Source organism: Glaciecola sp. 33A, from assembly GCF_002836745.1.
GTDB lineage: Bacteria > Pseudomonadota > Gammaproteobacteria > Enterobacterales > Alteromonadaceae > Glaciecola.
The window spans coordinates 519,044-576,714 of sequence record NZ_PJAR01000024.1 but is presented as its reverse complement, the minus strand read 5'-3'; the positions used below and the strand labels follow the sequence as shown (position 1 = coordinate 576,714).

General features: G+C 41.4%; 42 protein-coding genes and 1 tRNA gene (2 of these 43 running past the window's edge). 21 read left to right on the top strand and 22 right to left on the bottom strand.

Annotation, left to right across the window (positions count from 1 at the left end; genetic code table 11):
- From CXF81_RS02835 to CXF81_RS02820, 4 genes are all read right to left on the bottom strand, one after another.
- Positions 1 to 1,271, bottom strand: part of the annotated coding region (locus tag CXF81_RS02835) for a S8 family peptidase (protein ID WP_101179839.1) (this coding region is incomplete at its 3' end). The annotated region extends 708 nt beyond the left edge of the window; 1,271 of its 1,979 annotated nt are in view.
- 819 nt (positions 1,272 to 2,090) lie between these two features.
- Entirely contained in the window at positions 2,091 to 3,479 is a 1,389-nt protein-coding gene (gene dnaB, locus CXF81_RS02830; RefSeq protein WP_026843893.1) for a replicative DNA helicase, read from the bottom strand.
- Positions 3,480 to 3,646: 167 nt separating this feature from the next.
- Positions 3,647 to 4,831 carry a chromate efflux transporter gene (gene chrA, locus CXF81_RS02825; RefSeq protein WP_101179838.1) on the bottom strand — a complete coding sequence of 395 codons (1,185 nt, stop codon included), beginning with the start codon at positions 4,829 to 4,831 and terminating at the stop codon, positions 3,647 to 3,649.
- Positions 4,828 to 5,454, bottom strand: coding sequence for a hypothetical protein (locus CXF81_RS02820; protein ID WP_101179837.1), 627 nt, complete (start codon positions 5,452 to 5,454; stop codon positions 4,828 to 4,830). Before CXF81_RS02820 ends, chrA begins: the two co-directional genes overlap by 4 nt.
- Before the next feature lie 471 nt (positions 5,455 to 5,925).
- On the opposite strand from CXF81_RS02820, the gene CXF81_RS02815 reads away from it, so the two are divergent.
- Positions 5,926 to 6,549: an MOSC domain-containing protein gene (locus tag CXF81_RS02815; protein WP_101179836.1), complete on the top strand. Its 624-nt coding sequence runs from the start codon at positions 5,926 to 5,928 to the stop codon at positions 6,547 to 6,549.
- 116 nt (positions 6,550 to 6,665) lie between these two features.
- On the opposite strand, the gene CXF81_RS02810 is transcribed toward CXF81_RS02815, so the two are convergent.
- A complete protein-coding gene (locus CXF81_RS02810; RefSeq protein WP_101179835.1) occupies positions 6,666 to 7,850 on the bottom strand; it encodes an acetyl-CoA C-acyltransferase in 1,185 nt (394 codons plus the stop codon).
- Between the two features lie 412 nt (positions 7,851 to 8,262).
- Here CXF81_RS02810 and CXF81_RS02805 point away from each other — a divergent pair, with 412 nt between their 5' ends.
- The 3 genes from CXF81_RS02805 (at position 8,263) to CXF81_RS02795 (ending at position 16,136) form a co-directional block, all read left to right on the top strand.
- Positions 8,263 to 8,901, top strand: coding sequence for an OB-fold-containig protein (locus CXF81_RS02805; RefSeq protein ID WP_101179834.1), 639 nt, complete (start codon positions 8,263 to 8,265; stop codon positions 8,899 to 8,901).
- A 63-nt stretch (positions 8,902 to 8,964) separates the two neighbouring features.
- Complete coding sequence (locus tag CXF81_RS02800) at positions 8,965 to 10,989, top strand: flotillin family protein (RefSeq protein ID WP_101179833.1); 2,025 nt, start codon at positions 8,965 to 8,967, stop codon at positions 10,987 to 10,989.
- 23 nt (positions 10,990 to 11,012) lie between these two features.
- Positions 11,013 to 16,136 carry a DNA repair ATPase gene (locus CXF81_RS02795; protein WP_101179832.1) on the top strand — a complete coding sequence of 1,708 codons (5,124 nt, stop codon included), beginning with the start codon at positions 11,013 to 11,015 and terminating at the stop codon, positions 16,134 to 16,136.
- A gap of 177 nt (positions 16,137 to 16,313) precedes the next feature.
- On the opposite strand, the gene rplI is transcribed toward CXF81_RS02795, so the two are convergent.
- From rplI to rpsF, 3 genes are read right to left on the bottom strand one after another with little or no spacing between them, the layout of a single operon-like run.
- Positions 16,314 to 16,766, bottom strand: a complete 453-nt coding sequence (gene rplI / locus CXF81_RS02790; protein ID WP_101179831.1) for a 50S ribosomal protein L9 — start codon at positions 16,764 to 16,766, stop codon at positions 16,314 to 16,316.
- 21 nt (positions 16,767 to 16,787) lie between these two features.
- Positions 16,788 to 17,015 (bottom strand): 30S ribosomal protein S18, encoded by a 228-nt coding sequence (gene rpsR / locus CXF81_RS02785; RefSeq protein WP_006015732.1) that lies wholly within the window; start codon positions 17,013 to 17,015, stop codon positions 16,788 to 16,790.
- Complete coding sequence (gene rpsF / locus CXF81_RS02780; RefSeq protein WP_101179830.1) at positions 17,015 to 17,470, bottom strand: 30S ribosomal protein S6; 456 nt, start codon at positions 17,468 to 17,470, stop codon at positions 17,015 to 17,017. Before rpsF ends, rpsR begins: the two co-directional genes overlap by 1 nt.
- A 410-nt stretch (positions 17,471 to 17,880) precedes the next feature.
- Between rpsF and CXF81_RS02775 the strand changes: the two genes are divergently transcribed.
- From CXF81_RS02775 to CXF81_RS02740, 8 genes are all read left to right on the top strand, one after another.
- Positions 17,881 to 18,279 (top strand): VOC family protein, encoded by a 399-nt coding sequence (locus tag CXF81_RS02775; RefSeq protein ID WP_101179829.1) that lies wholly within the window; start codon positions 17,881 to 17,883, stop codon positions 18,277 to 18,279.
- A gap of 168 nt (positions 18,280 to 18,447) precedes the next feature.
- Positions 18,448 to 20,319, top strand: coding sequence for a sigma 54-interacting transcriptional regulator (locus tag CXF81_RS02770; protein WP_101179828.1), 1,872 nt, complete (start codon positions 18,448 to 18,450; stop codon positions 20,317 to 20,319).
- A complete protein-coding gene (locus CXF81_RS02765) occupies positions 20,312 to 22,882 on the top strand; it encodes a TonB-dependent receptor (protein ID WP_198556299.1) in 2,571 nt (856 codons plus the stop codon). Before CXF81_RS02770 ends, CXF81_RS02765 begins: the two co-directional genes overlap by 8 nt.
- An 80-nt stretch (positions 22,883 to 22,962) precedes the next feature.
- A complete protein-coding gene (locus tag CXF81_RS02760) occupies positions 22,963 to 24,177 on the top strand; it encodes a CaiB/BaiF CoA-transferase family protein (RefSeq protein ID WP_101179827.1) in 1,215 nt (404 codons plus the stop codon).
- Positions 24,170 to 25,075 (top strand): hydroxymethylglutaryl-CoA lyase, encoded by a 906-nt coding sequence (locus tag CXF81_RS02755; RefSeq protein WP_101179826.1) that lies wholly within the window; start codon positions 24,170 to 24,172, stop codon positions 25,073 to 25,075. Before CXF81_RS02760 ends, CXF81_RS02755 begins: the two co-directional genes overlap by 8 nt.
- A 69-nt stretch (positions 25,076 to 25,144) precedes the next feature.
- Positions 25,145 to 27,220 (top strand): hydantoinase/oxoprolinase family protein, encoded by a 2,076-nt coding sequence (locus CXF81_RS02750; RefSeq protein WP_101179825.1) that lies wholly within the window; start codon positions 25,145 to 25,147, stop codon positions 27,218 to 27,220.
- Positions 27,221 to 27,232: 12 nt separating this feature from the next.
- On the top strand, positions 27,233 to 29,083 hold the full coding sequence (locus tag CXF81_RS02745) for a hydantoinase B/oxoprolinase family protein (protein ID WP_101179824.1): 1,851 nt from the start codon (positions 27,233 to 27,235) through the stop codon (positions 29,081 to 29,083).
- The gene (locus CXF81_RS02740; protein ID WP_101179823.1) at positions 29,084 to 29,701 is read left to right on the top strand and encodes an isochorismatase family protein; all 618 of its coding nucleotides are present in this window, start codon (positions 29,084 to 29,086) and stop codon (positions 29,699 to 29,701) included.
- A gap of 77 nt (positions 29,702 to 29,778) precedes the next feature.
- Here CXF81_RS02740 and CXF81_RS02735 read toward each other — a convergent pair whose 3' ends face one another.
- From CXF81_RS02735 to mutY, 10 genes are all read right to left on the bottom strand, one after another.
- On the bottom strand, positions 29,779 to 30,519 hold the full coding sequence (locus CXF81_RS02735) for a class I SAM-dependent methyltransferase (protein ID WP_101179822.1): 741 nt from the start codon (positions 30,517 to 30,519) through the stop codon (positions 29,779 to 29,781).
- A gap of 97 nt (positions 30,520 to 30,616) precedes the next feature.
- The gene (locus tag CXF81_RS02730; RefSeq protein ID WP_101179821.1) at positions 30,617 to 31,570 is read right to left on the bottom strand and encodes an SDR family oxidoreductase; all 954 of its coding nucleotides are present in this window, start codon (positions 31,568 to 31,570) and stop codon (positions 30,617 to 30,619) included.
- Between the two features lie 167 nt (positions 31,571 to 31,737).
- Complete coding sequence (locus CXF81_RS02725; RefSeq protein WP_101179820.1) at positions 31,738 to 32,964, bottom strand: threonine/serine exporter ThrE family protein; 1,227 nt, start codon at positions 32,962 to 32,964, stop codon at positions 31,738 to 31,740.
- 52 nt (positions 32,965 to 33,016) lie between these two features.
- Complete coding sequence (locus tag CXF81_RS02720; protein ID WP_101179819.1) at positions 33,017 to 33,691, bottom strand: nitroreductase family protein; 675 nt, start codon at positions 33,689 to 33,691, stop codon at positions 33,017 to 33,019.
- A gap of 79 nt (positions 33,692 to 33,770) precedes the next feature.
- Positions 33,771 to 35,216, bottom strand: a complete 1,446-nt coding sequence (locus tag CXF81_RS02715) for an NAD(P)/FAD-dependent oxidoreductase (RefSeq protein WP_101179818.1) — start codon at positions 35,214 to 35,216, stop codon at positions 33,771 to 33,773.
- A 211-nt stretch (positions 35,217 to 35,427) separates the two neighbouring features.
- Positions 35,428 to 37,728 (bottom strand): TonB-dependent receptor, encoded by a 2,301-nt coding sequence (locus tag CXF81_RS02710; RefSeq protein ID WP_101179817.1) that lies wholly within the window; start codon positions 37,726 to 37,728, stop codon positions 35,428 to 35,430.
- Positions 37,729 to 37,918: 190 nt separating this feature from the next.
- Positions 37,919 to 39,625 (bottom strand): alkaline phosphatase, encoded by a 1,707-nt coding sequence (locus tag CXF81_RS02705; RefSeq protein WP_101179816.1) that lies wholly within the window; start codon positions 39,623 to 39,625, stop codon positions 37,919 to 37,921.
- Between the two features lie 164 nt (positions 39,626 to 39,789).
- Positions 39,790 to 39,865, bottom strand: a tRNA-Phe gene (locus CXF81_RS02700).
- 121 nt (positions 39,866 to 39,986) lie between these two features.
- On the bottom strand, positions 39,987 to 40,259 hold the full coding sequence (locus tag CXF81_RS02695; RefSeq protein WP_006015440.1) for an oxidative damage protection protein: 273 nt from the start codon (positions 40,257 to 40,259) through the stop codon (positions 39,987 to 39,989).
- A 117-nt stretch (positions 40,260 to 40,376) separates the two neighbouring features.
- Positions 40,377 to 41,573 (bottom strand): A/G-specific adenine glycosylase, encoded by a 1,197-nt coding sequence (gene mutY / locus CXF81_RS02690; RefSeq protein ID WP_101179815.1) that lies wholly within the window; start codon positions 41,571 to 41,573, stop codon positions 40,377 to 40,379.
- A 128-nt stretch (positions 41,574 to 41,701) separates the two neighbouring features.
- Between mutY and trmB the strand changes: the two genes are divergently transcribed.
- The 4 genes from trmB to arcA all read left to right on the top strand — a co-directional run bounded on the left by trmB (position 41,702) and on the right by arcA (position 46,033).
- Positions 41,702 to 42,427 (top strand): tRNA (guanosine(46)-N7)-methyltransferase TrmB, encoded by a 726-nt coding sequence (trmB, locus tag CXF81_RS02685; RefSeq protein WP_101179814.1) that lies wholly within the window; start codon positions 41,702 to 41,704, stop codon positions 42,425 to 42,427.
- The gene (locus CXF81_RS02680) at positions 42,428 to 43,486 is read left to right on the top strand and encodes a methyltransferase (RefSeq protein WP_101179813.1); all 1,059 of its coding nucleotides are present in this window, start codon (positions 42,428 to 42,430) and stop codon (positions 43,484 to 43,486) included.
- Positions 43,487 to 43,593: 107 nt separating this feature from the next.
- Positions 43,594 to 45,006, top strand: coding sequence for a glycogen synthase (locus CXF81_RS02675; RefSeq protein WP_101179874.1), 1,413 nt, complete (start codon positions 43,594 to 43,596; stop codon positions 45,004 to 45,006).
- Positions 45,007 to 45,328: 322 nt separating this feature from the next.
- Positions 45,329 to 46,033 (top strand): two-component system response regulator ArcA, encoded by a 705-nt coding sequence (arcA, locus tag CXF81_RS02670; RefSeq protein ID WP_101179812.1) that lies wholly within the window; start codon positions 45,329 to 45,331, stop codon positions 46,031 to 46,033.
- 95 nt (positions 46,034 to 46,128) lie between these two features.
- Here the strand turns inward: arcA and pmbA are convergent, their stop codons facing one another.
- The gene (gene pmbA, locus CXF81_RS02665) at positions 46,129 to 47,460 is read right to left on the bottom strand and encodes a metalloprotease PmbA (protein ID WP_101179811.1); all 1,332 of its coding nucleotides are present in this window, start codon (positions 47,458 to 47,460) and stop codon (positions 46,129 to 46,131) included.
- An 82-nt stretch (positions 47,461 to 47,542) separates the two neighbouring features.
- On the opposite strand from pmbA, the gene yjgA reads away from it, so the two are divergent.
- Positions 47,543 to 48,070, top strand: coding sequence for a ribosome biogenesis factor YjgA (gene yjgA / locus CXF81_RS02660; RefSeq protein ID WP_101179810.1), 528 nt, complete (start codon positions 47,543 to 47,545; stop codon positions 48,068 to 48,070).
- A gap of 217 nt (positions 48,071 to 48,287) precedes the next feature.
- Here the strand turns inward: yjgA and CXF81_RS02655 are convergent, their stop codons facing one another.
- Positions 48,288 to 49,505 carry a serine hydrolase gene (locus CXF81_RS02655; protein WP_101179809.1) on the bottom strand — a complete coding sequence of 406 codons (1,218 nt, stop codon included), beginning with the start codon at positions 49,503 to 49,505 and terminating at the stop codon, positions 48,288 to 48,290.
- 274 nt (positions 49,506 to 49,779) lie between these two features.
- On the opposite strand from CXF81_RS02655, the gene CXF81_RS19765 reads away from it, so the two are divergent.
- Positions 49,780 to 49,953 (top strand): hypothetical protein, encoded by a 174-nt coding sequence (locus CXF81_RS19765; RefSeq protein WP_157825479.1) that lies wholly within the window; start codon positions 49,780 to 49,782, stop codon positions 49,951 to 49,953.
- A 44-nt stretch (positions 49,954 to 49,997) separates the two neighbouring features.
- Here CXF81_RS19765 and CXF81_RS02650 read toward each other — a convergent pair whose 3' ends face one another.
- Positions 49,998 to 51,515, bottom strand: coding sequence for an SLC5 family protein (locus tag CXF81_RS02650; protein ID WP_101179808.1), 1,518 nt, complete (start codon positions 51,513 to 51,515; stop codon positions 49,998 to 50,000).
- Between the two features lie 541 nt (positions 51,516 to 52,056).
- Between CXF81_RS02650 and CXF81_RS02645 the strand changes: the two genes are divergently transcribed.
- The 3 genes from CXF81_RS02645 to CXF81_RS02635 all read left to right on the top strand — a co-directional run bounded on the left by CXF81_RS02645 (position 52,057) and on the right by CXF81_RS02635 (position 57,347).
- On the top strand, positions 52,057 to 54,864 hold the full coding sequence (locus tag CXF81_RS02645; protein ID WP_101179807.1) for a TonB-dependent receptor: 2,808 nt from the start codon (positions 52,057 to 52,059) through the stop codon (positions 54,862 to 54,864).
- A gap of 169 nt (positions 54,865 to 55,033) precedes the next feature.
- Positions 55,034 to 56,557 (top strand): tryptophan halogenase family protein, encoded by a 1,524-nt coding sequence (locus tag CXF81_RS02640; protein WP_101179806.1) that lies wholly within the window; start codon positions 55,034 to 55,036, stop codon positions 56,555 to 56,557.
- Between the two features lie 28 nt (positions 56,558 to 56,585).
- A complete protein-coding gene (locus CXF81_RS02635) occupies positions 56,586 to 57,347 on the top strand; it encodes a SapC family protein (protein WP_101179805.1) in 762 nt (253 codons plus the stop codon).
- 89 nt (positions 57,348 to 57,436) lie between these two features.
- On the opposite strand, the gene CXF81_RS02630 is transcribed toward CXF81_RS02635, so the two are convergent.
- On the bottom strand, positions 57,437 to 57,671 hold the 3' portion of the coding sequence (locus CXF81_RS02630; RefSeq protein ID WP_101179804.1) for a glycoside hydrolase family 2 TIM barrel-domain containing protein. It continues 3,023 nt past the right edge of the window; the window shows 235 of its 3,258 coding nt (coding positions 3,024-3,258); the start codon falls outside the window, past its right edge; it ends in the stop codon at positions 57,437 to 57,439.

Here is a 57,671-nt window from a genome sequence, read left to right as displayed (position 1 = left end):
TTTTGTTTTTTGGCTTGCGACGCTGACGACATTAAACGGCATTTAATTTCATCAGGTGTCAAACTCGGATCTTGTTGTATCATCAGAGCAACCACCCCTGCTGTAACAGCTGTAGCTTGTGATGTACCGGAGACACCCGAAGTTTCGTTTTTGTCAGCTAAACGACTATTTTGAGCGACAAGTCCTTTAACATTAGTTCCTGGCGCAAGTACTTCTGGCTTCATAAAGCCTTCAACTGTTGGCCCAAAGCTAGAAAACGAAGCGACAATATCATCTGACGTATCAAACGGTGTGCTGTTGTCATCCATCGCGCCAACTGTAATAACATACGGATTATTACCCGGAACGCCGACACTCATATCTTTGTTGTTGCCATTACCTGCAGGGGCAATGACGGTAATGCCGTTGTTCCATGCACGCATTAAAGCTTGGTTAATTGGGTCTTCCCAATAAAATGATGTTGCTGGAAAGCTAAAGGCTACATTCAACACTCTAATATTTAAGCTATCTCTATTTTCGATTGCATATTCAATACCTTGTAAAACAGACGAATAAGAAGCTTCTCCTTCTTCATCAAAGGCCTTAATCATTACCAAGTCTACATCTGGTGCAACACCACTGTGCGCACCTGTGGGAGCACCATACTGGTCAAAAACACCAGTACTATCGGCTAAAATACTTGCCATGTGCGAGCCGTGACCATTAAGGTCTTGAGAACCTGATGCGTCTTCACCTAGCGAATTAACGACGGTTATGTTTCTTTCTCGACCTGTTGTATTTTGGTTTAGAGCAGAAAATTGACCAAGCCCACTATCGATGATAGCAACAGTGACACCTTTGCCCGTAATGCCTACTTTATGCAGCTCGCTAGCGCCTATTTGTAGTGGGATTTGTGAGTTACGAGGCGCGTTCTGGCTAAGTGGGCTGTCTTGCATCAATCTCATCTTGCGGCTAGCAGACAAACTCACCTGATTCGCTTCGTTAAAAAAGCGGATCATCGCATTTCTCGAAGCAATCCCTTGAACTTGTTTATCTGTCAGCTTAGCTGACACTGCTTGAATAAGTTTAAACTCATGAATAATGACACCGTTTTCTGCTTGAATAGCACTCACTAGTGCTGGGCGACTTGCACCTTGCAAAATATACTCTTCACCGCTTGAGTAATTCGATATACCCCAAGCTGCTGCCGTGAAGGCCAATGCACCAATCAATATGGCAGAGGTTATTTTATTAACTCTTGGTGATTTCATCATGTTTTCGAGATTGCCCATATCTAAATTCCAATTTTTACTGCGTTAATACGTGAGTGGGTAAGTCATTTGCAACTTCAAATTTACAACCTGAATTGCATAGTGAATAACTCTCGTATGAGTATGCGTCAAAATTTTGGCGTGTAAACCATAATAATAAGATTAAAACCAAAACTTATTATTCGTAGTTTAGTCAGATCGCTTGTACCCCTTTCAAATAGACATACCTATAGATAGAATCTTATACTTAATTAATTTCAGTTAATTTAATCGTGCAATCGATCTGATTATTTTTTAATCTAAAATAGATTAATATTTAACCAATTATCGCTATTGTAAAAATTTAACTACTCGTCAAAGTGGTTTTTTATTAAGCGAAGTAACTTAATAAATATAAGAATCTGATAACAAAAGGACTATAAAACGGTACAGTCCCTTTATTTACACCCACAGCTCATAAAAAACAAAATAGTCAATAAAAACATGAAGTTATAAAAGCTAGTGGTATTATAAAAAATATCTTGTGATTAATTAAGAACTATAAGCAAAGGTGATGGGAATTTAATATTTACCCTAGAATAGGATTATTAGTAACAACTTTAAAAAATAGAAACTTGACTCGCAGAATTTTATAAAAAGGAAGCCATGTGACAACATACACTGAGTAAAAACAGAAATTTATGCAAAACCACAATAGAAAAGGCGACAGATGGCCTCGGCAAATTAAGCTGATGCTGTGCAGGAACGACCTACGAGAGTGTTAATTTGCGGCGTTATTAGCTTAATAGTGAACAGAAATAAACCCACGAATAGAGTCAAATACTGTCATTAAACTGGCGATTAGTATTCGTCTTCAAAGGCAGGTCCCGCATAATTATCGAAACGAGAGAATTGCCCCTGAAAGGTCAGTCTACTGGTACCAATTGGTCCGTTTCGCTGCTTACCGATAATGATTTCTGCAATGCCTTTCATTTCAGAAGCTTCGTTATAAACTTCGTCTCGATAGATGAACATGATCAAATCGGCATCTTGCTCAATTGAACCTGACTCACGTAAATCGGAGTTGATGGGTCGTTTATCAGCTCGTTGCTCCAGCGTCCGGTTAAGTTGTGACAAAGCGACAACAGGAACTTCAAGTTCTTTTGCTAACGCTTTTAAGGAACGTGATATCTCTGCGATCTCCAATGTTCTATTTTCACTTAGCGAAGGTACTCGCATTAACTGAAGGTAATCAATCATAATTAAGGAAAGACCGCCTTTATCTCGTGCTATCTTTCTTGCTCGAGTTCTCAACTCCATCGGCGTAAGACCCGATGAGTCATCTATATAAAGGTTATCTTTCTTTTTCAATGTTTTGATTGTGCCAGACATTCTAGCCCACTCTTCATCATCAAGCTGAGCTGTTCGAATATGCGTTTGATTGACTCTACTTAGCGATGCAAGCATTCTCATCATAATTTGCTCAGCCGGCATTTCAAGGCTGAATACGAGGACAGGCTTATCCTGCAGCATCATAGCGTTTTCACATAGATTCATCGCAAAAGTGGTTTTACCCATTGAAGGACGAGCAGCGACAATAATCAAATCAGAACGTTGTAATCCACTGGTTTTACTATCGAGGTCGGTATAGCCAGTCGAGACACCTGTTATTTCTAAGCCTTGCTTAACCAATTCATCCAGTCTGTTAACAGTTTTTGTTAAAACCGTAGTAATGTCCTTCGGTCCTTCGTTCTCACCAGTCCGCTTTTCGGCAATTTCAAAAACTTTTGATTCAGCAAAATCGAGAATATCAGCACTATTTCTACCCTCAGGGTTATAGCCAACATCAGCAATATCATGAGCAACACCAATAAGTTCTCTAACAATCGCACGTTCGCGAATGACGCTCGCATAAGCCGACACGTTAGCCGCGCTAGGGGTGTTTTTAGCTAATTCTATAAGATAAGAGAAACCACCGGCTTCGTCTAATTTACCACTTTGGGCTAGTGTATCTTTTACGGTCACCGTATCGACGGACTGATTATTACTTAAGAGTTTTATAATTGCACCGAAGATAGTCCGGTGTGACCTGTTATAAAAATCACTCTCGACTACAATTTCAGCTACCTTGTCCCATGAATCGGGCGCTATCATCATACTGCCCAGCACGGATTGCTCCGCTTCTATGGAATGCGGAGGGATCTTCAGCTGTTCGACGTCGTCTTTTTTTTGTTTATCTTGAAATTTCAATTGCAGCGCACAGTTGTATTTTAAGCAGATTATTATGCGTCAAAAAAACCGCCTTGTCTGTTAAAAATATGAGGAAAATGAATAGCCCGTTTAATCTCGTATCGCAAATCATGTAAAGTCACCTTCTGTAGTGTCTTTGCGGTTAATAACAATAAATTGTATGCAGATTATAAAAGCATGGACCCTATCACACCACCGGCTATTACGACCAACCAAGGTGGCATTTTCCAATACATTAATGCCCAAAACGCAATTATCACACCAATAAAGTCATTTGTTCCTGACACACCTACCACAAACACCGGTTTATATAAGGCAGAGAATAAAATACCCACCACACTTGCATTTATACCAACCAAGGCCGCCCTAATTTGAGGTTTTACTCTCAAAGTCTGCCAAAAAGGTAATATCGCGTAAACCAGCAGAAATGAAGGTAGAAAAATCGAAACTAAAGCAAGCAAAGCTCCAAAGACACCACTAATAGGACCGTTTAGTACGCCGCCCAAAAAAGCAGAGAAAGTAAATAAGGGACCAGGGACAGCCTGTGTTGCGCCATAACCTGCCAAGAAAGCATCTTTTGTCACCCACCCTGTTTTTACCATTTGGCTTTCAAGGAGGGGAAGTACAACATGCCCACCACCAAACACTAAGCTCCCGGACCGAAAAAACGCACTTACAATGTCAATAATTGGTTGATCAACAAATAGTTGAATGATGGGCAGCCCAAACAAAAACAAAATAAAAATTAAAAACCACAATGAACCACTAAACCGAGAGATGGACAAAGTGAGCTGACTTTCAATCATATTCAGTGGGGGTTTGAATAACCAGACGCCAATAACACCTGCAGCAACAATGACAAGCAATGGTGCAAAAACTGATTGAAAGACTAATAGACCAATAGCAGAAGACAACATAATTGTAATACGCGCGTTATCAATACAAATACTTTTCGACATTCCCCAAACTGCTTGGGCGACAACTGCAACAGTAACAACTTTTAATCCAGTCAATAAACCTACAGGAATGACATCGCCATAATTTGAATAACCAAGCGCGAGCAACAGCATTAATATAGCAGAAGGCATGGTAAACCCCAGCCATGCTGCAAATGACCCAAGATAACCAGCTTGAGATAACCCAATGGTAAGCCCAACTTGGCTGCTCGCGGGTCCAGGCAAAAACTGACATAAAGCAACGATTTCCGAGTAGTCGGATTCGGTTATCCACTTTTTACGGACAACAAACTCTTCTCTGAAAAAAGCAAGATGCGCGACTGGACCACCAAAGGCAGTAAACCCCAATTTTAAAAAAACCAAAAATACTTGTATTGGTGGACGAATATTATTCACGCTTTTCTTGACTCCTTCAGTAACACTTCCCACGCTGTTCGACCCTTATCATTCAGCGACAATTTAAGCATCGGCATAGGCTGACCATGATTAATATCTGCTTCTAAAAAAAAGTGACTGTGTGACTTTAAGCGGTCACCGTATTGTCCACCAACCATAGCAATGTAATCTGTTGGGTCACGTTTTATCGGGTTTGCATAAACACAAATATAGGTCTTAACATTATTAACGCTTTTTTTATTCGGTACTCTATATCGATTGCTACGTTTTGCTTTTACAGGATCAAGTGAAATGACGATATTCGCCTTGATGTTCAACTTGCGTAACTCTCTCATTGCGATATCTTTTACAATGGCACCACCGCGACTATGTCCAACCAAGTTAATTCTAATGTTTGCATTTTTTAACTTTTGTTTAACAATATCTTGGATGATTTTTTTCTTATCTAGGTAGCCATAGTACTTAGTTTCGCATGCTGGTCCCTTCTGCAGATCCAAAGCTGCTTTAGCGAGTCCCATCAAATTAGTGGGTCCCCATTTGATGATACCAAAGCGTTCACGCGTTTTATCAGCCCCACCGCCAATAAAATAAATTATATTCGATACGTGTATGGTATTTCTCACTCATCAATTTCGTCCTAGAGTAAGAAATAATATATCTATTTTATGAAACTTTCATGAAGATTCTTTTAAACATGGACAGACTATTTTGTTGCGACTTTTAACACCACCACGCACAGTAGAAACCTGCAAAGTAGTTGTGGAATTTGAATCCTACTTTATTACCTCGCTTAGCGACATCGATTAACGCTTTCTGCCGATAATCCTAAGGGTCCACGACGCTTAATATAGTGTTTATAACAAAGTCATACTGTACTTTTTATTCTGTATCTAACTATATTCTTCAAAAAGTATGTCACTCTTCAATTTAAAAAAGTTTAAATCCAACATATTTTTTTAATCTACTTTTTATTTTATTCAACGCTTGTGCTACTTTATTACGCATTGTGTAAGCTTGAATAACGGTAAGCTTTATTATCCCTAAGCCGTTAATTCGTCTCAATTTGCAACATAACAATGTAAGGAAAAACACTAATGCTAGTGGACGCGTTATTTGCAGGTAAACCCCAAGCTTTCGGGCCTCGACAGTCACCAAGTAGCATTATTAAATTGCCATTCGAGCAACTCCACATCGAATTAAATGGCGCAATTGAAGACGAGCAAGGAAACAAGAAACTACATGGTGGTCCTGAAATGGCAATGCACCAGTATTCTCAAAAAAGTTATGAAATATTAAAAAAACAATTTCCATATATCGCGCAAAATCTTCTTTTTGGCAGCATCGGAGAGAATATATCAGCGCCTACGATGGATGATGAAACGGTATTTATTGGCGACACTTATCGTATCGGCAGTGTTGTATTACAAGTCAACTCACCCCGAGCGCCCTGCGTTAAAATAAATCAACGGTATGGCGTCAGAAACATGGATCTGTTTATTTCAGAGCAAAGGATAACAGGTTGGTATTATCGAGTTATCGAAACCGGCAGAATGAAGGTTGGTGATAATATTACACTTGAACATCGATTGCAGAGCACCAAGTCAATTAGCGATATTATGCGTCTGGTTCGTAGTAAAGATAAAAGCATACCGGAGAAGGTAGAAGCTAGTGCAATTAATGGCTTAGCGGCTGAATGGGTCAGAAAACTAAAAAAATAGGTCACTTGGTATGTATCGACTAGAACTGTTCAATAACACTCCAGTAACCCCTAAAAGTAATTAACCTTAAGGGGGTGCAACAGAGTAAATACACTCTATATCTAGTTCAACAAGCGTTATGCAATTTCAAATAAACCAGCGGCGCCCATGCCTCCACCAACACACATAGTGACTACAACATACTTAACACCACGACGCTTACCTTCAATCAAAGCATGGCCAACGGCTCTTGCACCAGTCATTCCATACGGATGACCTATTGAAATTGCGCCACCATTGACATTATAGATGTCGGGATCAATACCTAGCTTGTCTCTGCAATATAAGGCTTGGCAGGCAAAAGCTTCATTCAATTCCCACAAACCAATATCGTCAATACTCAAGCCATGCACTTTAAGTAATTTAGGAATAGCGTAAATTGGGCCAATACCCATTTCTTCTGGTTCATTACCAGCGACCATCATGCCGCGATAAATACCCAGTGGAGCCAACCCACGTTTTTCTGCCATTTTCGCTTCCATGACAACACATGCCGAAGCGCCATCAGACAATTGACTTGCATTACCAGCCGTAATACAACCACCATCAATAACTGATTTAAGGCTTTGCAGACTTTCCAATGTGGTCGAAGGACGGTTACCTTCATCTTTTTCTAATGTCACTTCTTTAAACGAAACTTCTTTTGTTTCCTTATCCATAATGCCCATGGTTGAGCTCATTGGTACTATTTCATCATCAAATTTACCCGCAGCTTGCGCTGCTGCTGTTCGCTGTTGGGACATTAACGCATATTCATCTTGAGCTTCACGTGAAATATTGTATTTCTTAGCCACGTTTTCCGCCGTAAATAACATAGGCATATAAGCATGTTGCGCTTTGTTAGTGACGTTCTTGTCTACACACTGGCTCACCCAATCATAATACTTTGCTTGGATTTCAGAAATATTCTCTTGACCACCAGCAACCACTACGTCCATACCATCAACAATAACTTGTTTAGCGGCTGTAGCGATGGCCATTAAGCCCGATGAACATTGACGGTCAATAGTTTGACCTGAAGCAGAATAAGGCAATCCCGCAGCTAAAGCGGCTAAGCGAGCAACGTTTGAGCCCGCGCTTCCAGCATTCAAAACCGAACCAATGATCACATCATCAATTTCGCCACCGTCAACACCAGAACGCTCTACTGCGTGTTTTATTGCATGGGCTGTCAAGGTAGGAGATTTGATATTATTGAACGCACCACGATAAGCACGACCAATTGGCGTGCGCGCTGTAGAGACGATTACGGCTTCTTTCATCGAAATATTCCTTAAGTTAGGTAATAACCATATGCTGGTGAGAATGGTTCAATAAATATCACCATTCGTACGTTACACAGATAAACAGTAATAGTGCGTTGAAAGCCGATTGATATCAAGCCAACAGTCATTTTGCTTTTTTATGCGCAACAATACCTATCACTTATAGTCCCAACGCCATCCATTACCGGACATAACAAAGCAAATAAGATAAATGAACCTATAAGCTCTGTAAGAAAACAACAAAACCAATAACGAGTTTTCATCGGGTTATGCCTACAAACGATTGACACAAACTAGTGTTAAAGGTAATTTTATATGTATAAAAGGATTTCAACAGCACTCATTTGATTTTTAGAATGGGAAAGGTAGCAATAACAGTTGAAAAAGCGCCATAAGATAAGGATATGCAATGGACAACTTCTTAGAATATATTTTCAGTTTCCCAATCATTGCCTTCACCATTCCATTGATGATCATGATCGTCTTTTGGATATTTGCGCTGTTTGGTACAATAGATATTGAAATACTTGACCCCGATATAGAAACTGAATCTACCGATGGCGCTGCCTCCTCCTTTTTAGAAGCTCTTGGCCTCGATGGAGTGCCGTTAACAGTCGCCGTCACCCTGGTTGCAATATATGGATTTGTTTTTGTATATTTAGCGAAGAAATTTATTAATCCCTTGTTTGATGGCATTTTAGCAGCAACAGCTTCTGGCTTCGTCATTGCTATATTTGCGCTTATATTAGCCATCCCTTTTGCAGCTTACACAAGCAAGCCTCTCAGGCGCGTTTTTGTCACGCATGAGGCCATCGAAAAATCAGATCTTATAGGCACGTACTGCATTGTTACGACTCAAACAGTCACTGAGACTTTTGGTCAAGCACGTGCTGACGACGGCATGATTTATAGTGTAAGAACGACTCCTGACCAACAAATTGCAGGCGGCTCAAGAATTGTGCTAATAGACTTCAACAAAGATGACGATACTTATATTGTAGTCACTGAGGCCGAGCTTATGGCTATGTCGTCAAGCCAAAACATTTAATCCACCCCTTTCTTTTTTAATTAATCCACATTACCCAATATTTGTAGTTTAAGGAGTAAACTTATGAGTGAAACATTGATTCTTTTTGCGACAGCGGCTGTGGGGATCGTCGTCCTCTTTTTTATCGTCATTTTTGTAATAGCTCAGCTATATAAGAAGGTCGAACAAGGTCGAGCCATGATCATTAACACCATGCGTTCAGAGCCTAAAGTGACTTTTACAGGTGGCGTTGTTCTTCCTGTATTCCATAAATTGGAAGTCATGGATATATCGCTAAAGACCATTGAAGTTGATAGAAGCGGCACCGACGGACTTATTTGTAAGGACAACATCCGTGCGGATATCAAAGTCGCATTTTTCGTTAAAGTAAATAAAAACCGCGATGACGTACTAAAAGTAGCCCAAGCAATTGGTTGCGAACGTGCATCAAATATCGCCACCCTTGAAGACCTATTCAGTGCTAAATTTTCGGAGGCATTAAAAACCGTCGGTAAGTCACTCGAATTTGAAGACTTGTATGCGAAACGCGATAATTTCCGCGACATGATCATCGATAATATTGGTACTGATTTAAACGGCTATGTACTCGAAGATGTTGCCATTGATTATCTTGAACAAACACCTATCGAAAAGCTCGACCCTAACAATATTTTGGATTCTCAAGGTATTCGTAAAATCACCCAATTAACTGCTGATCAACATATTCAAACCAACGTTTTCAAACGTGATGAAGAAATGAAAATCAAGCGCAAAGACGTCGAGACACGCGAAGCAATCCTCGAGTTAGAACGTCAAGAAGCAGATGCAGAAGCGAAACAACAACGCGAAGTTGCTACCGTTCGATCTCGTGAAAAAGCCGAAACAGAACGTGTACAACATGAAGAGCATTTGAAAGCAGAACAAGCCCGCGTGTTGGCAGAACAAGAAATTCAGGTGCAAGAACAAAATAAGCAACGTGAAATTGAGGTGGCTGAAAACAATCGATTCCGAGCCGTCGCTATTGAAGAAGAGCGGGTTATTAGAGCGCGGGAGCTGGAACAAATTGATCGTCAAAAAGAAGCATCATTGCAACGTATTGCAAATGAAAAACTGATAGAACATGAGAAGCGCGAAATCGCTGAAGTTATTCGTTCACGTATAGAGGTAGATAAAACAGTTGCAGAGCGCGAAGAAGAAATAAATGAATTACGTGTCGTCGCAGAGGCTGACCGTAACAAAAAGGCGCGGATCATTCAGGCTGAGGCCGAAGCAGAAGAAGCCTTAGTCAAAGATATCAAGGCCGCAGAGGCAGCAGAGAAATCAGCACAACACTTGGCTAAAGAGAAATCAATTACTGCCGCAGCTGACTTGGAAGTTGCAGAGAAAAGAGCTCAGTCACAGCGCCAAGAAGCAGCAGGCCAAGAAGCACTTAGTGCAGCTGATGGCCTAGCACACTCGAAAGTGATGGAAGCACAAGCATTAGCAAAAGAAAAGGAAGGTATGGCTGATGTTCGCGTCAAAGAAGCGATGGCAGATGCGATTGAGAAAAGTGGTGTTGCTGAAGCTGAAGTTATGGCTAAGAAAGCTGAAGCTGAGGCTGCGGGCATGACCAAGAAATTTGCTGCTATGGCTACCATGTCACCAGAACAAAAATCGCATGAAGAGTTTAGAATGCGCTTGGACAAACAGCATGAACAAACAATGAAACAAATTGAAACCAGTGTTGAAATTGCACAGCAACAAGCAATCGTCTTGGCTGAAGCTCTTAAACAAGCGAATATTGATATTGTTGGTGGCGATACGGCCTACTTTGACAGCTTCGTTAAATCACTATCAGTCGGCAAATCAATTGATGGCACCATTGGAAAGTCTGAAACCCTAAGCACCGCTTTCGCTCCTCATTTTAATGGCGAAGCAAGTTTTGTGGAAGACGCCAAGGAGTTAGTCGCTGGATTCGGTAATGCCAGTGGCAATGCCAAAGACGCCGCAATTACAGCACTTGTGGCTAAGTTTTTGAAAGAAAGCTCTGATAACCCACAAATTATGGAAATGGTCGTTAATGCGCTCAGTAAAAAAGCCACAAGTGAAGGCGAAAACAGCCCAAGCTAAAGGGTACTAGCAAGGAAATACGCATGGCAACTGAACAAGAACAACTCGATCAGGCGGTGGCAGACGGTGGCGCGTACGAAGTTATTCGTGCGCGTCTTATTGACCAAGCCGCGACTTTAAAAAGCAAAGTCGATACCTTAAACAACGCACGTATAAAAGAGTTTGGTCAAGCAAAATTTGATGTTGCAGGCCGAGTTAGAGTGCGCACTGAAAATAACTGCATCGCCCGAGATATTGTCCCCGTCGGTAAAGATATTTTGTTTGGTTACAACGTATTTATAGGCTTAAAAAAAGAGACTCAGGTTACCGACGTATTTAGCCTTTATCATTTGGTTGAAAAAAAAGGCAGTTACGAGCTTGAACAAAAAGACCTTGCCGATACCTTTCTTTCTCACCCCGCCTTTATAAAAGCGTTTACAGAACTTTATGCCTACTATAAAGAAGCGCATCTAATCCAACTAAAAGTGCAAAACCAAACGCTTTTTGCTGTATTTCAAATTGGCCAAAAACTGCAAGATATTCGTGTTTTCCAATGGCGAATTGAGAAAGACAAGACGGCCACATATATCGATAACCGTGGCGAACGCACTATTGAAAAAGCGGCCTCTCACGACTTTGAGTGGAAAAGCGTTGGTCGTGAACAACATGAAGCGGGTAGCCACCCTCATATCAATATTCAGGATGAAGTTTTTGTCGAAACTATAAATGGCCAACTCACCATAAAAGTTGAAAACAACACCGAAGATGGCCTTGGTATCTACAATGAAAGTGTTGATGACAGCACGCAAAGTTTAGCTGATGCCAGTGTTCAGTATGCAAAAGTGGGCTCGTTGCTTCTGTTAAAGATAAAACCATATCGCGAGAAAGCGTATCGCTATCTGGTTTTTAATACACGCACCAAAAATGTAAATCGTATCGATGCCATTGGCTTAGCATGTGTTTCGTTGCCTGAGGACCATGGTATTATTTTCCCAGGGGGTTATTATTTACAAAGCGGCGAAACCAAGAAGTTTCCTGATAACATTGATGGCCTGACGTTTAAACGTATGTTGCGCTCACCAAACGGTGAGGACGTGCTGTACATTTTTTATGAACCTAAGTCAGGGTTAGCTGGCTTGTATTCCTATAATCTTATTCGCAAAGAACTACAAAGTCCGATATATGCGCATGGCTTCAGTATTTTTGATAACGGCAAAATGGTCATATTTAGCTCTGAAGAAGAAGCAACCCGTGTACATCCAATGCAAGTTTGGATAACACCCTATTACAGCGATGAATTTGCGGCGAAACAACCCAGCACTGATAGTTTCTTTAGCCGTATAGGCAATAAAGAGTTGGTGCGTGGTATTTCTGACTTGGTGTCTATTCATCGCACTGTGAATACAAACAACCCAAGCAGAGCATCATTTGAGGACCTAATTAAAACCGCTAAGTCGATGTTCGATACTTACTATTGGATGACGGACAAAGAGGTGGGTGGTCTCGGTGATGTCATCAAAGAAATCAATGCTACCGCCGAACTCGTCATTGATGAATTTGAAAAAGTAGAACAAATCCGCGAACAGGCGAACATCGCACTTAACGATGCCGAACAAAAACAACAGGACGTTGTCAGTGCAATTCGAATTTCTAGTTGGAAAACACCACAAGAGTTTGTAGATAGTTTAATGTCATTGCGCAAGCAGCGTGGTTTTTTGGTTACGCTGAAAGACCAACGTTATATTGATCGCGAACGCATTTCACATCTTGATGAAGCCGTCACTGAGGCATTTAGTGATGTTAGCAATGCAACAGTGCAATTTTTGTCAAACGATAAAGCATTAAAACCATATATAGATAACATCCAAAACCTAGACAAGCGTATCGCGAGTGCAGAGTTAGTGGTGGTAATTAACGAGGTTACTGAAGAATTAGAAAAACTATCATTAGGCTTGGATTTGCTCACGGAAGTACTCAACGGATTGAAGATTGACGATGCAACGAAACGCACTAAAATTCTTGATGATATTTCGGAAATTTATAGCAAATTAAATAAAGTTAAAGCGCAGGGAAGAAACCGTCGTAAACAACTAGGTTCAAGTGAGGCAACTGCCGAATTTGCAGCCCAATTTAGACTGTTTTCGCAAAGTATTAATAGCGCATTGGTAATGGCTGACACACCAAATAAAGCGGAAGAGCAATTATCAAGATTGCTTATTCAGTTAGAAGAGCTGGAATCAAAATTCAGTGAGTTCGACCAATTTCTTGCGGATATCATGGAAAAGCGAGAAGCGCTGCACAGCGCATTTGAAAGTCGTAAACAAAGTATAATGGAAGAGCAGCAACGTCGAGCTCAAAATATTTTTAGTGCGGCGGAGCGTATTTTAAAGGGTATTAGCAGACGTGCGTTAGGTTTCACTGACGCGACCGAATTAAACACCTACTTTGCTTCCGACCCCATGGTCATGAAGATAGCCGACTTAGCGGCTCAACTTCGAGATATAAACGATGCCCTTAAAGCCGACGATCTGGAAGCACAGCTCAAAAGCGTAAAACAACAAGGCATTCGCTCACTTCGGGATAAACAAGATATTTTTGAAGATGGTGGCTCTGTTATTAAGTTGGGTAAACACAAATTCAGTGTCAATACGCAATCGCTTGACCTTACCCTACTCCCTAGAGATGATGGCCTATATCGCCATCTGGTTGGTACAGATTACTTTGAAGCCATTGATAACGAAGAGTTAAACGCCCTGCAACCCTATTGGCAGCAAAACCTAATATCTGAAAACCCATATGTTACGCGCGCAGAATTTTTAGTATCAGTAATATTAAAAGACGCTGAAACACAAAGTAATGGATTATCGCTAAACAGGCTATATGCAGCAGCCGAAGATGATAAAGTTTTGTCTAAACTTATTCGAGACTACATGACCGCTCGGTATCAAGAGGGTTATGAAAAAGGTATTCATGATTCAGATGCTTTACAAATATTAAGAACCTTGCTACCCATTCATGCCAAAGCAGATTTACTCAGGTATGCGCCGGAGGCTAGAGCCTTAGCAATGTTGTTTTGGACGCATACAACAGCAACAGAGCATCAACAGAAAATTTGGCAGAGTCATGCACAAAGTGCGTACTTACTATCAACAAACTTTCAGACATCACAAGGATTTGTGCAATTAAGAAAACAACTTCAAGAAGAAGTCGCGAGTTTTGTGCTGCGTTTTCAATTACATTTCTCGGCTACTGCGCAAGCTCAAAGCGCAGAATATTTGAGCTTAGAGCTGGCACAAAGCAAACTCGCATTTATTACCAGCCAGTCGGCAGAAAACATTCAAAAACAATTCACTGACGCGTTAAAGAAACTAGGCCACATGGAAGACTTCGACATCACCATGGCGCAGTTTAATGACCTTATTAAACAAGCTACAAAAACAGATAACATGGTGTTCGGATTAGAAGAACAATGGACTCTAACCAAAGCATGGATCTATGCCACTCTAGATCAACAAGCAGACTTACATCAACATAAGCATTATGTTGATGAAGCAACTGCGTTGGTTATTGTCAGTCATTCATTACCCATCCGTAGCAGCAGTATTAGCCTAAATATCACCGTTACTGACTTACTCAGTGACCATATTCGAATCCAAGATTCAAGTTTGTCAATTGCTTTAGATGAATTCAATCAACGCATGTCACGTTATCACAGTGTCGATGTCCCTCGTTTTAAGCGCTACCATGAGTTACGCAGCAGCATAATGAAACAAAGTAAAAAAGAACTACAATTAGACGCTTATACAGCTAGGCCACTGAGTTCATTTGTGCGTAACCGTTTAATTAATGAAGTTTACTTACCTCTTATTGGTGACAACTTTGCTAAACAGATGGGCACCGTGGGCGAAAATAAGCGAACCGACTTGATGGGTTTACTATTACTGATATCACCTCCTGGTTATGGTAAAACAACGTTGATGGAGTACGTAGCCGATCGACTCGGGTTGATATTCATGAAAATTAACTGTCCATCTTTAGGTCATGACGTTACTTCAATAGACCCTGAAAATGCGCCCAACGCGACAGCAAAACAAGAATTAGAAAAATTAAATTTGGGACTCGAGATGGGTAATAACGTGATGTTATACCTTGATGACATTCAACATACACACCCCGAATTCTTGCAAAAATTCATTGCCCTTACTGATGGAACACGACGCATTGAGGGAGTTTGGAAAGGCGAAAGTAAAACCTATGATATGCGTGGCAAAAAGTTCTGTGTCGTCATGGCAGGCAACCCTTACACAGAGTCAGGCGATGTTTTTAAAATACCCGATATGCTTGCCAACCGAGCAGATATATATAATTTGGGTGATGTACTTGGTGGCAAAGAAGAACAGTTTGCGCTGAGTTACATTGAGAACGCACTAACTTCCAATTCAATATTAGCACCGTTGGCATTGCGAGATATGCAAGACGTTTATAAATTTGTTGCATTGGCAAATGGTGAAGCAGTCGCCACCAGCGAATTCAGCCATCAGTACAGCGGCGCAGAAATTAATGAAATTGTTGCCGTACTTAAACATCTAAAAGTGATACAACAAGTCATTTTACAAGTAAATTTGCAGTACATTGAGTCAGCTGCGACAGCTGAAAATTATCGCCAAGAGCCTCCGTTTAAATTACAAGGTAGTTATCGCAACATGAACAAGATGACGGAGAAAGTGTCGGCTGTGATGAATCACGCTGAGCTAATGCGATTGATTGGCGAACATTACATCGGCGAAGCACAAACGCTGACTTCTGGTGCTGAAGAAAACCTATTAAAACTTGCCTTATTGCGCGATGCGATGACGCCTGAACAAGAAACTAGATGGCAACATATTTGTAGTGCCTTTGACAGCAAACAGTCACAAAATATAGAGGGCGACCCGCAGATGCAGGCGGTTAGACAGTTATCACAAATGGCGGGTGCACTTGAGGCCATTAAACTTGATATGCAACAATCTGATACCGCAGACCTTATTCGTCCGATTAATCGCGTCGCTGCTGCGATGCAATTATTAAGTAAAGCCTGGTCTATGGAGTCTGAGCCTAAAAGTGAGAACAAAAAAAACAACGCACCTACTCGGGTAAAAAATGATGTGAAATCCAAGATTAAAGGTTAAGCGTTGCCAGCAGTTTGCAAATAAGAAAGGAATAACAGGACACGGTTTTGTGAGCTAAGCTTGTTAATTAGTTTTACGTTATTGTAAACCTATGTTTATTTTAGACGAAAAAAAACACCGCTATGCGGTGTTTTCAATTTCTAAGCGAAATCTACTAAGTAGACGTCGTTTGCACTGTTAAGCTTCTTGGATAATTACCAATTTAACTATTGCCATTACTTCTGAATGCAGTTGAATATCGATTTCGAACTCACCTGTTTCACGTAAAGTACCAGTGGGTAATTTAACTTCTGCCTTAGTAATCTCAACACCAGCAGCAGTAACTGCATCAGCGATATCGCGAGTACCGACAGAACCAAACAATTTGCCTTCGTCGCCAGCAGGAGATGCGATAGTCACTGGCCCAAGCGCAGTAAGTTTATCGGCACGTGCTTGCGCAGTAGCTAATTGGTCAGCAATTTTAGCTTCCAACTCGGCACGACGTAGTTCAAATTTGTCAACGTTTGCTTTCGTAGCCGGAACAGCTTTTTGGTGTGGGAACAAATAGTTACGTGCGTAACCTGATTTTACTGTGACCTTGTCACCTAGACCGCCTAAGTTGGCGACTTTGTCTAGTAGTATGATTTCCATCTTGCTACCTCTTTGCCAATCTTATTTGTGTGAGTCTGTATATGGTAACAATGCTAAGAAACGCGAGCGCTTAATTGCAGTTGCTAACTGACGCTGATATTTTGCGCTAGTACCAGTAATACGGCTAGGAACAATTTTACCACTTTCGGTTACGTAGTTTTTCAACATAGGTATATCTTTATAATCGATAACTTCTGCGCCTTCAGCTGAAAAACGGCAAAACTTACGACGTCTAAAAAAACGAGCCATTATGCGTCTCCTTCTTCTGATTTAACTTCTTCCGGTGCAGCGGTCACTTCTGGCGCAACTGTTGCTTCTGGTGCAACTTTTGCTTCAGGTGCATCGTAAGACTTTTCATCACGTGGTGGTCTGCGATCGTCACGACGTTCTTCTTTAGCCATTGGAGACTGTTCTGTCACAGCAGCTTTAGTACGCATAACTAGGTTACGCAAAATGATGTCGTTATAACGGAAAGCAACTTCTAATTCATCTACAGCTTCGGCAGTTGCCTCAACGTTAAGTAGAACATAGTGTGCTTTATGAAGCTTTTCGATTGGGTATGCCAATTGACGACGACCCCAGTCTTCTAAACGATGGATCTTTCCACCGTCTTGCTCAAGAATACCAGTGTATTTTTCAATCATGCCTGGCACTTGTTCACTCTGATCTGGGTGAACCATGAATACGATTTCGTAATGACGCATTATTGCTCCTTACGGTTGTAGCCTCGCGTAGTGAAGTCGTCTACATGGAGACAAGGAACTAAGATGTTGACTTCAAGGGCGCGCATTATACATACACAATCCTGTATAGACAAGTAGTTTTAGAGGCTCAGAATGATTGATATGAAATGTATGGAAATTTAACTATGTAAACTAACAATTATAGCGCTGTAGTAGCTTAAAAAGTGCCCTAGGGCTGGAGGTAATTCTGGTAAATATTGACTAGCGTTGTTGCTTACCGAGCTCAATGGCTTATATTTTTCACGCGCTACCATGATAGCTTCTCACATTACAGAAAATAGCGCGATAAATCAGTAGTAGTCACATGCCAGCTAAAAAAGTAAGCTATAAATTACGATTATCATTACGTAAACTCACACAGGAGCTTAGTTTTGCTAACTCACATTCATCATATTAATTTTGTAGTGGCTGATTTAAACGCATCTATTTTTTATTTCAAAAAACTTTTAGGACAGCAACCAATTGTTGAAACGTTGCCTGAAAGAAATGTCAAAACAGCAAGATTTGAAATAGGACAAAGCTTATTAGTATTAGTACAACCTATCACTGATGAAGGGGTAGTGGCTGATATTTTAGCAGACAAAGGAGAAGGCATTTTTCTAATTTCATTTGCCACCCACTCTATTGATAAAACACTTCAAGAACTCGAATTATCCTATAACGAAAAAAGAAAAGGCATAGATGGCTGGCCAATTTGCGATATATCACCTTTTGAGCAATTTGGCGTAGTTTTACAGTTGACAGAAACACCTAAATTTAATTCAATTTGAAATTTCATATTTCAAATTGAATTAATTGAGAGGGAAATTCACATTATTAAATAATTAACTAACTGATTAATATCAACTTTATATTTTCCAGTTATTTGGCATGAACCATGCTTTAATAAAACTTGTAAATAGAACGTTAACAAATGTTTATAAGGTTTTAGTCCAGTAATGTATCAAACTAGTAAAGTGCGTATTTTAATATTCGGACATAAAGAATTTAGTCAGCTGTTGAGTAGTGTACTGACTGGTATGGAAGAGCATGCTGAATGTCGAATAATAGACGCTATTGTGGGTACCATTGACGAAGCCAACAAACATGTAAGTTTGTTTAGTCCTGATGTGGTTATAAGCGCAGGAAGTAATGCGGCTTATTTAAAAACCGCACTGAATGTTCCCGTACTATCGATTCCTGTTACCGAATCTGACATTATTTGTGCCATTTTAAAAGCGTCAACTGTTAACAAGGACGTGCATGTTATCACCTTTGATGACTACAGCAGCCTTGTTGAGCTGCTTAATCAAAACACCTCTATCAATATAAAGCACAGCAAATACGAAACAGCACAAGAAGCTAAACAAATTTATCAACTATCAAAACTATCTCCCAATAACGTCGTGGTCGGGGCTAGTTTAGTTTGTGGATTGGCTTCTCAAAACAATATAAAATCCTTTTTAATATACTCAAAGGAATCATGCAAAGCCATCTTAAAAGAAGCTATTGAGATCGGTAGTAAGCAAAAAGAACAAGTTCACTCAAAAGCAATACATCGCTGGCTTAATGAAGACTCAAAAACCCCAATATTAGTCGTTGACAACTACACCAACATGCTGACCTCAAATGCAGCTGCAAAAGATGAATTCAGCATTGACTCTGCCAATAAGCAACAGATCTTAGATCTACTCCAAAGTAGCCAATTCCTGGATGTTTCGGATGGTAAATGTAGATTAAATCAAGCTGATTGGTGGTTTCATAAAGACACCATCGAAATGGCTAATCACAAGTTTGATATCTATCAATTTTACGCCCATACACCTAATATTCCTTCCATTCCAAAGCAATTCAAACCAACCCAACCTCTAGTTTACCAATCTAAAATCATGAGTAATTTAATCGAGCGAACCGATTTATATGCTCATTCTCCCAGCCATGTTTTGATCATCGGCGAATCAGGTACTGGTAAAGAAATGATTGCAAAGCGCATTCATCAAAAGAGTCAATTTTCGGATGGTCAATTCGTTGCAATTAACTGTGCTGCTATGCCTAGTGAGTTATTCGAAGGTGAACTATTTGGTTATGTAGAAGGTTCATTTACAGGGTCAAAACGCGGTGGTAAGCATGGCCTCCTCTATGAAGCCGAAAATGGCGTATTATTTTTAGATGAAGTAGGCGAACTTAGCCTTCCTCAACAGGCCAAATTGTTGCGTGTAATTCAAGAGAAATCGTATCGCCCAATTGGTTCTCATAAGGAATTTAAAGTAAATCTAAAAATCATTGCAGCGACCAATCGACCACTTGCGGAACAAGTCAAAAATGGGTTATTTAGGGACGACTTATATTATCGGCTCAATGTATTGAGTATTAATGTTCCTTCACTTAAGGAGCGCAAAGAAGACATTGCAAACATCACTAAATCAAAATTAAGTGCACTTAACTTCGGCAAACTGACAATAGAAACGCTAGACAGCATTGCCTTCCATTTAAGCAGTATTTTTGAAGTCTATGATTGGCCTGGTAACGTCAGAGAGCTCGAAAATATTGTAGAGCGTTTACTGGTTTATTGCTCTGTCCACCCAAAAATAGACAGCAAAAAAATAATACAACTATTACACGAACTAGCGCCTGAATTATTTGTTAATCCAGAGATTGAGAATAAAGGCGCACTAGCTAAAAATGAACATCAATTAGTTATACAGGCAATGGATAAATTTAACGGGAACAAAGAGCTCGTCGCGCAGTTCCTCGGAATAAGTCAAACCACTTTATGGCGACGATTAAAACTCATTCATGACAATAAAAAAAGGGGACAACAAAATGCGTAGATTTACCCAAAGCAAAATTGGAAGCGCCGTGGCTTTATCCATGTTAGCTGGTTCATATGCGGTCGCGAACAGCGCGCTTGCACAAGAATCACAAGCTTCAGAAAGAGAAGACAGCATAGAGATTATTAGTATTTCACGCAAACGCCCCGAAAGCCTTCAAGATGTTCCGATCGCAGTCAGTGCTCTGTCCGCTAGAGATATTGAAACTGCCGGTATTGAACGCCCAGGTGACTTCATTTCACTTGTGCCAAATGTCAATATTGTCGACACGGCCAACGTGGGAGATACCCAAGTGACTATTCGCGGTATTGTCTCTACTCGCGATGCTGAATCTACCTTTGCTTACGTCGTCGATGGCGTTTTAATGACCAATCCAAATGGTTTTAATGAAGAGCTCCTCGATATAGCACAAATTGAAATACTTAAGGGGCCTCAAGGCGCGCTCTATGGTCGCAACGCTGTTGCGGGTGCTATTTTGGTAACCACAACACTCCCTAGTGAGGAGTTTGAAGGTAAAGTTAAAGTGGGTACCGGTAACGCTGGTATCCAGCGCATTAATGGTATTATGAGTGGCGCGCTTAATGACACTATGCGCGGTAGATTGACCGCAAGCTACAACAGTATGGACGGACATTACACGAATGTGCTCACAGGCCAAGATGATGTTGTTGATTTCTTAGAAGACACGACTATCAAAGGTCGATTGATGTGGGATGTGTCAGATCATCTCACTTTAGATATTCGTGCAGGGATGTCTAAAGTCGAAGGCGGCGCAATTAACTTTAATGCCGTGTTCGCATTACCCTCTTTTGTAAATGCGTTTAATCAGCCTGCTTACAATGCAGATGTAAATGACCACGATTTTATATTCGCCTTTAATGTTCCCGGCGAAAATAAACAAGACAGTACCGAGTTTTCAGTCAAAGCAGATTGGGACTTAGATGGCTATGACATTACCGGTGTGCTTGCCTATAATGATTTAGAAGAATACTTATTATCTGACGGCACAAGTGCCTCGTTTTATGGATATGAGTTAACGCCACAATGCCAAACCGATCGTGCAACATTGAACAATACACCAGCAGCTTTAGGTGGTGCGAACCGGTCCGATTTATTCGGTGATTTTTTTGCTCCATTTGGGGTATTTCCTCCTGGTGTAGAATTTACCGGCGTTTACGGTCCATATACGCCGACTTCTTGTGACGGTTTTCAGTATCAAGAGCGCAGCCAAAGGGATTTCAGCGGAGAATTGAGAGTCACATCTGATGATGATGACGCCGATATACGTTGGATAGCGGGTGTCTACTTCGCCGAAATTGAACGTGATGTCGTAGTTGCCTATGGTGCAGATCAAGGTCAAGGCTTCCTTCGCCAAGCATATGTTCCACCAACAGGACCAAACCCAACCGATTTGCTGTTTAACGATACCTTTGATACGTCGGTTATTTCTGCCTTTGGTCAAATTGAATACGACGTCTCAGATAAAATGGAATTAGCTGTCGCTTTGCGTTATGACAATGAAGAGAGAACGGTATCTAATAACGTTCCAAACGTGTCGTCTTCAGGACTTAACATAAATACGATAGGACCAATAAACCCAGCGTTTAACGCTAATCCAAATGGGATCCCTGATAGAAGCAGATCGTTTTCGCATTTTCAACCTAAAGTAACTCTGAGCTATGAACTAACAGATAATGTTAATTCTTACGCCAGTTATGGCGTTGGTTTCAGGAGTGGTGGATTTAACTCTATAGGCACTGAAGCAACTCTCGATTTTTGGTTTAATAGTTCAGGTGCTGGCACACCCGGCGATGCAGTGGACGCTAAATTGTCAGTCACCGATGATTATGCAAAAGAGGTAACTACCAATATTGAATTCGGGCTGAAGTCGAAATTAATGGATGGTAAAGTCCGAGTTAACGGCGCTATATTTAAAACCACGGTTGAAGATAATCAATTTTTTGAATTTTTTGCTGGTCCATTTGGATTATTGAGAGCGGTTACCACAATCGACGAGCTCGCAATTCAAGGCTTTGAACTGGATTTTACAGCTGAGATTACAGATACATTTAAAGTATTTGGTGGAGTGGGTCTGCTTGATTCAGAGATCAAGGAAAACCGGAATCGTCCTCTGTCTGTTGGTAACAAAGCGCCACAATCCCCTGAAACTACTTACACCTTTGGCTTCAGTTATGAGCAACCTATCAGGGAAGATTATTGGTTAACTACCAGAGTTGATTATCAATACACTGGGGAAACGTTTTTCCACACACTTCAAGGCGAACAAACGCCCACTATTTGGGACTTTTTTGGGACTCTTGGCGGAGGCGTCCCGCCGGGTCCACATCCACAAAACTTTGATAATGCGGCACGTGATGCATTTTATACATTAAATGCCCGCATTGCGCTTGAAGCTGAAACTTGGACGCTAGCAATTTATGGAAAAAACATTACTGATGAGCAATATCTACAAGAAGTCATTCCTGCGCCTGAATTCGGTGGTTCTTTTCTTCATCCTTCTGCCCGCGCAGAATACGGCGTTGAATTTACTTATAACTTCTAAGGTATAATTGGATCGGGCTTGTAGTGTGGCTAATCACCTCAAGCCTCGCATCCAAAGTAATGTTTGAATTGGAGAAAATAATGAACAAACCACTTGCTGGTTTACGTGTTATTGATTTAACGCATATGTTGTCTGGCCCTTACTGCGCGATGATACTTGCAGATTTAGGTGCAGAAACAATAAAGGTTGAACCTTTACAGGGCGAAGGCACACGTAAATTATTAGCAACCGACCCCAAAAATTCTCTCGACGGCATGGGGGCGTATTATCTAACACTAAATCGCAACAAACAAAGCATCTGTATAGATTTAAAAAGTGAGGCAGGCAAACAAGTTTTTTATGAATTAGTCAAAGAGTCAGATGTTGTGGTTAATAACTTTGGCGCAGGTGTGCCAGAGAGACTTGGTATTGACTATAAAACGTTGAAGAAGATTAATCCTAAAATTATCACCTGCAGTATCACTGGCTTCGGCAGTAATGGTCCGAAATACAAAAGGCCCGCTTTCGACCAAGTAGCACAAGCGACTGGTGGTGGCATGTCAATCACCGGAACAGATAAAAACCATCCTGTACGCGCGGGCATTCCAATTGGTGACCTTGGTGGTGGCATGTTCGCCGTCATGGGCATTCAATCAGCCATAATAGAACGTGCAACTAGTGGCAAAGGGCAAGATGTAGATATTTCTATGCTGGATTGCCAAGTTTCAATGCTGAATTACATGGCGACCATGCACTTTCTATCTGGTGACGACCCCTACCCTATTGGTAATTCTCACTTTGTTCACGTTCCGTACAACACGTACCCCACGTCAGACGGCTTTATAGTTATTGCGATTATTACAGATAATTTCTGGAAAAACTTAAATGAAGTAGTTAAGTGCCCTGCGTTTGATGACAGCAAATACGACGGACAACCTGGCAGATGGGCGGAAAAAGACTTTATTGATGAGCAGTTAAATGCCGTATTAGGTCAAAATACAACAGCCTATTGGATCGCGCAGTTAGAAGCTAAGCGAATTCCTTGTGCTCCCGTAAACAGCTTATCTGACGCCTTAAATGATGAACAAGTGTTGCATCGAAATATGGTTGTAGATTTAAAACACCCCAACGGTAATTCAACCAAAGGACCCGGTAACCCCATAAAATTCTCGCGCACCAATGAGGAGACTTTTGAAGCAGCGCCTACTTTAGGTCAAGATACACAGACCGTATTATCCGAATTACTGCAAATGTCTCAAGAGCGGATCGACATGCTAGTATCTGAAGGTGCCGTTAGGGGGAGTAGCCATGATTAAGGATGTTTTCATTAATGATGTAGGGCCCCGTGACGGTTTACAGAATCAAGCGAAAATATTAACACCGCAACAACGACTGCAACTAATTGAATTGCTGACGGATGCCGGGCTAGATGGCGTAGAAGTAGGTGCATTTGTATCACCTAAAGCGGTCCCTGCTATGGCTGGCACCGATGAGATCTGTCAACAGCTTGCCACTACGAGTTGTCATTACTCAACCTTAATCCCAAATATGAAGGGCTTTGAATTAGCCGAACAAAACAAGCTCAAGTTAGCTTCGTTGGTAATTGCGACGTCGAATACGATGAATGAAAAAAACATTCACATGAATAACGCGCAAACGATGAACATGATTAAAGACGTTATACACGTTTCGAAAACCACTGAAGTTGAAGTACAAGTATATTTGGCTACTGCTTGGGCATGTCCATTTGAAGGCGTCATTGCGCCACAACAAGTCATAGATATGGCTGGCAGCTTGCTTGAATTGGGCGCATCTCGCTTAGTTATTGCAGATACGATTGGCGCCGGAGACCCATTACGAGTCAATACGCTGATAAATCAATTAGTAAAACACTTCGGTTCAGATGTTTTTTCTTGTCATTTTCACGATACTCGAGCAATGGGCTTAGCTAATTTATACGCCGCTCTGGAAGCAGGTATTCGCCGTTTCGACGCATCTATTGCGGGACTGGGCGGATGTCCGTTTGCTCCAGGAGCTAGTGGTAATGTAGCAACCGAAGATGTGGTTATGATGTGTGAACAAATGGGCTACAAAACGGGCATAGATATGCTGGCATTATTGGATGCGTCAGACCTGGCTGTTGAATTAACACAGACCGCCCGTGGGGGGAACGCCAAAACATGGTTGCGCAAACAATATCCTAAGAGTAATTAAATCAATTACTGCGATTACCTTGCACGACTATTTTTAGTTAATACAAATATATAAAAGAAGGAAAAGGTTATGAGTTATCGATTAGGCGTTGATGTTGGAGGCACTTTTACCGATCTTTTGTTGATCAACGAAAGCAACGGTGAAACTCACACAGCGAAGGTTCTCTCGACACCAGACGATTCGTCAATTGGGGTATTAAACGGTATTGCGCGAATATGTGAAGAGTCAGGCATAGATCCAAAACAAATTAATCGAGTCATGCATGGAACGACCGTTGCCACGAATGCCGTACTCACGGGGAAAGGGGCTAAAGTTGGCCTGGTGACCACAAAAGGCTACAAGCATGTGCTGCAAGTGGCGCGCTCTTTTTGCCCTGGAGGCTTGGGCGGCTGGGTGAGTTATGTAAAAAAACCATTACTAGCCCCGCTCGAATTGACCATAGAAGCGAATGAGCGCATGGGGGCCGACGGAAAGACAGTTAAGACTTTGGACGAGCAAGCATTTCGAAATGATTTAATGAAGCTTAAAGCGAAGGGTGAAGTCGAAGCACTCACTATTTGCTTCATCAATGCTTATGTTAACGGCGAACATGAAAAACAAGCTAAAGCCGTTGCTGCAGAAATCTTTACCGACATTCCAATTAGCATCTCTAGTGACATCGTGCCTGAAATGCAAGAGTATGAGCGCACAGAAACTACCGTTGTAAATTCATATGTTCGTCCACAGGTTGCACGCTATGTTGAGAACCTTCAAGCGTCGTTGCATGAAACCATGGGCCAAGATCTGCATTTATCTATTTTACGTTCAGACGGTGGTTTAGCCTCAGCTAATGCTGCGGCCGACAATCCGGTTAACTTATTAATGAGCGGTCCTGCCGGTGGTGTATCAGGGGCGATACATTTTGCATCTGCGGCAGGATATGACAATGTTCTAACTTTTGATATGGGCGGAACATCAACCGACGTTGCCTTAATACAAAATGCTAAGGCACGCATTCGACGTGAAACGAGGGTTGGCGACGTTACTGTGCGAGCACCTTCGGTTGATGTTAGAACCGTTGGTGCCGGAGGCGGCTCATTGGCCTTTGTTCCTGTGTTAACCAAAGCACTACGAGTAGGTCCTGAATCCGCAGGTGCTCAACCAGGTCCCGCTGCCTATATGAAAGGCGGTGTAGAGCCAACAGTATGTGATGCTAACGTTGTTTTAGGGTACTTACCCTCAGACGTTCAGCTCGGCGGCAAAATGGCAATTGATAAAGCGGCAGCAGTTAAGGCAGTCAAAAAAGTAGCAGATGCGATGGGCCTTTCTGTAGAAGAAGCGGCTGAAGGTATTGTGCGTATTGCTAATGAAGCGATGTTTGGTGCATTGCGACTAGTGTCGGTTGAGCAGGGCTTTGACCCCAGAGATTTTGCCCTCGTTGGTTTTGGTGGAGCAGGTCCGTTACATGCAAATGCATTGGGAATTCTGACTGGTTCGTGGCCTACCATTATACCGCCAGGACCAGGCGTATTATGTGCCTATGGCGATGCGACCACTGTAGTTAAGGATGAAGCATCCAAAACTTATGTCACCTTAATCAAGAATACAAATCAAGCCTCACTAGCAAAGCTATTTCATGAGTTAACAGAGAAAGCCTCCTCAACTCTCATTGCGGATGGGATCAGTGAATATGAGTTAGACGTTACCTTACAAGCTGATGTACGTTATACCGGCCAAGCATTTCAACTGTCTATTGAAATATCTCAAGCCGACTTTGAAGCCCAAGGTCTTGATTTGTTAATTAGTCGCTTTGACGAACAACATACTCAACTATTTACCTTTGCCCTCGATGAAGGTCACGAGATTGTCATGGTTCGTGCAATTGTATCTGCAGCCTCCACTGCTCTGCCTTTAAGCAAGCAAATAACTGGAAATACTACATTGCTCGAATGCAAAATTGCCGACACCAAAATTTATCATGCAGGACAGTACCATCAAGCTGCCATTTATGAGCGCGCTAAAATGGTTGTGGGCTTAGTTATTCCTGGCCCCTGCATCGTAGGTGAGATGGATTCTACAACGGTTATTTTACCCGGATATGTTGCCACTGTAGATACCGTTGGCAACCTTTTAATTAATCCTGTTAACGCAAACAAAAATAAATAGTAGGAGATCAAGATGAACAAAATTATTGAAACAAACACAGCTCCTCTTAATCGCGTTGATACGGACACAGTCACCGTTGATATAATTGAAAATGCGCTAAAAAATGCGCGTGAAGAAATGGACGCGGTCTTATTTAGAACAGCAATGAGTCCAGGTATTCGTGAGCAAGGCGATTGCTTTCCGATGATTGCAAATAAAGATGGTAAAATGGTGGTAGGACAATTTGGCTCTTTCATCCATGGTTTTATGGACGCATTTTCAGGACAAGTGGAAGAAGGTGATGTGCTATTAACTAACGACCCTTATATGTGTAATGGTGCCGTATCCCATTTACCGGATTGGATTGTTATTGTTCCTATTTTCCGTGAAGGCAGGCATATCGCTTGGTCAGCAATGTTTGGTCACATGTCAGATAATGGCGGAATGGTCCCTGGCTCAATTCCAATTAAAGCTGAAACTATTTTCCAAGAAGGTATTCGCATTCCCCCAACAAAGCTGTACAAGAAGGGCGTATTGCAGAAAGACCTGTTAGAACTCATTTTGCACAACGTAAGAACACCACAGTGGAATCGGTTTGATTTAAACGCCTTAGTCGCTGCCTGTAATACAGCATCGAAGCGAGTTATTGAGATAGCCGATAGATTTGGTGATGACACTTTTTACTCAACAATGGAAGTTATGTTAGAACGAAATCATACTGCAATGTCTGCAATCATCAATATGTTAGTGCCTGAAGAGCCTCGCGTATTTGAAGATTACTTGTGTGACGATGGCGTGGGTAAAGGACCGTACAAGATTCGCTGTAAAATGTGGCGTGAAGGACCCAAGGCAATATTTGACTTTGAAGGCACCGATCCACAAGCCAAAAGCTCAATTAATTTCTACTTAAATGAAGAAATGTTTAAGATGTTTTTTGGTTCTTTCACTATCAACTTAGTTGACCCACAAATACTCTTTAATGATGGTTTTTACGACTTGGTGGACGTACGCATACCTCAAGGTAGCTTATTGAAACCAAATTACCCAGCGGCTCTCTCTGGAAGAACCCATGCCCTCGGCAGGATATTTGATGTCATGGGTGGCTTGCTCGGACAGGGCGCACCTGAAGCGATGAATGCAGCAGGATTTTCAGATTCACCGCATTTATTTTATTCAGGCTACGATGCTAAAGGCGAGTGGTTTCAACTCTTTCAAATTGGATTTGGTGGTATTCCAGGTCGCCCTGCTGGGGACGGCCCTGACGGTCATTCACTGTGGCCAGGTTTTACTAATGTTCCTAACGAATTCATTGAAGCTTACTTTCCACTGAGAGTCGAGGCGTATGAAGCAATATTAGACTCAGGCGGCGCAGGCTTGCATCGTGGTGGCAATGGCCTATCTGTCGGCTATCGTTTCTTAAATGATGGCCAAATAGCTATCCATGATGACCGTTGGTTAACATACCCTTGGGGAGTTAACGGCGGAGTCCCCGGTATGCGCTCAACCAAAATATTAATTCGAGCTGATGGGAGTGAAGAAACATTACCTGCAAAGTGTGAAGGCATTGAGGTTAAAGATGGCGATATTTTGTACTTTAATACGTGGGGTGGCGGTGGCTGGGGAGATCCATTAAAACGCGAGCCTCAGTTGGTATTAGATGATATAAATCGTTCATTAGTTTCGGTTAAAGGCGCCGCAGCCTATGGGGTAGTTATCAACGACGATATGTCTATTGACCAAACAGCGACAACCACGCTAAGAGCACAAATGGCGAGTACCCGTGGTGATGTTAAATTGTTTGATTTTGGTGGTGATATTGCTGATATCAAAGCTCGCAGTTTGGCAGAAACCAAGCTCACTGCACCCCAAGCACCCGAGTTCTAAATGAGCGTAACACTTATCAATAATGATCTGCTTATTGGTGAATTACAGTTGGGTAGAAGCCCAGCTGTAATTGCTGTCGATTTTAGCAACGGTTTTGCTGATAAGAAAAGCCCTTTGGGAGGAGATTTCGAACCTCAACTAGAGGCAAATCTTAAGTTGATCGAGGCCGCGACTGCGAGTAACGTTCCTGTTTTTTTCAGCACTGTTGTTTACGATAATGAGCAACAAGCAAGTGTATTCAGGCAGCGATTGCCTGCATTAAATATATTGCAGAGAGGGTCTCACTGGGTCGATATTCACGATAAGTTTAGCAATTATATCAACCGCGACAATATTATTGAAAAAAACTATCCAAGTGCTTTTTTTGCAACAACCTTGGCCAGCAGATTAGCAGCGCTCAACATAGACTCACTTATTATCACGGGCTTAACTACCTCGGGTTGTGTGCGCGCGACATGTGTAGATGGTCTGCAACATAACTTCCTGTGTGCAGTCGTAACTGAAGCATGTGGCGATAGGAATCAGTCGGCGCATGCAATGAGCCTGCATGACATGCATGCAAAGTATGCTCAGGTTTTACCCTTAAGCCAGATTATAGAGTACTTTAAATCACTGTGATCTAACGACCTTAACACCCAGCCTAAAAACGCTATAGTTTGAAGGCGCTATTTCGATGGCGCTGCGGTTTAATGGCGCTATGGTTTGATGGCCTTTACGCGTAACCTGACATAATCGACATGCCATTGGCCATTTACCAATAAATCAGGTTTCAGTAAATTAGTAACTTCGCCAATGATGTGTTTCTTTTGTATAACATCTACATTTGTAAAAAATGCCTGGCAAAAGGCTGTTAGCCATTCACTTAAATGCGCTGGTAGTGGCGTAAAACGATCAAATAATTCGATATGTTCAAGCTCAAAACCCTGCTGTACTAACAAGTACGAGTAAGCCTCAGCTGTGGGGAAGTACCATGGATTTTGATACACAATACCTTCACGTTCTAAACAGGTAGTCAGCGCATCAACTATTTTGCCTGCATTACCGAAGCCGCCAAACTCTGCAACAAAACGGCCCCGTGGTTTTAATGCTCGGTAAATACCACTTATTACTGCTTTTGGTGTTGTCATCCAATGCAGAGCTGCGTTCGAAAAAACACCATCAAATTGCTCGTTAAAGTCTAGATCGTTAGCATCTTTTACCGATGCATTAAGGCCTTTTGCCTTAGCAGCTAGAACCATTTCAGCACTTGCGTCTATGCCAAGCACATGTTGGCATAAAGGTTTGATTTTTTCGGTAAGACTGCCATCGCCACAACCCACATCTAGAATAGAGTCTGACAATTTTGGTGTAAGCAGGTTTAATAAGGGCTCACCAAGCTTAGCTACAAAATCAGCGACTTGATTATATTTAACCGGATCCCATTTTGTTTCTGACATAAAGCCCTTAAGCAACAATTATGATGTTTAATACACGCGCTAACAAAGCGTCGATTAATATACTGTATTTACCATCTTAGTGATTATTAAAGCGCATTCACAAACTAACGACCTCATCATCAATAAGATGTTTGACTAGCTCACTTTGCTGGGCATCGTCAAAAGCTTTATCAATCATTGCTGCTCTGTATCCGACCACTTCTTTGTAATTAGGGTGGGTGAATATATACGTCTGCCCCGAGTTAAGAGCTTCAATAACGCGTTTTGCAAGTAGTTCTGGCGCAATACCGGACTCAACCAACGCGGCTGCTTGACCAAAATTCTTTTTGTAACGCTCTTTATTTGCTAGCGCAATTTCTTTATCTGCTAGCGCATTTTTTTTATCTGCTAGCGCAATTTCTTTGGATTCTGTGCTCGACTTATATTTATCTTGTTTATTGCGCATTGACTCGTGAATACGTGTTTTAACAAAGGCAGGACACAGCGCTGACACTTGAATATTATGTGATTTTAATTCCACAGCCCAACTTTCGGTCATCGACACAACGGCTGCTTTCGTAGCGGAGTATGAACTTGAATAAGGAACGCCCGTCATACCCGCCATTGACGCTACATTTATAATCCAGCCACCGTCGCCATGGCGTTTTATTTCAGGTATTGCTGCTTGCGCTCCGTATACCACTCCCATCAAATTGACATCAATGACCCAGCGCCATATATCATGATCCGCTTGCTCAATTTTACCCGGAACGCCGCCAACACCTGCGTTATTTACAAGCATATGTAACTTACCAAAAGTGGCTATCGTTTGCTCAACACAGGCTTGCCACTGGGAAAAATCAGTAACATCTAATTTGCACGCTAACACATTAATATTCATAGACTCTAACTGCTCTTTAGCACTCGTTAATGCAGCCTCGTCGATGTCAGCAATCACAACATTCATGCCCAGTTCACCAAACTCTTTAGCTAAAGCAAACCCTATGCCGCCTGCGGCTCCAGAAATAAGTGTTGTCTTACCAGAATATGTTGATGCGTTATTGTGTGGCATAAGATGGTTTCCCTTTTTGCGAGCTCATTACAAATAAACATGGTTTGCTAGTCGCTATAATATAGGCTGGCGTTGGCTTTAATCACAATTTATTTAGTTAATCGTATGGCCTTAGTTCTGTGAATAGTAGACAGTAAAAAAGTGTTTTATTTCGCCTTACGGCTTAACTAGAGTGCCTTTCTGGTTGGCATTACTACATTCGCAAATATCAGTCCCGCAACCAACGACATAAATATCAGAAACACTTCTTGTCCGACATGCGACGCTTGCACAAAGTCCTGACCTGAAATAAACGAATTCAAACCGATATAGGTTTTAGAACCTGGCACCAGCACAATTAAACCATGCATAGCGACAATGGTTGAGGGTTGGTTTGCTATTCTTCCAAAGGCATTCGCAAAAACACCCAGCGCAAATGCACCTAGGAATGTGCCAAAGGTTTGGTCTATATAATTAGAACTATAAACCGTCACACCATAGGCGATAAAAGCCGACATTAATGCCCAGTGTATGTGTTTCAGTCGTGTTCTAAAAATAGGTACTAATGCGAAACATAACAAACCGACAGCCAACCAAGTCGCCCAATATGGCAGAGAAGCGGCGGGCTCAAACTGATTCTCTCCAAATAAACTGAAACCAACACCAACGCCTAAAAATGCACCAAAGTAGAGCTTAAATAATTGCATAATTGCATCCATTATTCGCGCGGTCCCAGACACTAGATTTCTCGACGAAAGCTCCGCCAATCCCATGGTTAGTGCTAAACCCGGCACCAATACAATGACCGCAGAAAGTACCATCAATGGAATGTTAATGCCGGGATCTAAATAACGACTTATAGCGCACGCTAAAATACCGGCAGCAAACGAAGTTACTGGTTCTAGCATTAAATTTACGCGCTTCGATTTTTGTGCCCATAAAATCCATAAGTAAGAAACAAAACCGAGTAAGGCAGCCCAAAAAATCTCCGCTAAACTGGCGCCCATTAGCATTGAAAATGAGCCTGTCGCTAAAGCAAATGCAAAACCGGTGATAATCTTACCGTATGGACTTGGCATTTCATTGATAGCGTCCAACCGGATATCAGCATCCGTTAACGTTATTCCCCCAGACAATAATTCATTTGCCAACTCATCGGTAAGCGACAGAGCATTCATGTCCAAATCGCCTGGTTGGAGTCGCGCAGCATGATTATATTCATCCTCGTGTTTATCACTCCAGATCACGAAAGTAATAGAGGTTGGTGTTGCAATAAACGAGGCGTAGACACCCAAATAGCTAGATACCTCGAGTAAGTATGCCTCTAGTCGAAATGCTGGCGTTCCATACTTGTGCAACATCTTGCCCAGCTTCAGTATGAAACGACGGATTTGAATAAATTCTTGAGTGTTCAATATTTTGTTTCTCTGCCCTTAAAGGGATTTGTATTGGAGGTCGTCTACTTCACTATAAAAAAGTGCAAATTTGTTCGAGCGTTTTCTTATTTTTTGCATGCTCCGGCACCGTTGCATCAAGCGCCGGGTAGCCAGCTATCAGCAACATATATGGACGTTCATCATCGGGCCTTTCACATATTTTTGATAGGAATGTCATTGGTTTTGGCGTATGAGTCAAGGTTACTAACCCAGCATTATGCAACGCCGTTATCAGAAAACCAGTGGCAATACCGACCGACTCATGCACATAATAATTGCTATGCTTATCGCCGGGACTAGCCCCTCCCTTTTTTTGACTAAAAATAGCGATTAACCAAGGAGCTTGCTCAAGATAAGGTTTTTGAGCATCGGTGCCAAGAGGCTGCAACGCTTCAAGCCATTCCTCACCTGCGCGCCCTGCATAAAAGCCTTGCTCATGCAGTTCAGCTTGCTCTCTGACTTGTTTTTTTACATCATCTGAATGAATAGCTACAAAATGCCAAGGTTGATGATTCGCGCCATTTGGTGCTGTTCCAGCAGCCTTTATACAATTTTCAATGATTGCTTGCGGCACCTTTCGGTCACTAAATTTGCGAATACTATGACGGCGTTTTATATCATCATAAAATGCTTGAGAACGGATCAGCATTTCCTCTTGAGGATACTCTATGTAGTCTGAGAGAGGCGATGAATTATGAGCTTTCATTAGTCAACCAATTTATGTCGTTAGTCGAGTGATAATTAATACCTCAAGTATAGCCTGCACAGCACTATAGATAAACGTCTCATTCAATATGATGGTGTCCAAAAATGAATCTCTTGCACAAGCGTCTGAAAGTGAAACTGAAGCCAGGAAACATAGCGATTACCTTGCCTTGTTTATTTTGATACCAGCTTGCGCAACCACCAGTCTTCCAAACTGTTTTTTCCATTTCACTATGCACCATTTCGGTATATTCGGTTTCGGCACTTTCGGTAGGTTCAATGGCTTTTACTTTGCTCGACTGCAAAATATCGATACATCGCATTACGTATTTCATCTGCGACTCGATAACAAAAATGGCACTCGTGTGACCAATACCCGTATTTGGGCCCGTGATCACAAAGAAATTAGGGAAATTAGGAACGGTGGTACCTAAATAAGCCCTTGGGTAATCCCGCCAATGCTCGTTGAGCCGTGTTCCTTTTCTGCCTGTAACATCGTATGAAACCATAGAATCGCTGGCGTTATAGCCAGTTGCAAACACAACAACGTCTACTTCCAAGTCACCAGAACCAGCAAAAGATAAACCGTTTTCAGTAAACCCGATAAATGTATCGTGCTGATCGTGCAATTCACAATTTGCCTTTTGTAGTGCAGGATAATAGATGTTCGAAAGAATAATGCGCTTACATCCAATGGTAAAATCAGGTGTTAATTTTTTCCGTAAAGCTTCATCGCCAACTTGATTTTTTAAATGTTTTCGCGCTGGCCCTTCAGCCAACACCTTTAACAAAGTACGGCTATATTTAAACGCTAAGACACGCATTTCTAAGGTCCAATAAATAAACCAACGAATGACAGTATACAAAGGTAGAAACGCGAATACGTTGCTAAGCCAACGCGGAAAAGCCCAATCCATTCTGGCGATCACCCAATGCGGGGTACGTTGTATAACGTGCAGTGTTGCCACCTTATCGACGATCGCCGGTATCACCTGAACTGCACTTGCTCCACTGCCAATAACGGCAACTTTTTTATTTGTAATATCTACACTGTGCTGCCAATCATTAGTATGAAAACTGCTTCCTTTGAATTTATCAAAGCCGTTGAATTCCGGCACGACAGGGTTACTCAACGGACCCGTTGCATTAATAATAGCTTTGCAAGTTAGGATTTCGTCGTTTGCGAGCCTTACATCCCAGTAACTATCACGCCATATAGCACCAACCACCTCAGCATTTAATCTGATGTGCTCGCAAAGGAGATACTTTGCAATAAGGTTTTGCGTGTAAGCTGCTAACTCATTTTGTTTAGCAAATAGATGCGACCAAGCGTAAGGTTCGCCGGCAATACTGTATAAGGGCGATTGCACATCGACAGCCGCGCCAGGGTAACTATTTTGTAGCCAAGTTCCGCCCGCAAAACTGCGACGTTCAAGCATCACAAAGTCGTCAATATCTCTTTTTAGTAGCGCTATTGCTGCTGATATTGCACCAAACCCTGTTCCAACGATGACAACTGCATGCATGTAGTATTTCGCCGTTTTTTACGGTTTATATTGAAAGTGTTTACGATAGCACAATAAATCAGAAAACTACTCGATACTGGAATGCCGAGTAGTTTATCTAAATATTTTTTTACCTTGCACCTACTCGCGACATAATGCACCCTATTAAAAGCTGGGCAATAGCACAATGCGGGGCAACAATAGACCTTATAAGTTTGCTAGCTTATCGTAATTAAAAGTCCATATTTACGCGTAGCCCAAAAATTCTTGGCATACCGCGAACGAATGTCGGAATACCCAAACCTCCTCCGGTGTTGCCTGCATCAATTAAAAATTCCTCATCAAATAGATTATCAGCATATAGTTCAACTGAATAATCACCAGCATTGGGCTTGAATTTAAGTGATGCATCGACTAGCCAATAGGCGTCTTGCGACAAGCCCGGATAGTTGCTACTTTCAAAGAATACTTCAGACTGGTAACTCATTAGCCAATCGGCCTCAAGCTCCCATTCAGCTATACTGAAAAGTTTATTTATATTGAGCGCAGCACTCACTTCGGGTGCTAATCTGAATCGATTTCCGGCGTATTCAAATGCTTCCCCAGTAGATGTTTTGTCTGCAAATTTCGCATCCAGTAGGCCCAGGCTGGCGCCCATCATCAAAGTACTAGATGGCATATAATTGACGGAAGCTTCAATACCCGACATTGTCGAGTCGCCAACGGTAACCGTATTACTTTGCAGGGTTTGTGGATCGGTAAATGCTTGTTGGAAGTCTTTGTATGAGTAAGTAAAAATTGCACCTGTAAAGGAAATTTTACCCGCTTGGTACTTAGCACCGATATCAAAACTATCAACAATTTCAGCTTTGGTGATATCAACACCTCCAGCGCCAGGATTAACTACCGGTGAACGTCGCCCTTTTGCATAGTTGAAGTAGGCATTCCAGTTGTCACTCACCCTATAGTTAACTGCAAAACGGGGTAAAGTTGCGTTAAATTTCCCTTCGCCTTCAAATATACCAAAGTTGCGCGTGAACCGGGTTTCATCAATGTATCGCAAACCCGCCGTCAAGTTAATTCTGTTGGTAAAGTCATATGAGCCTTCAGCAACAATAGAATTAATGTCTAATTCGGCTTCAAACACAAATGGACCTTGCACTATATTTTTGGGTAATCCTGCAATAGAAACTGGGTTGCCGTTGCTGTCAAACAGCGAAGCAACTAACATTGCTCTTAGCATCTCTATGTCAGCAAGACTTGCATTGGTATCCGTATTTTGGTTTAAAGGAATATCAGGAAAAGCGCTTTCTAAATTAGCTAAAGCAGCGTTAAATGTGCCACGTATAGAGGGATCAACTAAAATATAGTAAGGTAAAACAGAATCGTCTTTATTGCTAGAAATGCCAATAAAACCAGCAAAATCAGTGTCATTGTCGAACACGACTCTAGCTGATGCACCTTTTAATTTTGCATTGTTTTCAAAATATGCATCTTGAATACGTAAACCTGAACCATCAGCATCAAATCCTTCTTGTAACTCAACATCTTTATAGTAAGCATCAGCACTTATACTTAGTTGCGCAGTCATGTCATAAGTTGCAGTGATGTCAAACGAGGTTAATGTACGCTCAATGCCTAATAATGGACCTAGACCTAATTCGGCATCGGTGTATGGGCTGGTATCTCCTTGTTTAGGAGCAATAGAGCCTGACTTAAATGCGATACCAGGCTGATCATTATACTCATAGCTGCCGCGGGTAATTATTTCTAATTTATTAAATGTAGAGCGCAATGTCGCGCGCACAGCTTGCACAGATACCCCATTCAAATCGTTATTCCCCTTACAAGGCACTTGTTCACCTAAATGATTGGTAACGGAGCCAGATGTATTATATGAATTGCTACCACACGCATTATTTTTAATAATGCCATCCATTTCTCGATATAAACCGGCTATCCGAAAGCTATGTTGATTATTGATGGCTCGATTGAGCATAACTTGTATTTCTTTGCCTTGCTCTGAGTTGTAGCCTAGTTTTAACTTGCCTTGTGAGACGTTGGTGGGTATGTTCGAAATAATACTGACAGCCCCGTTTGCCGCAGCGGCTCCGAATAATGTGGGTTGTGGACCTTTAAGTACCTCTACTCGAGCAATATCAAAAAGGGCAGCGCTGGCAACCGTTTTTTTACTGATATCAAAACCGTCTAGAAATACTGAAATACGCGGCGTTGAAGAAATAGAGGCCGTATCATCGGTAATACCGCGTACATTGAACGAGGGCAAACTGACCGCTTGCTCTTGGATGACTACGTTGGGTAGCATGCGCGATAAATCATCAAGCTGTAAAGTATTGGTGCGTTCAAGAAATGCACCACTTATAACGTCCATTGTGGCTGGTACATCCATAACCGACTGTTCACGTTTTTGCGCAGTAACCATTATTTCTTCAATTTCTTGCGCTTGAACACTGCCTACAATTGATACTACCAATATACCTATCAATGTAAGTTTGCTGTTTGTTTTTGACATGTTGACGTAATCCAATAACGTGCTAATAAAGTCGCTTATACTGCACGCCAAAAATGTCAGTTATGTGATTGATTTATTGTGATTTTATTTAGCTTTATTTACAGATTTGTGACGCCTAATAAAACCTCCGCTTGTTGGGGGAATGAGGCCATTGCTACATTCATAAAAATGCAGCAATGCCCACTTAAAATTAACTATAATCGACCTTATGTCTTGCTGCAACCTGATAGTTTGGTGATAATATTTGATCAATGTAGATCCATTCAGCGGTCACTTTTTGAGAAGTGAGAGTAATCGTCATGTATCCGCGTTGATGCAAATTGCAATACTGTAAATCATCAATTAACAAAGGTAATTGTTGCGCCAGCTTGCTTGAAGTTTCATGCTCAGTTCGCAAATAATACTCCATTCCTGGCGATGAGACGGCAGGCGTGGCAAATTCCACTCCAACTGGTAAGCCATTTTGCGCGCTTAAAACTGAATGCCAAGCGTTGTGGGTATCACCGGCAAGCACAATTAACGATTTATTGGTTTGCTGTGCAGTGGCGTAAAGTTTTTCTCTCTCGGCGGGATAGCCATCCCATGCATCAAGGTTATATGGCATTTTTGTGTTGAGTCTGTTTAGCTCTTGAACAGACACTTCTTGACCGTTTTCTAACGCTTGTTGGATATTAACAAGCTGCTCAATAGTGCGCGGAATTTGGCTGCGATCGTCACCGCCAAATACGTCAATAGGTAACATCATTTTACTCATTAGCACCTGCTGCCCTAGCACTTGCCACTTCGCTGTGGACTCAGAAATGGCGGCACTTAACCAGTCAAATTGTTTTTTGCCTAATAATGTTCGCTGTGGTTTATTAATATCATGAATAAACTCTTTGCTATTAAAGGTGTTGGTTTCAGTGTCACGATATTCTGAATATTCCAACTGCTTGTCTCGACCGATAATTCGAGTATCAAGCATGTACAAGCTCAGCAAATTACCAAATTCAAAGTGGCGGTAAATTTCGGGGCTTTGATTTCCCTTGGGTGGGCGTATAGGTAACCATTCATAGTAAGCACTAATGGCCGCAAGGCGCCGTTCGAAGAAACCACCTTCCCCTTCATTATGGTTTTGAGCACCATCTTTATAAGTATCATTGGCCACTTCATGGTCATCCCATACTGCTATAAACGGCGTATTAGCGTGTAAATCTAATAAGCCTTTATCAGTCCGATATAATGCATATCGCTTACGGTAATCAACAAGGCTTATTGTCTCTTTGTCGTTATCCGGCGAAATTGAGCGGCCAATCTCCTCAGCTCTCTGAGTTGCATAACCGCCCATTGCATACTCATAAATGTAATCTCCTAAATGTAAAACAGCATCTATTTGATTATCTTTTGCAGCCTCAGCGTAAGCATTAAAATAGCCAGCCGGAAAGTTTGAACATGAAAGCACGGCTAGTTTTATTGAATCAACGTCACCAACAGGCAGTGTCTTAGTGCGACCGACTCTACTTATTTGGTGTGCTCCAGTAAACCGAAAATAATATTGTGTTGCTGCTTGTAAGTCTTGAACGTCTACTTTAATTGTATAATCAATCGATTCGCTTGTGATTACTTGACCAACCCGAACAATATCTACGAATCCTTGATCAGTCGCTATTTCCCAAAGAACGTTAACAGTAGCAAAAGTGTCTCCTTGCATCGCGTTGGTTGAGGGTATAGCGCGCGTCCATATAATGACTGCGTTTGATAATGGGTCGCCGCTAGCCACGCCATGACTGAAGAGTACATCGCTAAGCGCCGATTTTTTGTGACTGCGAGTGCAACCAGTTAGGGCGGTGGACACAGTAATAGTGGCTGAAGCGATAACACAACCAGCCAGAAAAGAACGTCGATTCATTGTATTCATTATGGTCCCGTGGGCATTTAAAAACAGTAATTATGAAAACTAAACATGATATTAAGATTAACGTTTTATTATAGTTAAATGACTGTGTTAAAGCATTATTTAGGTCACCAATGCTCGAGCGAACAAAAAAAAACCCCGCATTTTCATGCAGGGCTTTAGAATAATGGTGCCTCGACCCGGGATCGAACCAGGGACACGCGGATTTTCAATCCGCTGCTCTACCAACTGAGCTATCGAGGCATTTGCGACTGCGTTTTGACGCTGTAATTCGCTGTGGGGGCGTATTAAACGGATTTTGCCCTTCCAAGTCAACTCATTTCTAATGTTTTGCGACTTTATCTCACTAAAAGGGCTCAAACGGTTATTTTGTAGGCGGAACGTAACCTTCTATAGTGGGTTCGATACCTTCAAACAGATAAGCAACCATTTTTTCTTCAAGAAATTTTCTATCGTTCACTTCCATCATGCTCAACTTGTTCTCATTGATCAACATGGTTTGTTTTTTCTGCCAGAGACTAAACGCTTCTTTAGAGATTGTGTCGAATATGCGCTTACCAACATCACCTGGATATAACTGGAAATCCAAACCATCGGCTTCTTTATTCAAATACGCGCAACTTACTGTTCGTGCCATGTCATGTACCTTAGGATAAATATCAATTTTGCAGAGTATAGCTCAATAAACTAATGAACTTCAGGAATGATTGCTTAAAACCCGTCAACTAGGCGCAGTTAAATACCATGCCTGCATTTAATAGTCGCTTTTTAACATCTCTAGTATTTTCATTGTAGGTGCCGACAAGCCAATTTTACTCGGGTTGTATGAATCAAACCAAAGTTGATTTATAGCGCTCTTATCCAGCGCACTATCAAACTCAGCATTACGTTCATTAACCGTTTGCACAGGTGGTTCTTTCAACTCAATAAGCACAGGAAAAATCAACAGATGAAAGTGACTGAACGTGTGTTTAAAAGTGCCGAGTTCTCGCACTCTCGCATTCTGCAAATTCACGCGCAGTAGGCTATCTTCAAGTATCAACAAAGCTTGTTCAGTCGTTTTTTCTGATTCTTTGTCGAAACCTGTTTCTAAAAAACCCCACAGTCCGCCCCAAATTCCACTAGGCGGTCTTTGCTGCATCAACACTTGACCATTGAACGACGGAATTAACATTGTCGTGTATTTTGTCGGAATTTGTTTCTTAGGCTTCTTAAATGGAAACTCAGCTTGCTTTCCTTGCGCAAAAGCTAAGCAATGCAACTGCATCGGACAGTCATCGCATTTAGGTTTTGACCGAGTGCATATTGTTGCACCTAAATCCATAATTGCCTGCGTGTAATCGCCATATCTAGGCGCGCGACTTTTAGCGTTGTATTCTTGCTCAGTTAATTTATTTTCTAAGCTTTCATCTAAACCAACAGCAGCAGGCTTAAGTGCTTCAGCCTCAAGCCACAATCTATCTTCTATTTTTTTAGCGCCAGCCCAACCCTCGATTGCCATATAGCGAGTGAGCACTCGCTTTACGTTTCCATCCATAATTGCAAAGGGTTGATTCAAAGATAATGATAAAACAGCGGCTGCAGTAGAGCGTCCTATGCCTGGCAATGCAATAACCTCCTCAAAGGTCGTAGGAAATTTACCTGCATGCAAATCTCGAACTTGCTGGGCAGCCTTGTGCAGGTTTCTCGCTCTGGCGTAGTAACCCAATCCCGTCCATAAGTGCAGCACTTCATCAACCGGTGCATTGGCTATATCGGTAACGCTTGGAAAGCGTTGCATGAAAGTATCATAATACGGAATAACAGTTGCTACTTGAGTTTGCTGCAACATTATTTCCGAGATCCAAACTGAATAAGGAGATTTGTTTTTTTGCCATGGCAAATTTTTACGTCCATGTTGGTCAAACCAAGCTAAGAGCGCATTTGAAAAAGAAAAGCTATTGTAAGTCACATTAACCGCACATCTGCCAAAGAATGGATTATAATACCGGACTTTTGTACCCTAAGACCAATCTGTCGTCATATTTCGACTGATTTGTTTATTTACCAGACATTTATTTAATAAAGATCACGATATACATGAAGTCATTCAAAAGCCAAGAAGAAGCCCGCGCAGCTGGCGTATACATAAGCAAAATAAGAAGTTTTGTAAAACGCGAGGGGCGCTTAACTAATGCTCAAGCGAAAGCAATTGAAGGAAACTGGCCAAGCAAGGGCCTAAGTATCGATCAGGGCATGCTCAACTTTGATCACGTTTTTGGTCGCACCGCACCCACCGTGCTTGAAATTGGTTTTGGCATGGGTAAGTCGTTAGTTGAAATGACAGCGACAGCTCCGCAACACAATTTCATAGGTATTGAAGTGCATCGTCCTGGCATTGGAGCGTGTTTAGCCGATGCTGAAGAGGCTGGCGTTGAGAACCTGCGAGTATTTGAACATGATGCTGTTGAAGTGCTAGCTCAGTCGATAGCTGATGATTCACTGCATCGTTTGCAATTATATTTTCCTGACCCATGGCATAAAACGCGTCATCACAAACGCCGCATAGTACAGCGTGATTTTGTGCAGAACATACGTACAAAGTTGGCTATTGGTGGTACTTTTCACATGGCGACAGACTGGCAGCACTATGCAGAGCACATGATGGATGTGATGACACAGGCAGATGGTTTCGAAAACACCTCAAGCGAAGAAACTACTGGTTATGTTCCTCGCCCCGATTATCGCCCTATTACCAAATTTGAAGTTCGTGGCCAGAAACTTGGTCACGGCGTTTGGGATCTCATTTTTAAGAGAGTAAGCTAAATGCTGTCATTACCTAGTCAGTTGTTATTACGCAACACCGATATTTTTGAAAATGGCAAATGGGCGATTGTTAATCCCTCTGATGCTGCTATTTTTGACGAACTACGCGGCCCAAGTATGGATATTACTGGTCTGCATCAATTTCATGATATTTATTTTCAGAGCGAGAATACCAGTAAATTTCTGCAAGTTTTCGCCGCCAGCTTCGGTATTGACGATCTCAAAGATAAACAGCAACTAGATGGAGCTGTTATTTTTTTACCAAAAGCGAAACAACATCTTGAAATGCTTATTGCCAACATGACCGACTTGGTCAAGGTAGGCGGTAAATTATTGATTGTTGGCGAAAACAAAGCAGGCATTAAAAGTGTCGGCAAATTGTTAGCGCGTTTAGGCTCAACCGTTAACAAAATTGATGGCGCGAAACATTGTGGTTTAATTAGCGTTGAAATCGAAACACCGAACAAATCAGCTTTTGAAATAAAGCAATTTGGGGTTATCAGAAAGTATTTGGTGAATGACCAAGAACTAAAAGTATTTTCACTTCCTGGCGTATTTGGTCACAAACAATTCGATCCGGGCACTCAATTATTGTTAGCACAATTTGAACCGCGTTGCGTCAAACTAGTCAACATGAAAGGTCAGGTATTAGACTTCGCTTGCGGCACTGGCATCATTGGTACTTATTTTGCCAAACTCAATGCCAAGGTAAAGGTCACTATGAGTGATGTATCAGCACTTGCTATTTACTGCAGCAAACAAACACTTGAGCTCAATGCGGTTGAAGGAAAGGTGATTGCGAGTGATGGAATGAAACAAGTCGAAGGTTACTTTGATCACGTCGTTAGTAACCCGCCATTTCATACTGGTATTCGTAACGACTACAGTATAACACAGCAATTTATAGCTCAGGCGCATAAACAGACTCGCCCGCGCGGCACACTGGATATTGTAGCGAATAAATTTTTACCCTACAGTGAGGTGATGAGTGGTTTGTATTTTCGCTCTAAAACACTAGTAAGCACGAATAAATATAATATTTACGAAGCAGCAAAGTAGCCCTTTAAGCGACTTTGATTAACTAAGTTAGACCCAATATTGCCGACTTTACGCCTTATATTGTAACAAATGACATTAAAAAATTAGATAAGAAGACTCAGTAAATGATGAAAATACTTTTTTTGATATCTGAAGTAGAAGACATAGTTAAAACCGGAGGCTTAGCCGATGTTGGCAAAGCACTGCCCATAGCGTTGTCTGAACTTGGACATGAAGTCAATATTATCCTTCCTTATTACAAAGCCGTGGCTGATTCTTTCAGGCTATCAAATGCAACGCCAAAACAAATTATTTATACCAACGGTCAAAGTTATGCATTTGATATAAAAGAACTGAATTTTAACGGAATTGCCATCTACTTTGTTGATTATCCAAAATATTTTAACAATGATAAACTTTACAGCGAAGACTCTAACGTTGGCAATGCGGAAAAATTTACCTTTTTCTCGTTAGCAGCACTTAAAACCGCTGAAGCGGTGGGTTTTAAGCCAGATATTTTACACACCAACGACTGGCACACCTCAATGGCCTGTTACTTTGCCAAGCATTCGCCGCTTACCTATGAGTATTTTGCGCACACCAAATCTGTATTGACTATTCACAACGCAGCATTTCAAGGCACCGACAACTTGGTCAACATCCCAAGTGTTGAGCCAACAGCAGCTGGTATGTATGTTGAAAATAATCATTTAAATATGCTGAAAACCGGTCTCTTATATGCCGACAATATTTGTCCTGTTAGCACCACTTATGCGCAAGAAATCGCCACGCCCTTAGGCAGTCACGGAATTGATGACGTTATTCGCCAGCGTATAAACGTTGTCGAAGGTGTACTCAATGGCTGCGATTACGAGCAATGGCACCCGAGTACTGACGAATTTATTGCCGCGCATTATTGTATTGATGATATGTCGGGTAAAGCGGCGTGTAAAAAAGACTTACAAAAGACCTTCGGTCTAAGGGCAAACACCAAAGTTCCTATATTAGGCATGGTTTGCAGAACAACCCTGCAAAAAGGTTTTGGCTACTTAATACCCATCATTGAAGATATTCTGAAGCATAGTGTCCAAATTGCATTAGTAGGAACAGGTCAAAAAGACATAACAGAAGAGCTTCATCGAATTGCAAATGCGCATCCTACGCAATTTGTTTTTATCGAGGACTTTAAGCCGGACTATGCACACAAAGTAGAAGCGGGCGCTGACTTTTTTTTGATGCCATCTGAGTTTGAGCCTTGTGGACTCAACCAAATGTATAGCCTAGCCTATGGAACAACGCCTATTGTGCGTGGCATTGGCGGTTTAAAAGACACCATAGTTGATATTGATGAACCTGAGGGAACCGGTTTTGTTTTCAGGCAACCCACGCCGCAAGCATTGCTTAGCGTGATAAGAAAGGCGTTACTTGTTAGACTTGAAGACAATAAAAAATTGCAAGCTGTCATTAAGCGAGGCATGCAGAAAAAATTCACATGGAAAGAAGCTGCTGACAAATATGTGGATGTTTATCAGCGCAAATAACAAGCTGCAAATAGTGAGTCATTAAGATTTAAAATTCACTTGAAAAAGACATTATTGCAACTAAGATCAAAGTATACCCAAATCAAGTTTTCAATTGAGTCACATTTTGAATATACTAGGGGATAAATGTAAGTTTATTACAGATATAAAAGTTTGTTACAGCTCGAGACGCGTTAATTTTCAGAAATTCAGATTATTAGTGCACTAAATCCGACAGCGCAGAATATATCGTGGGCTAACAATTGAAATTTTTCGTATATAATAACTGATGTTTATCAATATTCTGATAGACTCAATTTAGAATGTTAACAGAGTGTAAAAAATGCAAACGCCAAATATCCTTATCGTTGAAGACGAAGTAGTGACCCGCACTACGCTGAAGAGCTTATTCGAAGCCGAAGGCTACAATGTATTTGAGGCTGAAAATGGCCACGAGATGCATGACTTTTTCCAGAACAACCAGATCAATTTGGTAATAATGGACATTAACTTGCCGGGCAAAAATGGATTACTCCTAGCGCGCGAAGTTCGTGATAGAAAAAACGTGGGTCTTATCTTCCTCACCGGCCGCGACAACGATGTTGACCGTATTCTTGGTCTGGAAATTGGTGCAGATGATTATTTAACTAAGCCTTTTAATCCTCGCGAATTGACTATTCGTGCTCGCAACTTATTATCCCGCACCAGTAGTGCATCCGAAGATGATGACTTGCCAAGTAAAGTTAACTTTAATGGTTGGACCCTCGACGGCGATAGCCGCAGCTTGATATCTCCTGTTGCTAAAGAGTTTAGATTACCGCGCAGTGAATTTAGAGCATTGCATCTGTTTTTGAGCAACCCAGGTAAAATATTAACTCGCGAGCAGCTAATTATGGAGATGACCGGCCGGGAATTGCGTCCTAACGACAGAACCGTAGATGTGACCATCCGTCGAATTCGTAAGCACTTTGAGTCACAGCCTGAGGATGAAGAGTTGATTGTAACTATTCATGGTGAGGGTTATCGTTTTTGTGGTGAAGTAGATTAATCACTGAGAAGCGGGAGCCTAGAAACTCTACAAATAGAAGCAAAAAGCCCGGTTAAAGACGGGCTTTTTGCTTTTAGGCAGTATCACTTCAGAGCTTAATCGCCGGCCACTTGCATCGATTCGATGAGTATAGAGCCCGTTTGAATACTGCTTCTGTGTTCGGTTTCAGCGCCAATCGCAACGATGTTTTGGAACATATCTTTTAAGTTCCCAGCAATCGTAATTTCGTGTACTGGGTATTGGATAATTCCGTTTTCCACCCAAAAACCGGCGGCTCCGCGAGAATAATCACCATTCACAATATTTACACCTTGGCCCATCAATTCAGTAACAATCAGCCCAGTGCCCATTTTTTCAAGAAGTTCTTTATCAGACTCGCCGGTTGAGCTTAGTAACCAGTTGTGAATGCCACCTGCGTGCCCGTTAGTTTGCATTTTAAGCTTTCGTGCCGAATAACTCGTCAATAAGTAATGTTGCAACATACCAGACTCAACTATGGTCATATCTTGTGTACGCACACCTTCATTATCAAATGGTGAACTTGCCAAGCCTTTCATCAAATGTGGCTTTTCATTGATTGTTAGCCACTCCGGGAATACGTTGGTTCCTAAGCTATCTAACAAAAATGAAGACTGCCTATATAAGCTACCACCACTAATTGCACTCACAAAATGGCCAAAAAGCCCAGATGCAACATCACGATGAAACAGCACGGGGACTTTTGCAGTGTTGATTTTTTTCGCACCTAAACGGCTCAGCGTCTCTTTAGCCGCATCCACACCTACTTGGTAGGCTGAGTCGAGCAAATGGGCTTCACGGTTCATTGTGTAGCTGTAATTGCGTTGCATATCGTCGCCCTCTTGAGCAATGAGTACACAACTTAAATTATAACGGCTGCTTGCATAACCGGCGTTGATACCATGAGTATTTCCGTATACTCGCACACCTAAATTGGCATTATATGACGCACCATCTGAATTAATAATCTTTGGATCATAGTCCATTCCGGCAGTTTCGGCCTCAATTGCCATTTTAATTCCGGCTTCTGTATCTAATTCTATCGGGTGGTACAGGTCTAAATCTGGTATTTCAGTGGCCATAAATTCTTTGTCAGCGATCCCTGTGCAGTCATCTTCGCTGGTATATTTTGCGATTTCTACGGCTTTTTCTACCGTTAATCTTAACGCTGCAGGACTTAAATCGGTCGTTGATGCACTACCCTTCCGTTTCCCTACAAACACCGCTATGCCTAGACCACCGTCATTTGTAAACTCTACAGTTTCAACTTCTTTTAGTCTTGATGATACGGCAATGCCCTGAACTTTAGACATGCTTGCCTCGGCCGCTGTTGCGCCCTTTTGAATAGCTAGACGCAGTGCGTCATCTACGACATTTTGAATTTCTGCTAACTGCTTTTGAGATTCCATATATTATTTTTACTGTCCAAACTATAGTGTGACGGTTACAATCAACCATAATTCTAGCACTAAAGAAATCAAAAAACTTTATATGAATGCCGATTACAGCAACGAACCACTTCTTGACGAAAATGGTGAAATAATAAAAAGCAAAACTCAGCTTAAGCAAGAAGCAGAAGATATAAAGCAGTTAGGTGTCGCTTTAGTTGAGTTTTCGAATGCACAATTAAGCGAAATCCCAATGAACGAGGAGTTGCGTGATGCTATCCAATTAGCCAATCGCATCAATAAGAAAAAGGACGGTTTTCGACGTCAACTTCAATTAATTGGGAAGATATTGCGCAAGTGCGATCTTGAACTGATTGAAGATGGCATCAACAGATTGCATGCCCATCACGTAAAGTCTACTAGTAAGTTCCATGAACTTGAACAACTTCGAGACGACATTGTGACTCACGGCGATAGCGTAATTCAGACACTTTTGGATAAATATCCTGAGTTAGACAGACAAAAGCTAAGACAAATGCAACGTCAGGCCGTTAAACAGAAAGAAACTGAAAAACCACCAAAAGCAGCACGAGAAATTTTTCAGTACTTAAAGCAACATATTACACAGTAGCGTCCATGGCTGAACAAGCACGCTCACGATAGGGCAGCCTGTGCGCTTTTGCAGGCAACTTAGGCACTGCATTTTCTAGTTGCTCAACCCTGCTATTAGGGCTTGTGCTGCGTAAATATATTATTAAGCTAGAAAGTCTTATTACCTCACATAGCGACAGTGATATAACTAAGTCTGCAGTTTCACTGGTAGAGGCGACGTTTACGCTCCTTTTATATCAATTGAATCGCTGAGTAATTGCCATATACAAGGCATCAGAATGAGCTGTGAATACGCTAGAACCTGTTGCTCTGGGGGTATTCCCATGTTTAGCAATGATAAGTCCAAGTTCTGGCACAACCAAAATAGACTGACCAAAAATACCTCTTGCTTGAAAGTTGTTATTATCGGAATTAAGCCACCACTGATATCCATAACCAGGATAAGTTACTGAGGGGGAGACTGAATTTTGCATCCAGTTTAGTGCTAGCGGAGAATTTTTTGGGGAGGCTAACTGTTCCAGTGCAAATTGACCTATGCGAGAAAAATCGCGCAACGTTGCCAGCAAGCAGCAGCCGCCGGTTTCAACCCCGTTTGGCCTATCTAATAGCCAAAGCGCATCATTCTCCATTGCATAGGGTTGCCAAATTTTATCTTGCAAATACGTGGAGGCATTATTACCTATTGCAGAACGCAGCAGTTCACCAATCAAGTTAGATTCAGCCGTATTATAATTAAAAACGGTGCCTGGCTTATGGGCTCTTGGTAATGCTTTCATATAATTAACTAGGGTAATGCCATTTGCACCGCCGGCTATTGAAACATCTGATTTAGGGTCGCTATAATCCTCATTCCATTGCACGCCAGAGTTCATATTCAAAACGTTCTTTATACTCACGCCTTCGTACGCTGACCCTTTGAATTGTGGCAAGTAGTCAACAACCAGATCATCAACGCCTTCAATATAGCCATCTTTAATGGCCGCTCCAATCAATAAGGAAGAGACTGATTTTGTCACTGAAAACGAGATCCAACGAGTATTATGATCGTTACCCTCAGTGTAGTCCTCATACACCAGTTGACCATCCTTTAAAACAACCAACCCAATAGCACTCGGCAGTTTTATAAAGTCTTGAATGCTATATTTTATACCCTCAACTTCATAAGTTACATCAGCAAGGCCAATATCGTTCAAGATCATCGGTTTTGCATTTTCAGCTTTAGCGACAACTCTTGTAGGTGCAATAATGCCTATATTCTTAAAGCCTACTGCCCGCTCGTCTTGATTCCAAAATAAAACCTCAGTTGCACGCTCTCTTAGCTTATTTTTTTGAATAAAAGCTTCGTCGGATAAAGCATCACTTTGCGCACTATTCACAAATGCTAATAGTGAAATTAGCGCAATAGATAACGCCTTCCGGCCAAATATAGTTATCTTATTATTTTTATTTTTCATTCGAATGTTGTTCCTGATATTAATAATTAGTACTTTTTAAAACTAAGAATACACATGCTATTTATTCTCGATGTTAAACAATTAAAACAGAATTGACGTCGATAGTATAACGAGTGTGCATTCAGTTATAAAAGATAGCAAGAAAGGAAGTTACCATGCTAACTGTAAAACTCGTTTCTAAAATATCAGGACTGTTATTGCTAACCCTATTTTACTCAATGCCGTCTTATGGCAAGTTAATGTTCAATTAACGTTTTAAAAGTGACGATATGAAATGGAGATATGGAGTAACGACATACATCAGCGCGACAAGACCCACTTAATAGGCCACGGACAAGGAGTGATTGGGATTGTATGCTTGTGTGGTGGCGACGAAAAGCATAGAAGTAAAAGTGAAATAGCCAACAAAGAACACATCGCAGTTATCAAAAAGGAAACGCCTTGTTAAATATATAACAAGGCTCAAAGCAATGGACCAAGCCGTTAAGTCGCTTAGCTAAGCACTTGAGTTTCAGTTTCATTACCGACCCAATGAAACTGGGGTCTCTGCCCAAACAAAGCCCAATTCAAGAGCAATGCAAGTGTTAGGCAAGATACCAAGGTAATAAACATCAAATGAATGAAATGCAGACCGAAGGGTTGGAAGAATGGAGAGACCTCAAAGGATAATAGGAAGTAAAGGATCACGCCAAAAATAACCGAAAATAAGCCGGCTGTTGCGTGCACATTTTTAAATGCTAGGCCTAAAATAAATACAGAAAGAATAGGCATACTCAGCAATCCGTAAAGTTGTTGGATAAGGTTGATAATGCTATCAGCCTGCGCATATACCATGACTAATGCTAACGCTAACAGAGTCATAATTGCAGTCACAATACCGCTAAGCTTTTGAACGTTAGGCGTCTTATTAAAGTAAGCGTGATGAACGTCGCACACATATAACGCGGTTGCTGAGTTCAGGTTACTATTAAATGTAGTCAACACCGCTGCCGCCATCGCTGCGGCAAACAGACCACTTAGATACGTAGGCAAAAGGTCGCCAACAATCGTTCCATAAGCAGCGTCACCAATATCACCGTATAACTTGTAAGAGACAATACCCGGGATAACTATGATGGCTGGAACGATCAATAAACGAATACCAGCGGCAGCAAACACACCTTTTTGTGCTTCTTTTATGTTCGGTGCCGCCATCGCTCTTTGAGTGATGACTTGATTAGTGCCCCAATAGAACATCTGAATAAATATCATACCCGTTAATAATGTGTGCCATGGAATAGGTGACTCGTCATTGCCAATTAAGGTAAGACGCTCAGCAGGAATACCAGCAAAGCTATAGTCAATCTTATCCAACGCTAAAAATACGACCACTAAAGCCATAATTAGCAAAATCACCCCTGAATAGGTGTCAGAAACAGCAACTGCGCGCAAGCCCCCAAAAATCGCATATAGTGCACCAACGATCCCAAATATCGCGGATATGTAAATGATCATCATATCGACAATAAACTCACTCGAACCGATTGTGACAGAGACAAACTGAGTTTCTATATTAAACATTTTCTGCATGAAAAGCGCACCACTGTATATAACAGCGGGGCAAAAAATAAGGGCACTACCAAGAAAGAACAGTATACTGATGACTGCACGTATATGTTTGTTGTTATAACGAATTTCAAGCAACTCAGTAGTCGTTGTGCAATTAAAACGGTAATAAATAGGTAAGAAAACCTTAGCCAACACAATTAAGCCAATGACCGCTGAAAACTCCCAAAGTGAGAGTAAGGCCATTTGATTTCCGTTCATGCCAACCAACTGGTCAGTACTAAGGTTGGTCAACGTTATTGAACCAGCCACGAAATACCAAGCTAAACCGCCTCCCGCTAAAAAGTATTCCTTAGTTTGATTTGTTTCCTTATGTCCCTTATTTTTGCAATGCAGATAGGTAACAAATGCGATAAGCACTGTAACAATTAAAAAAACGCCAATTTGAATACTACTGTCTGACATATCTGTTCTTCTTCTTTTTATGCAACGCTAGTTTGCTAACTGATTAAATATTAAATGCGAAATAACAAAGTGATTGACGTTGGTTAACACAACAACTGACACCAAACTATTATAAACATATTTATAATACAAATTGAATTTATTGTTAGTTTTATTAACTTACTGAAATTCATGAATATAAACATCAGTAGCTTGTTCATCTATCTATTTTTAAATTGAATTTACATCTTTTCATTATCGTAATGTTACAAACTCTCCAACACTTTAATGTTTTATATTTATACATAAAGGGCTATTAATCAACGTTATTTCGCTCTGCATACATCGGACATGTCGGTTTATTTTAACTATTTAATTACAACTATATGTTAATGATATGTTGACATAAGCTATTAATACTATTTAACATACAAATAGTGCATAATACGAGTCAGGAATAAATATTTACCGTTTTTAACCCTAGGTATGATTCCGAAAAAATGTACAAATATAACTAAATAAACACACACAACCTACTACACAAAACTAAAGGGGCCTTCTTATGAAAAGGAGCTATTTGGGAACTGCGATTAAAGCAGCTCTATTAATTCCAGGAGCCATGACATTGGCAGCATTGCCACTTATGGCACAAGAGTCAGTCGAGAATGAAGATAATATTGAAGTCATCGAAGTACGTGGCCTAATAAGCAGTCTCAAAAGGTCATTTTCCGATAAAAAAGAAGCACTCATTGTTTCCGACGGAATTTCGGCTGAAGATTTAGGTAAATTTCCTGATCAAAACGTAGCAGAGTCATTGCAGCGTATTACGGGTGTTTCGATCGACAGAAATGGCGGAGAAGGACAACTAATCTCCGTTAGAGGTTTCGGGCCTCAGTTTAATCTTGTAACGGTAAATGGTCGTCAAATGGCGTCCGAGCGTTCGGGTCGCGAGTTCAGTTTTGACACGCTAGCTGCTGAATTAATTTCTGGTGCTGATATTTATAAAACATCTTTAGCAGAAAATCAAACCGGTGGCATTGGTTCAGTTATTAACCTTAATACAGCAAAACCCTTTGAGCTAGATGGTTTTAAAGCGGTGGGAAGTATCAAAGCAACAAACGATAGTTTGTCAGAAAGCACCACACCATCCTTTTCTGGTTTGATCAGTAACACGTTCATGGATGACCGCTTAGGTGTTTTACTTTCCTTCTCCTCACAAGAGCGTGATGCACAAATTAACCAAGCCGACACTCGCGGTTATTACCGCGTAGACCGCATTGCAACTAACGACTTTGACGCTGCAAGCGGGACCGGCAAAGAAGCTTTTAATGTATACGTTCCTAGAAACCTTGATTTAGTCTCTAACGAAGAAGAACGTAAACGTACAAGTGGCACTTTAGTTGTGCAGTTTGCTGCAAGTGAAGACGTAGAATTAACCTTCGATGGTTTATACTCAAAATTTGAAGTTAATTCACAAGTGAGTAACTATGCTAACTGGTTTACTCCCGGTAATTTTCGTGACTTTGAGGTAGACCCGGAAACTGAAACTGTTGTTTATTGGTCGCATAACTCAGCGACAGATCCAGCTGGTGGCGGCGCTGGTGCAACTGATTTTGTTCAGCAAGGCCTAGACAGAAACGTAGAAATTAAGGCGTTCGGTTTTAACGCAGATTGGGATATTACAGATACCTTCAATGCAGATTTTGATATTTCAACATCTGAAGCAGAAGACTTAAGTGGCGACCAAAGTCGCGTATTCACCGTCATGGGTTATCCCAACGGTTATATATATGACTTTACTCAAGGTGGCGATATTCCAAGCTTAGCCAGCGATGGAATTTCAGGTCCTTTTGGTTTAGGTGATGCTGATAAATTACGCGCTCACTATGTAGAACGTGGTGGCGATGAGCGTGTTGATGAAGTTACGGAAATGCGAGCTGACTTTACTTACACACCTGACAGCGAAACTTTCACTAGACTGAAATTTGGTTTATATACGCAAGACAGAACCAAATCTAGCAAAATATTCCAGTCACCTAGTTTGCCAAACTGTTTCTACTGCGGTTATGGTATTCCAGTGCCAGACGGCATCGCTACTTTGATCTCGCCAAATGACTGGTTTGAAGGCATTCCAAGTGCATTCTTTGGTTACAACGTAGACGCATATTTAGACTTCTTAAGTTCTGATGCAGCAATTACTGCGCAAACTGACCTGAGAAATACACTTGGTTTAGGTGAAAACCCAGCTGACAACATTGCTGCTTTTGCTGCGTTGGATTATTACACGCCAGTTGAACTTGGAACTAGTTTTGAAATTAATGAAGAAATTACTGCAGCCTATGCTGACTTCGTATTTCAAGGTGATTTAGGCGATGTGCCTTGGACCGTTAATCTCGGCTTTAGATACACTGAAGCAGACTCAACAGCATCTGGTTTGCAAGCAACATTATTGGATGTGAGAGATAACCCCACCGATGGTACTATATTGGATCAGGTGTATTCTGAAGATTCGAGTGGCCAGCGTATTTCAAGCCCAATTTCAATTAAGAATAACTATTCGAACTTGCTGCCAAGCTTGAACGTTAAGTTTGAAGTTGAAGACGACATGTTATTGCGTTTCGCTTACTCTGAAACACTCACTAGACCAACAATGTCAGCAATGCGTCCGGTAACTAACATTGGTACTACACGCCCTGGTATACTATTAGCAAGTGGTGGTAACCCTGCATTAAAACCATTCTTATCTACTAACTGGGATGTGTCCTATGAATGGTACTACGCCGATGCTAGCGCCGTTTCTATTGGTATATTCAGTAAGGAAGTTGATGGCTTTATCACTAACGTGACTGCAGATGAAGAGTTTTCTTTACAAAGCGGTTCATACACTTTCGCCGTTAACCGTCCTAGAAACGGTGAAACAGCTAAAGTTGATGGCTTAGAATTAGCCTGGACCCATGTGCATGAGAGCGGATTTGGTTTTCAACTGAATGCAACTATTGTAAACAGCGACGCTGAAATCGATGTTACTAACACCGCGCAAACTTTTGCACTTGAAGGCTTAGGTGATTCTCAGAATGCTGTATTGTTCTACGAAAAAGAGGGTTTCCAAGCACGTGTTGCTTTTAACAATCGTAACAGTTTCTTACAGACCTTAAGTAATGGTGATACTGGTGAACCTGAGTTCGTAGATGACTATGGCCAATGGGATATTAGTGCGAGTTACGATATCAACGAACACTTTTCCGTGTTGTTTGAAGGTGTCAACATCACCGACGAATACACAGAGAAGTTCGGTCGTATACAGTCTCATTTCACTGAGCAAGTTAGAACGGGCACTCGTTACTCAATTGGCGTCAGAGGTTCTTTCTAAATAACAACTAATTACACATTGTTATCTAAAGGGGGTTTATCCCCCTTTTTTATAGCCGTAGTTTTTGTGTAATTAAGCAAATTTTTGAGATAATCTATGCAAAATGCATTGCTAAGAACAGAGAACTAAAATAGGTTTATTTCATTGATATTAGTAAATGAGGTTTCACATGAATACCGTAACTAAACGCATATTGATTGTTGGTGGTGGAACTGCGGGTTGGCTAACGGCTGCTCTACTAGCAAAGCAACACGGCCAATCTATCGAAATCTGCTTAGTTGAGTCGTCTGATATTCCAACCGTCGGCGTAGGCGAAGGTACTTGGCCATCAATGCGCACCACGTTACAAAAAATAGGTATTTCAGAATCACAATTCATCACTGAATGTTCAGCGACATTTAAACAGGCAAGTAAATTTGTAGACTGGATTTCACCCGCAAATGAATACTTTCATCCATTCACCCAACCTGCTGGTTATGGCAAGGTAGATATTGCCCCTTATTGGGAGTCACTATCAGTAGCGCCAACATTTTGTGACTCAGTCACCTTCCAATCACATATGTGTAAAATGGGTTTGGCACCAAAAAATATCACCCACAAAGAATATGAAACAGTAGCCAACTATGGCTATCATTTGGATGCAGGAAAATTCGCAGTATTACTGAGAAATCATAGTGTGAATAAGCTCAATGTTAAACACAAGGTAGCTAACATCACGCAAGTTAACCAGCATCCTGATGGCAGTATTTCGGATGTTGAAACGGATTCTGCAGGTCGACTAGAGGCAGATTTTTTTATCGATTGCAGTGGTTTTTCGTCGTTATTACTCGGACAAACATTAGGCGTACCTTTTATTGCAAAAAACGATATTCTTTTCAATGATACTGCGCTCGCCATGCACGTTCCATATAAAGACAAAAATGACCCCATTGCATGTCATACGATATCCACAGCGCAAACGGCAGGATGGATCTGGGACATTGGCCTGCAGCATAGACGAGGCGTCGGCTATGTATTTTCAAGCAAGCACCAATCGTTAGAAAATGCGGAACGAATACTAAAAAATTACGTTGGTCCGCAAGCTGAAGATTTAGTAATTCGAAAAATTCAATTTAAAACAGGTCATCGAGCTTGTTTTTGGCGTCATAACTGTGTCGCCGTTGGCTTATCTTCGGGATTTTTGGAGCCACTCGAAGCCTCAGCTTTAATGCTAGTAGAAACGTCAGCAAACTTCATTGCCGACCAATTACCCATGACTAAAGCTGAAATGAAGCCAATGGAAAAACGTTTTAATAAAGTATTCACCGCAAAATGGCGCGGCGTAATAGACTTTTTAAAGCTCCACTACGTGTTAAGCGAGCGTCAAGAGCCTTTTTGGAAAGACAATAAAAAGTCGTCCAGTATTCCTGAAACCTTACAAGAAATGCTCATGCTTTGGCAAAATCGAGTACCTAGTGAATACGATTTTTTGCAAAGCTATGAAGCTTTCAATGCAGCCAGCTATCAATATGTTTTATATGGAGGCGGATTCAAAACTGATTTTAGTTTGTTATCCCACACCTTAACGCACAAAGACAGGGCTAAACGGCAGCTGGAGATAACACTAAAAACGGCGCAACAAATGGCGCTGCGATTACCTAAACATCGAGAGCTTATTAACCAAATTAAACTACAAGGCTTTGCAAAGCTATAGCTTATTGTACTAACAAACAGAGGACTGCATGCCAAAAACTACACCTGTTCATCCAGATCTACACTCAAAGCTTAAGGTAAAAGAACAAATTGACTTCAACGAACTAGCACAACAACAATTTTCAGCATTAACTGCACAAGAGTTTGCTCAAGCGGCAAGTAGTTATCCTATTGTTATGCTCAAAGATGGGCAGTCTGGTATGTTTGTTAGCGTCGCCTTATGGGGAATAGAAGCTGGACAAAACTTGTTTTTCAATACCGGTAGTAAACACTGGGATGCAGTGCATTTGCCGAATGAAATGCAGTGCCAACCTTTTTCAATCGGTCCCGCTGTTGGAGAAAACAACACCTTAACTATGCATATCAATGAAACAAGTGAGTTAGTGCAGGAGAATGAAGGACGCTCCCTTTTTGATAGCGAAGGAGAGTCCGCTTTCTTAAAATCGATGCAAGCAAAGTTAGCTGATCATTATCAACATCAGCTATTTACCAAAGAATTCATTAATCTTATGTTGGAAAAACAGTTACTCAAGGAAATTGAGTTAATGGTTGCCTTCCAAGATGGCAAAGTAAAGCGAATTAAAGGACTCTACACGATTGATGAAGAAGCGTTGTCGAAGTTAGATCAAGACACTATTTTGTCTTTCTTCAAGCGTAATTTATTTATCCCAATATACGCAATACTAGGTTCATTGACGCAGTTTAATCGCTTGATGAAACTAAACAATCAGGATCACGAGCTGCCTAAAATTGCTCGTTTACAAATGAGAACCCCAGACAGCGAACAATAAAATACCTTATCATAGCGCAGCCTTGAGCCCAGAAGACACGACTAAACTACTGATTGGTAAAAAGGGCTTAAGTAGTCTGTTTTAGTTGTTTAATCCTTTCTCACAGGCTCAATACGATACTGATATCGATAGTCTAACCATGGCAGCGTATATTCATAAAGAGGCTTTGATCCCCAAGAATCCGTTCCTCCTACTCCGCGCTGAGCGTAATCGATATTCACAAAAATATGATCTTGTTCAATTAAGTCCGTTGGGTGCATATTTCTGCGACTAACCTGCATTTCGCTTGAATCAAATTCATGCATATCGAAGTTTGACGCGTTG

What these genes read in the sequence shown, in the direction of transcription:
- CXF81_RS02815 (WP_101179836.1), top strand. Translation starts at nt 5,926, where the DNA reads ATGCTAGTGGACGCGTTATTTGCAGGTAAACCCCAAGCTTTCGGGCCT.
- CXF81_RS02810 (WP_101179835.1), bottom strand. Translation starts at nt 7,850, where the DNA reads ATGAAAGAAGCCGTAATCGTCTCTACAGCGCGCACGCCAATTGGTCGT.
- CXF81_RS02805 (WP_101179834.1), top strand. Translation starts at nt 8,263, where the DNA reads ATGGACAACTTCTTAGAATATATTTTCAGTTTCCCAATCATTGCCTTC.
- CXF81_RS02800 (WP_101179833.1), top strand. Translation starts at nt 8,965, where the DNA reads ATGAGTGAAACATTGATTCTTTTTGCGACAGCGGCTGTGGGGATCGTC.
- CXF81_RS02795 (WP_101179832.1), top strand. Translation starts at nt 11,013, where the DNA reads ATGGCAACTGAACAAGAACAACTCGATCAGGCGGTGGCAGACGGTGGC.
- rplI (WP_101179831.1), bottom strand. Translation starts at nt 16,766, where the DNA reads ATGGAAATCATACTACTAGACAAAGTCGCCAACTTAGGCGGTCTAGGT.
- rpsR (WP_006015732.1), bottom strand. Translation starts at nt 17,015, where the DNA reads ATGGCTCGTTTTTTTAGACGTCGTAAGTTTTGCCGTTTTTCAGCTGAA.
- rpsF (WP_101179830.1), bottom strand. Translation starts at nt 17,470, where the DNA reads ATGCGTCATTACGAAATCGTATTCATGGTTCACCCAGATCAGAGTGAA.
- CXF81_RS02770 (WP_101179828.1), top strand. Translation starts at nt 18,448, where the DNA reads ATGTATCAAACTAGTAAAGTGCGTATTTTAATATTCGGACATAAAGAA.
- CXF81_RS02765 (WP_198556299.1), top strand. Translation starts at nt 20,312, where the DNA reads ATGCGTAGATTTACCCAAAGCAAAATTGGAAGCGCCGTGGCTTTATCC.
- CXF81_RS02760 (WP_101179827.1), top strand. Translation starts at nt 22,963, where the DNA reads ATGAACAAACCACTTGCTGGTTTACGTGTTATTGATTTAACGCATATG.
- CXF81_RS02755 (WP_101179826.1), top strand. Translation starts at nt 24,170, where the DNA reads ATGATTAAGGATGTTTTCATTAATGATGTAGGGCCCCGTGACGGTTTA.
- CXF81_RS02750 (WP_101179825.1), top strand. Translation starts at nt 25,145, where the DNA reads ATGAGTTATCGATTAGGCGTTGATGTTGGAGGCACTTTTACCGATCTT.
- CXF81_RS02745 (WP_101179824.1), top strand. Translation starts at nt 27,233, where the DNA reads ATGAACAAAATTATTGAAACAAACACAGCTCCTCTTAATCGCGTTGAT.
- CXF81_RS02740 (WP_101179823.1), top strand. Translation starts at nt 29,084, where the DNA reads ATGAGCGTAACACTTATCAATAATGATCTGCTTATTGGTGAATTACAG.
- CXF81_RS02735 (WP_101179822.1), bottom strand. Translation starts at nt 30,519, where the DNA reads ATGTCAGAAACAAAATGGGATCCGGTTAAATATAATCAAGTCGCTGAT.
- CXF81_RS02730 (WP_101179821.1), bottom strand. Translation starts at nt 31,570, where the DNA reads ATGCCACACAATAACGCATCAACATATTCTGGTAAGACAACACTTATT.
- CXF81_RS02720 (WP_101179819.1), bottom strand. Translation starts at nt 33,691, where the DNA reads ATGAAAGCTCATAATTCATCGCCTCTCTCAGACTACATAGAGTATCCT.
- CXF81_RS02715 (WP_101179818.1), bottom strand. Translation starts at nt 35,216, where the DNA reads ATGCATGCAGTTGTCATCGTTGGAACAGGGTTTGGTGCAATATCAGCA.
- CXF81_RS02710 (WP_101179817.1), bottom strand. Translation starts at nt 37,728, where the DNA reads ATGTCAAAAACAAACAGCAAACTTACATTGATAGGTATATTGGTAGTA.
- CXF81_RS02705 (WP_101179816.1), bottom strand. Translation starts at nt 39,625, where the DNA reads ATGAATACAATGAATCGACGTTCTTTTCTGGCTGGTTGTGTTATCGCT.
- CXF81_RS02695 (WP_006015440.1), bottom strand. Translation starts at nt 40,259, where the DNA reads ATGGCACGAACAGTAAGTTGCGCGTATTTGAATAAAGAAGCCGATGGT.
- trmB (WP_101179814.1), top strand. Translation starts at nt 41,702, where the DNA reads ATGAAGTCATTCAAAAGCCAAGAAGAAGCCCGCGCAGCTGGCGTATAC.
- CXF81_RS02680 (WP_101179813.1), top strand. Translation starts at nt 42,428, where the DNA reads ATGCTGTCATTACCTAGTCAGTTGTTATTACGCAACACCGATATTTTT.
- CXF81_RS02675 (WP_101179874.1), top strand. Translation starts at nt 43,594, where the DNA reads ATGAAAATACTTTTTTTGATATCTGAAGTAGAAGACATAGTTAAAACC.
- arcA (WP_101179812.1), top strand. Translation starts at nt 45,329, where the DNA reads ATGCAAACGCCAAATATCCTTATCGTTGAAGACGAAGTAGTGACCCGC.
- pmbA (WP_101179811.1), bottom strand. Translation starts at nt 47,460, where the DNA reads ATGGAATCTCAAAAGCAGTTAGCAGAAATTCAAAATGTCGTAGATGAC.
- yjgA (WP_101179810.1), top strand. Translation starts at nt 47,543, where the DNA reads ATGAATGCCGATTACAGCAACGAACCACTTCTTGACGAAAATGGTGAA.
- CXF81_RS02655 (WP_101179809.1), bottom strand. Translation starts at nt 49,505, where the DNA reads ATGAAAAATAAAAATAATAAGATAACTATATTTGGCCGGAAGGCGTTA.
- CXF81_RS19765 (WP_157825479.1), top strand. Translation starts at nt 49,780, where the DNA reads ATGGAGATATGGAGTAACGACATACATCAGCGCGACAAGACCCACTTA.
- CXF81_RS02650 (WP_101179808.1), bottom strand. Translation starts at nt 51,515, where the DNA reads ATGTCAGACAGTAGTATTCAAATTGGCGTTTTTTTAATTGTTACAGTG.
- CXF81_RS02645 (WP_101179807.1), top strand. Translation starts at nt 52,057, where the DNA reads ATGAAAAGGAGCTATTTGGGAACTGCGATTAAAGCAGCTCTATTAATT.
- CXF81_RS02640 (WP_101179806.1), top strand. Translation starts at nt 55,034, where the DNA reads ATGAATACCGTAACTAAACGCATATTGATTGTTGGTGGTGGAACTGCG.
- CXF81_RS02635 (WP_101179805.1), top strand. Translation starts at nt 56,586, where the DNA reads ATGCCAAAAACTACACCTGTTCATCCAGATCTACACTCAAAGCTTAAG.